The 55710-nt window shown below is 64.4% G+C and carries 58 protein-coding genes and 1 pseudogene (1 of these 59 only partly in view); 35 read left to right on the top strand and 24 right to left on the bottom strand.

What is annotated here, in order from left to right:
• From H7K34_RS13330 to H7K34_RS13360, 7 genes are all read left to right on the top strand, one after another.
• A partial coding sequence (locus tag H7K34_RS13330; RefSeq protein WP_264062480.1) for a non-ribosomal peptide synthetase occupies window positions 1-3056 on the top strand: 3056 nt, incomplete at its 5' end.
• Window positions 3057-3110: 54 nt separating this feature from the next.
• Window positions 3111-4157 carry an alpha/beta fold hydrolase gene (locus tag H7K34_RS13335; RefSeq protein ID WP_264062481.1) on the top strand — a complete coding sequence of 349 codons (1047 nt, stop codon included), beginning with the start codon at window positions 3111-3113 and terminating at the stop codon, window positions 4155-4157.
• Window positions 4158-4237: 80 nt separating this feature from the next.
• Window positions 4238-4894: a class I SAM-dependent methyltransferase gene (locus H7K34_RS13340; RefSeq protein WP_264062482.1), complete on the top strand. Its 657-nt coding sequence runs from the start codon at window positions 4238-4240 to the stop codon at window positions 4892-4894.
• Between the two features lie 215 nt (window positions 4895-5109).
• Entirely contained in the window at window positions 5110-6489 is a 1380-nt protein-coding gene (locus tag H7K34_RS13345; protein ID WP_264062483.1) for an OFA family MFS transporter, read from the top strand.
• Window positions 6486-6623 (top strand): MFS transporter small subunit, encoded by a 138-nt coding sequence (locus H7K34_RS13350; RefSeq protein WP_165839736.1) that lies wholly within the window; start codon window positions 6486-6488, stop codon window positions 6621-6623. Before H7K34_RS13345 ends, H7K34_RS13350 begins: the two co-directional genes overlap by 4 nt.
• 49 nt (window positions 6624-6672) lie before the next feature.
• Window positions 6673-7101: a pyridoxamine 5'-phosphate oxidase family protein gene (locus H7K34_RS13355; RefSeq protein WP_264062484.1), complete on the top strand. Its 429-nt coding sequence runs from the start codon at window positions 6673-6675 to the stop codon at window positions 7099-7101.
• Window positions 7102-7232: 131 nt separating this feature from the next.
• Window positions 7233-7457 carry a deoxyribodipyrimidine photolyase gene (locus H7K34_RS13360; protein ID WP_108920896.1) on the top strand — a complete coding sequence of 75 codons (225 nt, stop codon included), beginning with the start codon at window positions 7233-7235 and terminating at the stop codon, window positions 7455-7457.
• A gap of 2 nt (window positions 7458-7459) precedes the next feature.
• Here H7K34_RS13360 and H7K34_RS13365 read toward each other — a convergent pair whose 3' ends face one another.
• Window positions 7460-8137: a PAS and ANTAR domain-containing protein gene (locus H7K34_RS13365; RefSeq protein WP_264062486.1), complete on the bottom strand. Its 678-nt coding sequence runs from the start codon at window positions 8135-8137 to the stop codon at window positions 7460-7462.
• A 443-nt stretch (window positions 8138-8580) separates the two neighbouring features.
• On the opposite strand from H7K34_RS13365, the gene H7K34_RS13370 reads away from it, so the two are divergent.
• The 4 genes from H7K34_RS13370 (at window position 8581) to H7K34_RS13385 (ending at window position 14112) form a co-directional block, all read left to right on the top strand.
• Entirely contained in the window at window positions 8581-8946 is a 366-nt protein-coding gene (locus tag H7K34_RS13370) for a MerR family transcriptional regulator (RefSeq protein ID WP_264062487.1), read from the top strand.
• Window positions 8947-9126: 180 nt separating this feature from the next.
• The gene (glgX, locus tag H7K34_RS13375) at window positions 9127-11286 is read left to right on the top strand and encodes a glycogen debranching protein GlgX (RefSeq protein ID WP_264062488.1); all 2160 of its coding nucleotides are present in this window, start codon (window positions 9127-9129) and stop codon (window positions 11284-11286) included.
• 165 nt (window positions 11287-11451) lie between these two features.
• The gene (locus tag H7K34_RS13380) at window positions 11452-13245 is read left to right on the top strand and encodes a sensor domain-containing diguanylate cyclase (protein WP_264062490.1); all 1794 of its coding nucleotides are present in this window, start codon (window positions 11452-11454) and stop codon (window positions 13243-13245) included.
• Between the two features lie 99 nt (window positions 13246-13344).
• Window positions 13345-14112 carry an SDR family oxidoreductase gene (locus H7K34_RS13385; protein WP_108920892.1) on the top strand — a complete coding sequence of 256 codons (768 nt, stop codon included), beginning with the start codon at window positions 13345-13347 and terminating at the stop codon, window positions 14110-14112.
• Between the two features lies 1 nt (window position 14113).
• Here H7K34_RS13385 and H7K34_RS13390 read toward each other — a convergent pair whose 3' ends face one another.
• The 4 genes from H7K34_RS13390 to H7K34_RS13405 form a co-directional block, all read right to left on the bottom strand.
• A complete protein-coding gene (locus H7K34_RS13390; protein ID WP_264062491.1) occupies window positions 14114-15085 on the bottom strand; it encodes an aldo/keto reductase in 972 nt (323 codons plus the stop codon).
• Between the two features lie 37 nt (window positions 15086-15122).
• Window positions 15123-16127: a sensor domain-containing protein gene (locus H7K34_RS13395; protein WP_264062492.1), complete on the bottom strand. Its 1005-nt coding sequence runs from the start codon at window positions 16125-16127 to the stop codon at window positions 15123-15125.
• A 68-nt stretch (window positions 16128-16195) separates the two neighbouring features.
• On the bottom strand, window positions 16196-16651 hold the full coding sequence (locus tag H7K34_RS13400; protein WP_264062493.1) for a lipocalin-like domain-containing protein: 456 nt from the start codon (window positions 16649-16651) through the stop codon (window positions 16196-16198).
• Window positions 16648-17238, bottom strand: a complete 591-nt coding sequence (locus tag H7K34_RS13405) for a TetR/AcrR family transcriptional regulator (protein ID WP_264062494.1) — start codon at window positions 17236-17238, stop codon at window positions 16648-16650. The genes H7K34_RS13400 and H7K34_RS13405 overlap by 4 nt, the downstream gene beginning before the upstream one ends.
• Before the next feature lie 103 nt (window positions 17239-17341).
• On the opposite strand from H7K34_RS13405, the gene H7K34_RS13410 reads away from it, so the two are divergent.
• The 6 genes from H7K34_RS13410 to H7K34_RS13435 all read left to right on the top strand — a co-directional run bounded on the left by H7K34_RS13410 (window position 17342) and on the right by H7K34_RS13435 (window position 21328).
• The gene (locus tag H7K34_RS13410) at window positions 17342-18175 is read left to right on the top strand and encodes an enoyl-CoA hydratase/isomerase family protein (RefSeq protein WP_264062495.1); all 834 of its coding nucleotides are present in this window, start codon (window positions 17342-17344) and stop codon (window positions 18173-18175) included.
• A gap of 2 nt (window positions 18176-18177) precedes the next feature.
• The gene (locus H7K34_RS13415) at window positions 18178-19413 is read left to right on the top strand and encodes a CaiB/BaiF CoA transferase family protein (protein WP_264062496.1); all 1236 of its coding nucleotides are present in this window, start codon (window positions 18178-18180) and stop codon (window positions 19411-19413) included.
• A gap of 114 nt (window positions 19414-19527) precedes the next feature.
• On the top strand, window positions 19528-20088 hold the full coding sequence (locus H7K34_RS13420; protein WP_264062498.1) for a hemerythrin domain-containing protein: 561 nt from the start codon (window positions 19528-19530) through the stop codon (window positions 20086-20088).
• 113 nt (window positions 20089-20201) lie between these two features.
• On the top strand, window positions 20202-20336 hold the full coding sequence (locus H7K34_RS26930; RefSeq protein ID WP_372510769.1) for a hypothetical protein: 135 nt from the start codon (window positions 20202-20204) through the stop codon (window positions 20334-20336).
• 316 nt (window positions 20337-20652) lie between these two features.
• Window positions 20653-20889, top strand: coding sequence for a microaggregate-binding protein 1 (gene mbp1 / locus H7K34_RS13430; RefSeq protein WP_264062499.1), 237 nt, complete (start codon window positions 20653-20655; stop codon window positions 20887-20889).
• A gap of 163 nt (window positions 20890-21052) precedes the next feature.
• Window positions 21053-21328, top strand: a complete 276-nt coding sequence (locus H7K34_RS13435) for a DUF3349 domain-containing protein (protein ID WP_108921006.1) — start codon at window positions 21053-21055, stop codon at window positions 21326-21328.
• A 16-nt stretch (window positions 21329-21344) separates the two neighbouring features.
• On the opposite strand, the gene H7K34_RS13440 is transcribed toward H7K34_RS13435, so the two are convergent.
• The 5 genes from H7K34_RS13440 to H7K34_RS13460 are packed head-to-tail and all read right to left on the bottom strand — an operon-like array spanning window position 21345 to window position 25193.
• On the bottom strand, window positions 21345-22109 hold the full coding sequence (locus tag H7K34_RS13440; RefSeq protein WP_264062500.1) for an endonuclease/exonuclease/phosphatase family protein: 765 nt from the start codon (window positions 22107-22109) through the stop codon (window positions 21345-21347).
• A 22-nt stretch (window positions 22110-22131) separates the two neighbouring features.
• Window positions 22132-22722, bottom strand: coding sequence for a nodulation S family protein (locus H7K34_RS13445; RefSeq protein WP_264062501.1), 591 nt, complete (start codon window positions 22720-22722; stop codon window positions 22132-22134).
• A 32-nt stretch (window positions 22723-22754) separates the two neighbouring features.
• Entirely contained in the window at window positions 22755-23525 is a 771-nt protein-coding gene (locus H7K34_RS13450) for a PIG-L deacetylase family protein (protein WP_264062503.1), read from the bottom strand.
• Between the two features lie 7 nt (window positions 23526-23532).
• Window positions 23533-24474 carry an acyl-CoA dehydrogenase family protein gene (locus H7K34_RS13455; RefSeq protein WP_264062504.1) on the bottom strand — a complete coding sequence of 314 codons (942 nt, stop codon included), beginning with the start codon at window positions 24472-24474 and terminating at the stop codon, window positions 23533-23535.
• Window positions 24471-25193 (bottom strand): glycosyltransferase family 2 protein, encoded by a 723-nt coding sequence (locus H7K34_RS13460; RefSeq protein WP_264062505.1) that lies wholly within the window; start codon window positions 25191-25193, stop codon window positions 24471-24473. Before H7K34_RS13460 ends, H7K34_RS13455 begins: the two co-directional genes overlap by 4 nt.
• 96 nt (window positions 25194-25289) lie before the next feature.
• On the opposite strand from H7K34_RS13460, the gene H7K34_RS13465 reads away from it, so the two are divergent.
• A complete protein-coding gene (locus H7K34_RS13465; protein ID WP_264062506.1) occupies window positions 25290-25865 on the top strand; it encodes a nucleotidyltransferase in 576 nt (191 codons plus the stop codon).
• Between the two features lie 14 nt (window positions 25866-25879).
• On the opposite strand, the gene H7K34_RS13470 is transcribed toward H7K34_RS13465, so the two are convergent.
• Window positions 25880-26137 (bottom strand): DUF7218 family protein, encoded by a 258-nt coding sequence (locus H7K34_RS13470; RefSeq protein WP_264062507.1) that lies wholly within the window; start codon window positions 26135-26137, stop codon window positions 25880-25882.
• 193 nt (window positions 26138-26330) lie between these two features.
• On the opposite strand from H7K34_RS13470, the pseudogene H7K34_RS26935 reads away from it, so the two are divergent.
• Window positions 26331-27004: pseudogene (locus H7K34_RS26935) on the top strand (STAS domain-containing protein).
• A gap of 16 nt (window positions 27005-27020) precedes the next feature.
• Here the strand turns inward: H7K34_RS26935 and H7K34_RS13480 are convergent.
• The gene (locus H7K34_RS13480) at window positions 27021-28076 is read right to left on the bottom strand and encodes a DNA topoisomerase IB (protein WP_264063530.1); all 1056 of its coding nucleotides are present in this window, start codon (window positions 28074-28076) and stop codon (window positions 27021-27023) included.
• A gap of 484 nt (window positions 28077-28560) precedes the next feature.
• Between H7K34_RS13480 and H7K34_RS13485 the strand changes: the two genes are divergently transcribed.
• The 4 genes from H7K34_RS13485 to H7K34_RS13500 all read left to right on the top strand — a co-directional run bounded on the left by H7K34_RS13485 (window position 28561) and on the right by H7K34_RS13500 (window position 32386).
• Window positions 28561-28884, top strand: a complete 324-nt coding sequence (locus tag H7K34_RS13485) for a DMT family transporter (protein WP_264062508.1) — start codon at window positions 28561-28563, stop codon at window positions 28882-28884.
• A 447-nt stretch (window positions 28885-29331) separates the two neighbouring features.
• Window positions 29332-30537: an alpha/beta hydrolase family protein gene (locus H7K34_RS13490; protein WP_264062509.1), complete on the top strand. Its 1206-nt coding sequence runs from the start codon at window positions 29332-29334 to the stop codon at window positions 30535-30537.
• Window positions 30538-30567: 30 nt separating this feature from the next.
• Window positions 30568-31698 carry a PPE family protein gene (locus H7K34_RS13495; RefSeq protein WP_264062510.1) on the top strand — a complete coding sequence of 377 codons (1131 nt, stop codon included), beginning with the start codon at window positions 30568-30570 and terminating at the stop codon, window positions 31696-31698.
• A 124-nt stretch (window positions 31699-31822) separates the two neighbouring features.
• On the top strand, window positions 31823-32386 hold the full coding sequence (locus H7K34_RS13500; RefSeq protein WP_264062511.1) for a TetR/AcrR family transcriptional regulator: 564 nt from the start codon (window positions 31823-31825) through the stop codon (window positions 32384-32386).
• Between the two features lie 64 nt (window positions 32387-32450).
• On the opposite strand, the gene H7K34_RS13505 is transcribed toward H7K34_RS13500, so the two are convergent.
• Window positions 32451-32849 carry a heme-binding protein gene (locus H7K34_RS13505; protein WP_264062512.1) on the bottom strand — a complete coding sequence of 133 codons (399 nt, stop codon included), beginning with the start codon at window positions 32847-32849 and terminating at the stop codon, window positions 32451-32453.
• Window positions 32850-33216: 367 nt separating this feature from the next.
• Here H7K34_RS13505 and H7K34_RS13510 point away from each other — a divergent pair, with 367 nt between their 5' ends.
• Window positions 33217-33651: an SRPBCC family protein gene (locus H7K34_RS13510; RefSeq protein WP_264062513.1), complete on the top strand. Its 435-nt coding sequence runs from the start codon at window positions 33217-33219 to the stop codon at window positions 33649-33651.
• Window positions 33652-33690: 39 nt separating this feature from the next.
• Here the strand turns inward: H7K34_RS13510 and H7K34_RS13515 are convergent, their stop codons facing one another.
• Genes H7K34_RS13515 through H7K34_RS13525 form a run of 3 tightly spaced genes read right to left on the bottom strand, consistent with a single transcriptional unit; the run spans window position 33691 to window position 35234 of the window.
• Window positions 33691-34068 (bottom strand): hypothetical protein, encoded by a 378-nt coding sequence (locus H7K34_RS13515; RefSeq protein ID WP_264062514.1) that lies wholly within the window; start codon window positions 34066-34068, stop codon window positions 33691-33693.
• Window positions 34069-34093: 25 nt separating this feature from the next.
• A complete protein-coding gene (locus tag H7K34_RS13520) occupies window positions 34094-34798 on the bottom strand; it encodes a TetR/AcrR family transcriptional regulator (RefSeq protein WP_264062515.1) in 705 nt (234 codons plus the stop codon).
• Entirely contained in the window at window positions 34782-35234 is a 453-nt protein-coding gene (locus H7K34_RS13525) for a hypothetical protein (RefSeq protein WP_264062516.1), read from the bottom strand. The genes H7K34_RS13520 and H7K34_RS13525 overlap by 17 nt, the downstream gene beginning before the upstream one ends.
• 115 nt (window positions 35235-35349) lie before the next feature.
• On the opposite strand from H7K34_RS13525, the gene H7K34_RS13530 reads away from it, so the two are divergent.
• A complete protein-coding gene (locus tag H7K34_RS13530; protein WP_264062517.1) occupies window positions 35350-36240 on the top strand; it encodes a helix-turn-helix transcriptional regulator in 891 nt (296 codons plus the stop codon).
• 13 nt (window positions 36241-36253) lie between these two features.
• Complete coding sequence (locus H7K34_RS13535; RefSeq protein WP_264062518.1) at window positions 36254-36631, top strand: nuclear transport factor 2 family protein; 378 nt, start codon at window positions 36254-36256, stop codon at window positions 36629-36631.
• 18 nt (window positions 36632-36649) lie between these two features.
• Here H7K34_RS13535 and H7K34_RS13540 read toward each other — a convergent pair whose 3' ends face one another.
• A complete protein-coding gene (locus H7K34_RS13540) occupies window positions 36650-38026 on the bottom strand; it encodes a flavin monoamine oxidase family protein (protein ID WP_308205446.1) in 1377 nt (458 codons plus the stop codon).
• A gap of 190 nt (window positions 38027-38216) precedes the next feature.
• On the opposite strand from H7K34_RS13540, the gene H7K34_RS13545 reads away from it, so the two are divergent.
• The gene (locus H7K34_RS13545; RefSeq protein WP_264062520.1) at window positions 38217-39176 is read left to right on the top strand and encodes an alpha/beta fold hydrolase; all 960 of its coding nucleotides are present in this window, start codon (window positions 38217-38219) and stop codon (window positions 39174-39176) included.
• Here H7K34_RS13545 and H7K34_RS13550 read toward each other — a convergent pair.
• From H7K34_RS13550 to H7K34_RS13560, 3 genes are all read right to left on the bottom strand, one after another.
• Complete coding sequence (locus tag H7K34_RS13550; RefSeq protein ID WP_264062521.1) at window positions 39171-40517, bottom strand: flavin monoamine oxidase family protein; 1347 nt, start codon at window positions 40515-40517, stop codon at window positions 39171-39173. The two genes, H7K34_RS13545 and H7K34_RS13550, sit on opposite strands and share 6 nt — an antisense overlap.
• 119 nt (window positions 40518-40636) lie before the next feature.
• Complete coding sequence (locus tag H7K34_RS13555) at window positions 40637-41752, bottom strand: hypothetical protein (RefSeq protein ID WP_264062523.1); 1116 nt, start codon at window positions 41750-41752, stop codon at window positions 40637-40639.
• On the bottom strand, window positions 41752-42888 hold the full coding sequence (locus H7K34_RS13560; protein ID WP_264062524.1) for a phosphotransferase family protein: 1137 nt from the start codon (window positions 42886-42888) through the stop codon (window positions 41752-41754). The genes H7K34_RS13555 and H7K34_RS13560 overlap by 1 nt, the downstream gene beginning before the upstream one ends.
• A 57-nt stretch (window positions 42889-42945) precedes the next feature.
• Here H7K34_RS13560 and H7K34_RS13565 point away from each other — a divergent pair, with 57 nt between their 5' ends.
• From H7K34_RS13565 to H7K34_RS13600, 8 genes are all read left to right on the top strand, one after another.
• Entirely contained in the window at window positions 42946-43548 is a 603-nt protein-coding gene (locus H7K34_RS13565) for a TetR/AcrR family transcriptional regulator (RefSeq protein ID WP_264062525.1), read from the top strand.
• Window positions 43545-44414: an SDR family NAD(P)-dependent oxidoreductase gene (locus H7K34_RS13570; protein ID WP_264062526.1), complete on the top strand. Its 870-nt coding sequence runs from the start codon at window positions 43545-43547 to the stop codon at window positions 44412-44414. The genes H7K34_RS13565 and H7K34_RS13570 overlap by 4 nt, the downstream gene beginning before the upstream one ends.
• A gap of 109 nt (window positions 44415-44523) precedes the next feature.
• Complete coding sequence (locus H7K34_RS13575; protein ID WP_264062528.1) at window positions 44524-45459, top strand: DUF4129 domain-containing protein; 936 nt, start codon at window positions 44524-44526, stop codon at window positions 45457-45459.
• Window positions 45456-45938, top strand: coding sequence for a hypothetical protein (locus H7K34_RS13580; RefSeq protein WP_264062529.1), 483 nt, complete (start codon window positions 45456-45458; stop codon window positions 45936-45938). The genes H7K34_RS13575 and H7K34_RS13580 overlap by 4 nt, the downstream gene beginning before the upstream one ends.
• A gap of 14 nt (window positions 45939-45952) precedes the next feature.
• Window positions 45953-46915, top strand: coding sequence for an AAA family ATPase (locus H7K34_RS13585; RefSeq protein WP_264063531.1), 963 nt, complete (start codon window positions 45953-45955; stop codon window positions 46913-46915).
• Between the two features lie 6 nt (window positions 46916-46921).
• The gene (locus H7K34_RS13590; protein ID WP_264062530.1) at window positions 46922-48187 is read left to right on the top strand and encodes a DUF58 domain-containing protein; all 1266 of its coding nucleotides are present in this window, start codon (window positions 46922-46924) and stop codon (window positions 48185-48187) included.
• Window positions 48188-48189: 2 nt separating this feature from the next.
• A complete protein-coding gene (locus tag H7K34_RS13595; protein ID WP_264062531.1) occupies window positions 48190-48639 on the top strand; it encodes a hypothetical protein in 450 nt (149 codons plus the stop codon).
• A gap of 194 nt (window positions 48640-48833) precedes the next feature.
• Window positions 48834-50426, top strand: coding sequence for a GMC family oxidoreductase (locus H7K34_RS13600; RefSeq protein WP_264062533.1), 1593 nt, complete (start codon window positions 48834-48836; stop codon window positions 50424-50426).
• Here the strand turns inward: H7K34_RS13600 and nuoN are convergent.
• The 4 genes in view from nuoN to nuoK are tightly spaced (at most 21 nt apart) and all read right to left on the bottom strand, a layout consistent with a single transcriptional unit that may run on beyond the window.
• Complete coding sequence (nuoN, locus tag H7K34_RS13605; RefSeq protein WP_264062534.1) at window positions 50353-51948, bottom strand: NADH-quinone oxidoreductase subunit NuoN; 1596 nt, start codon at window positions 51946-51948, stop codon at window positions 50353-50355. The genes H7K34_RS13600 and nuoN overlap by 74 nt on opposite strands.
• Complete coding sequence (locus H7K34_RS13610) at window positions 51945-53519, bottom strand: NADH-quinone oxidoreductase subunit M (protein WP_264062536.1); 1575 nt, start codon at window positions 53517-53519, stop codon at window positions 51945-51947. The genes nuoN and H7K34_RS13610 overlap by 4 nt, the downstream gene beginning before the upstream one ends.
• Window positions 53516-55402, bottom strand: a complete 1887-nt coding sequence (gene nuoL / locus H7K34_RS13615) for an NADH-quinone oxidoreductase subunit L (RefSeq protein ID WP_264063532.1) — start codon at window positions 55400-55402, stop codon at window positions 53516-53518. The genes H7K34_RS13610 and nuoL overlap by 4 nt, the downstream gene beginning before the upstream one ends.
• A gap of 21 nt (window positions 55403-55423) precedes the next feature.
• On the bottom strand, window positions 55424-55710 hold the 3' portion of the coding sequence (nuoK, locus tag H7K34_RS13620) for an NADH-quinone oxidoreductase subunit NuoK (RefSeq protein ID WP_025735676.1). Its footprint extends 13 nt past the window's final position; the window shows 287 of its 300 coding nt (coding positions 14-300); its start codon lies beyond the right edge, outside the window; its stop codon occupies window positions 55424-55426.

The raw sequence follows: 55710 nt of genomic DNA on the forward strand, positions 1-55710 counted from the left end.
GTTTGGCGCACTTGCTGGTTGGGCTGGGTGCGAGTCCGGGTCGGTGTGTGGCGGTGATGTTTTCGCGCTCGGCCGAGGCGATCGTGGCGATTTTGGCGGTGCTCAAGTCGGGGGCGGCCTACCTGCCGATCGATTCGGCGGTGCCCGATTCTCGCGTCGAGTTCATGCTCGCCGATGCCGCGCCGATCGCGGCGCTGACCACCGCTGAGCTAGCCGGGCGGTTCGATAGTCACGGGGTGCCGGTCTTCGGCGTCAATGAGCCGGCGGTACAGGCCCAGCCGAGCATCGCGTTGGCGGCGCCCGCGCCCGGGGACCTCGCCCACGTCGTTTACACGTCGGGAACTACCGGTGTGCCCAAGGGGGTGGCGACGACTCACCACAACGTGACTCAGCTGTTGGAGTCGCTGCATGTGGGTCTGCCCTCGGGGCCGGGGGAGGTGTGGTCGCAGTGGTACTCCTATGCGTTTGACGCCTCGGTCGAAGAGATCTGGGGGGCGTTGCTGCACGGGTCTCGGCTCCTGATCGTGCCCGAGTCGGTGGCCGCGGTGCCAGATGACTTGCAGAACTTGCTGATTGACGAACACGTCACCGTGTTGCACCAGACCCCGTCGGCGGTGTCGGCGCTGTCGCCCGAAGGCTTGGAGTCCGCGGCACTGGTGGTGGCCGCCGAGGCCTGCTCAGCGGAGCTGGTGGATCGATGGGCGCCGGGGCGAGTGATGACCAACGCCTACGGCCCCACCGAGACCACGCTATGCGTNGGCTTGGAGTCCGCGGCACTGGTGGTGGCCGCCGAGGCCTGCTCAGCGGAGCTGGTGGATCGATGGGCGCCGGGGCGAGTGATGACCAACGCCTACGGCCCCACCGAGACCACGCTATGCGTGACGGTGAGTCCACCGCTGACTGCCGGATCAGGGGCACCTCCGATCGGTGGACCGGTGCCCGGCGCGGCGCTGTTTGTGCTCGACCCCTGGTTGCGTCCGGTGCCACCGGGTGCGGTGGGCGAGTTGTACGTGGCCGGCCGTGGCTTGGCGGCCGGATATCTGCGCCGCGCGGGACTGACGGCATCGCGGTTTGTGGCCTGCCCGTTCGCGCCAGGGCAACGCATGTATCGCACCGGCGATTTGGTGTCATGGCGTGCTGATGGGCAGCTGCAGTATTTGGGTCGGGCCGATGAGCAGGTCAAGATTCGCGGTTATCGTATCGAGCTCGGCGAAATCCAGGCGGCGCTAAGCGGTTTGGATGGGGTCGAGGCAGCGGTTGTGGTGGTTCGTGAGGACCGTCCCGGCGACAAGCGTTTGGTGGGTTATGTCACCGAAGTGTCAACCGGGGCGGTCGACACCGCCGGTGCCCGAGCCGCGCTGGCCCAGCGGCTGGCACCCTACATGGTCCCCGCCGCCATCGCGGTCCTCGACGCATTGCCGTTGACGGTCAACGGCAAGCTTGACACCCGCGCCTTGCCGGCACCGCAGTACCACAGCAGTGAGTACCGTGCTCCGAGCAACGCAGTCGAGGAAGCCCTGGCCGGTGTCTACGCCGAGATCCTCGGCCTCGAGCGGGTCGGGGTTGACGATTCGTTCTTCGACCTCGGCGGAAACAGCATCTCGGCAATGCGTTTGATCGCCGCGATCAACACAACTCTCGACACCCACCTCACTGTCCGCGTTCTGTTCGACGCACCGTCGGTGAGCGCATTGAGCCATCAGGTTGACCGCCACGTTGTCGATCCGCGTTTTGTGGCCGCGCACGGCGCGCAGCCCGGCGAAATCCATGCCGCCGATCTCACCCTGGACAAGTTCATGGACGCCGCAACGCTATCGGCGGCCGTCACGCTGCCGGGCCCGAGCGCGGAGCTACGTACGGTTCTGTTGACCGGCGCGACCGGGTTCCTCGGGCGTTACCTGGTGCTGAAATGGCTTGAGCAACTGGAATTGGTCGACGGCAAACTGATCTGTCTGGTGCGTGGCTCCTCCGACGCGGATGCTCTGCGTCGTCTGGAGAAGGTCTTCGACACCGGGGATCCGCAACTGCTGGCGCACTTTGAGGAGCTTGCGGCGGATCGTCTTCAGGTCATCGCCGGAGACAAGGCGCAAGCGGACCTCGGCCTCGACGGCCAGACATGGCAGCGACTGGCCGAAACCGTTGACTTGGTTGTTGATTCGGCCGCATTGGTCAACGGTGTGTTGCCCTACAGCGAACTGTTCGGCCCCAACGTCGGCGGCACCGCCGAACTGATCCGGCTGGCGTTGACTACGAAACTCAAGCCCTACACATATGTGTCGACTGCCAACGTCGGTGACCCGATTGAGCGCTCGGCGTTCACCGAGGACGCCGACATCCGGATCATCAGCCCGACGCGCGTCAACGACGGCAGCTCTGTGAGCGGCTACGCCAACAGCAAGTGGGCCGGTGAGGTGTTGCTACGGGAAGCCCATGAACTGTTCGGGCTGCCGGTTCTGGTGTTCCGCAGCGGCATGATCCTGGCCGACACCAGTTACCTGGGTCAGCTCAACGTCTCGGACCTGGTGACGCGGATGGTGTTGAGCCTGGTGGCCACGGGCATCGCGCCCGTTTCGTTCTATCAGCGCGACGCGAACGGCAACCGGCAACGGTCGCACTACGACGGGCTGCCGGTCGAATTCGTTGCCGAGGCGATCGCCACGCTCGGAGCCGAGGTGGTCGACGGGTTTGAGACCTATCACGTGATGAACCCGCACGACGACGGTGTCGGGCTCGACGAGTACGTCGACTGGCTGATCGATGCCGGCCATTCCATCGAGCGTATCGACGATTTCGACGAATGGTTGCAACGGTTTGAGTGCGGCCTGCGGGGTCTGCCCCATCGACAGCGGCAGCACAGCGTGCTGCAGATACTGCAGTCGGCCGGCCCCCAGTATGTGCGGCCCGCACTGCCGATGCGCGGCGCCTCAGCGTCGACGGATAGATTCCGCGCCGCGGTGCAGGAGGCCAAAATCGGGCCCGACAATGACATCCCGCACGTCTCGCCGCCGGTCATCGTCAAATACGTCACCGACCTACAATTGCTCGGGCTGCTTTAGCCGTTGGTATAGCAATCCTTTCGCTGGCCAGAACGTCGTCGTACGCTCATTGCGATGCTGGCAAAGTCCGAGATTCGGTTCCTGCGCGTCGGCGACCGCCGCGTGGCGTACGAAGTACGCGGCGATGGTCCAGCTCTGGTCGCTCCGGCGTGGTGGGTGAGCCATCTCGAACTCGACTGGCAGAGCTCCGGCTTCCGGCAATTCTGGGAAAGCCTCGCCGACGGATACACGCTGATCCGCTTCGACCGGCTCGGCGTCGGCATGTCGGACCGCGCGCTGCGAGATTCGGACCTGACCCTGGACGCGGAAGTGGCGATGCTGCGGGCGCTGCTCGACGAGCTCGGTCTCGAGCGTGTGTCTATGTTGGGCGGATCCTGCGGGAGCTGCACCGCAATCGCCTTTGCCGCAACGTATCCCGAAAGAGTCGAGCGGCTGGTGCTGTACGGGTCCTACGCCGATGGCTCGGTGATCACCGCACCGGGAGTGGGCGACGCGATCATCGCGGCGGTTCGCGCGCATTGGGGACTTGGCTCGCGTTTGCTCAGCAACATGTTCCTCGGTGCCGCCGAATCCGCGGAGCACGAACGCTTCGCACGGTTGCAGCGAGGGGTGGCGACCGCCGAGGCCGCCGCCGCATTGTTGGGTCTGGTCTATCGCCTCGATGTCCGTGGGTACCTTCCCAACGTCTACTCGCCGACACTGGTCGTGCATCGTCGCGACGACCGTGCCGTGCCTTACCGGCTCGGGCGTGAGGTTGCGGCGGCGATCCCCGGCGCCGCGCTGATCTCGCTGCCCGGCAGTGCGCACTTTCCCTGGCATGGTGACGCGGATTCCGTCGCGCGCGCATGCCGCGAGTTGCTGGGGCCGTCGACGCCGTCGCCGCAGCAGCACGCACGCGAGCCAGAGCCGGTCGCGCTCTCCGCTCGTGAACGCGAGATTCTCGCCTGCCTTGCGCGCGGTCTGCACGATCGCGAGATCGCCGAGCATCTGGTGCTGAGCCCGCATACCGTGCACCGCCATGTGGCGAACATCCGCCGCAAGCTGGGACGCACCTCGCGGACCGCTGCCGTTGCCGAGGCCGCGCGCCTCGGACTGCTGTGACCTAGCCCAAACGGGCCATCGGCCGAAGATGGCCGCCCTGGGCGATGCGCGCACCCGGTGCCCTCTTCTACGTTTGCGCCATGACCGACACTGGTATCGAACTGGAAGTGCGCCCGCGCTCCGCGTCGTGGCTGCGGATTATGGCCCTGGTGTATGACCCGTTTGTGTGGCTCGGTGAGCTCGCGGGCATGCGTAGCCGGAGGCGGACGCTGGTGAGCGGTGCCCGCGGGCGTGTCGTCGAGATCGGCGCGGGGACCGGACTGAACATCGAGCACTATCCCGACGGCGTCGACGATCTGCTGCTGTTGGAGCCCGAGCCCGCGATGCGCCGAAAGCTCGCGCTTCGGCTGCAGCGGCATCCCCGTCCCGCGCAGATCATCGACGCGCCCGCGGAGCGTCTACCGCTGCGCGACGAGTCCGTGGACACCGTCGTCTCGACGCTCGTCCTTTGCACCGTCGAGGATCCCGAACGCGCGCTGTTCGAGATCGCACGCGTGCTGCGCCACGGTGGGCAGTTGTTGTTCGTAGAACATGTGCGCGCGAGTTCGCGGTTGCTCGCAGCCTGGCAGGACTACCTGTTTCGGCCGTGGCGTGCCTTCGCCGGCGGATGCTGCTGTAACCGGCCGACCGGGGAGTTGATGCGCGCCTGCGGATTTGCTGTTACGGCCGATCATGTCGTTTGGCGCGGGATGCCACGTATTGTCCACCCACTGATACTGGGACGCGCGACTCGGTAGTCCCCCTTGACTACAACCGTTTTCATCACAGTTCCTCGACTTCATCGTGTGACCCGGGTCGCTAGCATCGGGTGAACTTGCCGAAAATCATCGGCAATAAATCATAGTGAAGTAGCCGCCGAATGTTTCTGTCGTGCTTGCCAATTGGTCGCTGACGTGAAACTCCCGAGCGCCCTGAAGCAACAGGGCGCTCGCCGTGTGGAAAGAGGACAATGATGTCTGCTGCAGCTCTGTCGCGCGATCGAATCGTCGCCGGGCCCGGGTGGAGTAGATGGCTCGTTCCCCCCGCTGCGCTGTCGATACACCTAGCGATCGGCAGCGTTTACTCGTGGAGTGTTTTCAAACTGCCCCTACATGAATCACTCGGGGCATCAGGTCTTTTAAGTGCTATGCCGTTCACGCTGGGTATTGTCATGCTGGGTGCGTCGGCCGCCGTCTTCGGCACGGCGGTGGACAGACGGGGCCCTCGCTGGGCGATGTTCGTGGCGCTGTCCTGCTTCTGCGGTGGCTTGCTTGTCGCGGCGGCAGCGGCCGAGATGGGGCAGATGTGGCTGATCATCGTCGGTTACGGCGTCATCGGCGGTGTCGGTCTTGGAATCGGTTACATCTCACCGGTTTCCACGTTGATGAAATGGTTTCCCGACCGGCCGGGCATGGCGACCGGCTTCGCCATCATGGGGTTTGGCGGCGGTGCGCTGATCGCCTCTCCGTGGTCGTCGCAGTTGATGAAATGGTTCGGCGCCGACCGGCACGGGCTTGCTGCGACGTTCTTGGTCATGGGGCTGGTCTACGCCGTCTTCATGTCGGTGGGAGTGTTGCTGATTCGGGTGCCGCCGCACGAATGGGACCCACCCATCGTCAGAGTCGCCTCGTCGAAGTTGCCGCATGCCGCGGGCCCCGATCGCACCGCGAACGAGGCGATCAGGATGCCCCAGTTCTGGCTGCTGTGGATAGTGTTGTGCTTCAACGTCACTGCGGGAATAGGCATCCTGGAGCGGGCTGCGCCCATTTACCGGGATTACTTTCCACGCGCCGCTTCCCCCGCGGCGTTGACCGCGGCCGCGGCGGGATTCGTAGCGATACTCTCGCTGGCAAATTCGTTGGGACGCATACTGTGGTCTTCGGCGTCGGATGGGGCCGGCCGCAAAAATATGTACCGGCTGTACCTCGGTCTGGGCGCGGTGCTCTACGTCGTTTTGATCGTCGCGCAAAATGCGAGCAAGCCGCTATTCCTTGTGGTGTGCATCTTGCTGCTGTCGTTCTATGGCGCGGGCTTCTCGACGGCGCCTGCCTACCTGCGTGACCTGTTCGGCTATCTCGAAGTCGGGGCGATCCACGGCAGGCTGCTGACAGCGTGGTCGACAGCGGGTGTGCTCGGACCGGTGATTGTCAACGCGATTGCCGACAACCGCATTGCTGCCCATGTAGCGGGACCCGAGCGGTACCGATGGTCATTCATGATCATGGTGATCCTGTTGCTGATCGGCGTGGTGTGCAACGAGCTGATTCGTACGCCACGGCCGCCCAGCTTCGTTGTGGCGGGCATGGATACGCGAAAGCCGGCCAGCGTGATCTCCGGTGAGGGTGGACGATGACCGACCGATCGATCGAGACGAGATCGCCACGCGACAAGCTGCTGGGCGCTGGCACCTGGGTTTGGGTGGGGGTGCCATTCACCTATGGCCTCTACGAGTTGCTGGTAAAGATCCCCGCGTTGTTCTTGAACTGATCCAGGGCTCTCGGGAATAGCCCGGTGCGGGTGGTACATTCACCCGACCATGGGTTCTTTCACCGAGAGCGAACGTCAGGATTTCCTCGAAGCCAAGCACGTCGGAGTGTTGTCCGTGGCCGCCGACGACGGGCGTCCGCCGGCCAGCGTCCCGATTTGGTACGACTACGCCCCGGGCGGGAACATCCGGGTCAACACCGGCGCGAAGTCTCGCAAGGCCAAGCTCATCGAGCGGGCCGGCGTCGTCACGCTGGTGGTCCAGCGCGAGGATCCGCCGTACCAATATGTGGTCGTCGAGGGCACCGTGGTCGAGACCACCAATCCGACCCCGCTGGACGTTCGCGAGGCCATCGCTATCCGTTACCTCGGCGACGAAGACGGGCGCGCGTTTGTCCGCAGCATCGAGAACCAGGACAGCGTGTTGTTCACCGTGCGCCCGGACCGCTGGATCACCGCCGATTTCTCGGATGAACTCTGAGCCTTCTTCCGGGCCTCGGTAAAACGGATCGCAGCGACAAAAGTCGTTATTCGACCGGCAACGGGAATTGCGGTTTGGGGTGCAGTCGTGAGGGTATTCGTTAGCCACTTCTGACGAGAAAAGGACCTGACATGTTGCACTCGGTAATTCTGGCTAGTTCGGATCCGCTTGCGGCAGGGCTCATTCTGCGCGGGATCAAGGGGATCTTCGTGGCCATTGGCAGCGTCATCGCCGCAATCGTGTGCGGCCTGATTGCCGCGACGAAGGGCCGTAACCCGCTGGGATGGGGGATTCTCGGGCTGTTCTTTTCGATTCTTACGCTGATCGTCGTCATCGTTATTCCGAGCAAGAAGTAACGTTAGGCAATCGCCGGGTCGACACGCTCGTGCGCGGTGAGCAGCAGGTGATCGAAGTCCGATTGTGAGCTAACGCGCGGTCCCAACGCGCGAAAATCTTCGCAGATCTGTTCTGCCAATAGCCGAAGCTTGATGTTGGCTTCCTGGGACAGCCATTTGAGCAAATCGAAGGCCGGGCCTTCGCCAATGCCGTAGATAAGCATCAACATCCCCTTGGCTTGCTCGATACTGGCGCGCTGTTCGGTGATCTCGGCCAGTTTTGCGGTGACGAGATCTTCCCGTTCCTGATCGGGTGGTGAAGAGACGTCGACGTAGAACCCGTGTGTTCCGATCACCTCACCCTGGTCGTCGTGCAGCTGGTTGCCGACTACTACCACTTGGCGCACCTGTCCACCGGTGTCGATGATCCGATGGCGGGTGCTGAACGCCTGGTGGGTGTTGAGGATCTCGTCGATGGTGGCCGCGACCTGTCCACGATCATCTGGATGTTTATGTGACAGCACCAATTCGGTGGTCGGGGCAACGCTGCCGGGCTCATAGCCGTGCAACCGCTGAACCTGTTCGGACCACTCCCAGCGCTGGTCGGAGAAATAGAACCGGAACCAGCCTGCCCACTGGGGCGCGCCGCCGGCCAGGGCTTGTTCGACATCGGCCGAATCGCCGTTGAGGTTCCCATTCATCGCGGATTCGTCTCCTCGGGTTCAGTTCACCGGATACGACCGACCGCCGCCACGCTCGCACCACGGAATGACGTTCGGGATAAGGAAAGTTGCAAAAACCCGCGAAGCCACGGCGTCGGTATTTAGGGCGCTGACTGTTCAACGCCGAGGGCGTTTCGAATCATGTCATAACAGCCAGCGCAGTTGCGCTATCGGCGGCAGGCGGTTGCGGCGACGGAGGCTGCCGGAGTTCGCCGACGATCAGCGCGGCCGTCCACCGCGGCCACGGCCTTCGCCCAGCATTGGTCGGTACACATCAGCCTTGCGGTCATCTCTCGCTCCAATCTGTTGCCGTGAGACCTGATTTATCTATGCCATCAGGAATAGGTTTTATATAGCATCGTCGACACTTTAGTGCAAGTGTGATAAACAGGTTTTCTGCGTGTGCAAGCAAGGAGGTGCTGATGGCCGATTTCTCGGACCGGGCCGATGTGCCTGCGTCTGATCACGGCGTGTACGGAATCTCCGTCGCTGCTGAGCTTTCCGGCGTCGCGGTGCAATCGCTGCGCCTCTACGAGCGCGCTGGCCTTCTCACGCCTTCTCGAAGCGAAGGCGGAACCCGGAGGTACAGCTCTGATGACTTGGCCCGGCTGCGGCGCATCAGCGAGTTGGTTGACGCCGGGATCAACCTGGCCGGCATCGCACGCATCCTGAACCTCGAAGATGACAATGCGGATCTTTCCGCGACGAACAGCGATCTGCGCTCCAGTAATCGCACATTGCGCAGCGCCGCCAAGTCCACCAGACCCAGACGCGGGGATGCCATCTAGGGTGCTATCGTCGGAAAGCTCAAGCAGCGCGGCATTGGCCGCGTTTCGCGCCCGTGATTGGACCGGTCGACGCGGTCTAGCTCGTCGTCCTCGCCGGAGTCGTTTGCCTCCCTGGATGTTTCGTCATCGCGGGGGTTGTCCATTGTTTGATCGCTGCAGCTGTCGGGTATCAAGTGCGCCATGACCAGAGCAGACGGGTTTGCGCCGACGCCTACCGGTGAACTGTGGCCGGGCAAGGCATACCCGCTGGGCGCCACCTACGACGGCGCCGGCACCAACTTCGCGTTGTTCAGCGAGGTGGCCGAGCGGGTGGAGCTGTGCCTGTTCGACGCCGACGGTGCCGAGACGCGCATCACCCTGCCAGAGGTCGACTATTTCGTCTGGCACGGTTACATACCGGCCATCGAACCCGGCCAGCGTTACGGCTATCGGGTCTATGGCCCGTACCAGCCCGCCGAGGGGTTGCGGTGCAACCCGAACAAGCTGCTGCTGGACCCGTATTCGAAAGCCATCGATGGCACATTCGACTGGGGCCAATCGCTGTTCAGCTACAACTTCGGTGACCCCGATAGCCGCAATGACGACGACTCCGCGGCGAACATGCCCAGGTCCGTGGTGATCAACCCGTACTTCGACTGGGGTAACGACCGGCCGCCGAGTCACGAGTACGCCGACACGGTCATCTACGAGGCGCACGTCAAGGGTCTGACGCAGACCCATCCAGACATCCCCGAGCAGATACGCGGCACTTACAGCGCCGTGGCGCATCCGGTCATCATCGACCACCTCAAGAGTCTGGGCGTCACCGCGATCGAGCTGATGCCGGTGCACCACTTCGCCAATGACTCCACCCTGGTTGAGCGGGGGCTGTCGAATTACTGGGGCTACAACACAATTGGATTTCTTGCGCCCGACTTCAAGTACTCGACCGGCACTTCCCCGGGGGTGCAGGTGCAGGAGTTCAAGGCGATGGTGCGTGCCCTGCACGAGGCGAATATCGAGGTGATCCTCGATGTCGTCTACAACCACACCGCGGAGGGCAACCAACTGGGTCCCACGTTGTCGATGCGCGGTATCGACAACGCGGCGTACTACCGGCTGGTCGACGACGACAGGCAGTACTACATGGACTACACGGGCACGGGAAACAGCCTCAATGTCGGCCATCCGCATTCGCTGCAGCTGATCATGGACTCGCTGCGTTACTGGGTGACCGAAATGCACGTCGACGGCTTTCGGTTCGACCTGGCTTCCACACTGGCCCGCGAGTTCTACGACGTGGACAAACTGTCGACGTTTTTCGAACTCGTGCAACAGGATCCGACCGTCAGCCAGGTGAAGCTGATCGCTGAACCGTGGGACGTCGGGCCGGGCGGCTACCAGGTGGGCAATTTCCCGCCGCAATGGACGGAATGGAACGGCAAGTACCGCGATGCCGTGCGCGACTTCTGGCGTGGCGAACCCTCGACCCTCGACGAGTTCGCCTACCGGCTGTCTGGTTCGGCCGACCTTTACGAGCACACCGGGCGCCGGCCGGTGGCCTCGATCAACTTCGTCATCGCCCACGACGGGTTCACGCTGCGTGATCTGGTGTCCTACAACGAAAAACACAACGAGGCCAACGGCGAGGACAACAACGACGGCGAAAGTCACAACCGATCGTGGAACTGCGGCGCCGAAGGGCCGACCGACGACACTGGAATCAACGAACTGCGGGCCCGCCAGCAACGCAACTTCATCACCACGCTGCTGCTGTCACAGGGTGTCCCGATGCTCTGCCACGGCGACGAGCTCGGTCGCACCCAGAGCGGCAACAACAACTGCTACTGCCAGGACAGCGAGCTCACCTGGATCGATTGGGCCACCGCCGACACCGGGCTGCTGGAGTTCACCCGTACCGTGTCGGCGCTGCGCGCGAACCATCCCGTGTTCCGCAGGCGGCGATTCTTTTCCGGCAAGCCGGTGGGCCGGCGCGGCCACGACGGCCTGCCCGACATCGCCTGGTTCGGCCCCGACGGGGACGAGATGACCGACGAGGACTGGGGTGCGAGCTTTGCGAAATCGGTCGCGGTATTCCTCAATGGACGTGGCATTCCCGATCGCGACCCACGGGGCCAGCGGGTCCTCGACGACTCTTTCCTGCTGTGTTTCAACGCCCATTACGAGTCGCTCGAATTTACCCTTCCGCCAAAGAATTTCGGCGCCGCGTGGAAGCTCGTGGTGTACACAGGTCCCGAAGAGACGACGCCCGCGGACGAAGTGCCCGGGGGAGGTAAGTTCATCGTGGAGCCACACACCGCCGTGGTGCTGCAAGTTCTACCCGATAACCAGACTGGCTAGCCCGCTGGCAGCGGCCAGCAGTGGCGACTCGCCTGCGGCGAGTTTTCCCGCCGAGGCCGCGACATGGGCTAAGTTTCCTGAACAGGGCACCCACGGCCGCCGAACGCCTCGGCGTCACCGTGGGACAACCCTGTCAGACGCCACCCTGGGAGGAAGGTGCCGCTGATGAACGGGCCCGGACCTGCTGCACGTCGGCGAGCAGCGCTGTCGCGGTACGGGTCGGCGGCCGCGGTGGTCGTGCTCTGTGTTGCGGGGTTGACCTGGGTGGGCTGGACGGCGGGTATCGAGCCGTTGACACGGGTTCTTCCCACCTGGCCGGTGATGACTCCGTGGGGAGCCTTGCTCGTGGCAGCGCTGGGTGCGGCGACCTTGGTTCAATCGGGGCTTCCGTCGCGCGGGCGCGGGTGGGCCGGTCGCTGCTTGGCGCTAGCCGTTGCCGCCGTCGCAGTGATATTCGTCGTGGAGTACGTCACTGGCTCGTCGTTCGGTCTTGACCAGCTGTGGTTTGGGGATGCGGTCCGGATGCGACAAGGTTCGTGGCCGGGGCGCCCGAGCCTGCAGACGGCAACGTCGGTGCTGCTGCTGGCCGGTGCTGTTGCGCTGATGAGGCTGGAGCGTGGGAGACGCGTCCTTTGGGCGGTATGCCTGACCGTCGGCGGGGCGATCCCGCTGGTGGTTTTCGGGGCCTATTTGTTCGACGCTCTGGCGCTGGCGGGCCTCTCAGCCCTGACCGGCCAGGCAATCTCGACGGCCTTGGCGCTGCTGTTGGTTGCGGCCGCAATGTCGCTGGCACGCCCTGATCGGTTTCCGCTCGCTTGGCTACTCGCGCGACCCGACCGGCGCTCGCTGGTCCGGTTGGCGGGCATCCTGGCGGCTTTTCCGATCGTTGTGGCGCTGTCGAGGGCGATCTTTTTGACGCTGGGCCTTCGCGGCAATCACACGGAGTGGAGCCTGTCGATCGTGGTCGGGACGGCCATCATCGGGGTGGTCACGCTCTACCTGAGTCAGCGCGAGCAGCGGCTGCTGATGGAGAAGGAGGCGGTCAGCAATCTGCGCGCCGACGCCGAGATGCGCTACCGCATCCTTGCCGACAACGCCGTAGACGTCATTGTTCACTTGCGCGGCCGTGAAACCGCGTGGGTCTCGCCGTCTGTTGTGGGCGCGCTGGGCGGCCCGCCGCAGCGGTGGCTTGGCTCGGGCTTCAGTAGCCGTATTCATCCCGACGATTTCGATGCGATCGTCACCGCGCTGCAGGGGATTACCGACGGAGACTCGGTTATCCAGCGATTCCGGGTCCGCTCCGTCGATTCCGGGTACCGCTGGGTCGACGGCCACGCGAAGCGTTATGTTGACGCCGAGGGCAAGGTCGATGGGCTGATCGCCGCGCTGCGCCTCGCCGACGATCAGGTCGAGACGGAGCAACGGCTCGAACGGTTAGCCCGCTTCGACACGCTCACCGGGTTGGCGAACCGGGCCGAGACCATGGGGCGGCTGGAGTCCGAGCTACAGCAACAGCGACCCGTCGGAACATATGTCGGCATCCTGTTCTGCGACGTCGACCACTTCAAGGACATCAACGACACCTGGGGGCACGGCGTCGGCGATGTCGTGCTGGCAACCATGGCGGCGAGGATCCGCGACAGCGTACGACGGGGGGACACGGTTGGGCGCACGGGCGGCGACGAGATGCTTGTCCTGCTGCCCGGCGTCCATGGCATCGACGAGGTCGGCGAGATCGCCGAGAAGATGCGCCGTCATGCCGCCGAACCAATCGACGTCGCCGGTAATGCGATCCGCGCGACCCTGAGCATCGGTGCCACGATTGCACTTGCCGGCGAGCCCCTTTCGTCTGTCACGGCCCGTGCGGACGCCGCGATGTACCAGGAGAAATTGGGCGACAGCCACACCGTCACCCGATTTTCGGCGGAGCGATCGCTGCGTCGGTCACGTCGCGCCTGACGCGCTCGAGTTCCGCCCGCAGTTACATATCCAGTCCCTGCTAGATACGCTGTGCCTGCAGCGGGCTCGTTACAGGAGAGGGCAAATATGTCAAGGACAGTGGTTGTCGGCGCATCGAGCGGGCTGGGGCGCTGCATCGGTGTGGGGCTCGGCCAGCGCGGAGAGAATGTTGCGCTTCTCGCCCGGCGCCGGGAGCGCATCGATGCCGCGGCGAAGGACGCGGGGCCGAACGCGGTCGCTATCGAATGCGACGTCACCGACCAGGCATCCTGTCGCGCCGCCATCGAACGTGCCGCGGACGCGCTTGGCGGCATCGACAACATCGTCTACACGCCGGCCGTCGGGCCGCTGGTCCGCATGGTCGATACCGATGCCGACACTTGGCGGCGCATCTTCGACACCAATGTCATCGGCGCGTCGCTGGTGACGGCCGCCGCGATACCGCACTTGACCGCGTCGGCCGGCAAGGCGGTGTATCTGTCGTCCGATGCCGGCACCTTCGGGCCACCGTGGCCGGGTCTGGGCGCGTATGGCGTCAGCAAGGCGGCCCTGGAACGGCTCGTCGAAGCGTGGCGGGCCGAACACTCCGACATCGGCTTCACCAACCTGATCGTCGGGGAGTGCGCTGGCGGCGAGGGCGACGGGGCAACCGGAATGAACGAAGGCTGGGATATGGATCTCGCGATGAAAGCGGTTCCACTGTGGTCGTCGCGCGGCTGCATGCCCGGCAAGTTGATGCCCATCGAGGACTTGATCGACGTGGTGCACACGATTCTGCGCACCAACGCCTCGACGTCGATGCCGCTGGTGGTTGCCCGCGGCGCGCCCGCCAGCCCTGCCGCCTTTGTCGAGGCCAATCAGTCTTAGATCAGCGGCGGGTCAGCTTTTCTCGCGCCAGATCGGTGAGGAAGCGAACCGGGGACACCGGCCGGAACGCCAGAGCCGCCTCGGTGAGCGCGTCGCGGGATGCGGTGGGCAGCTCGATATCGCCAGCGGCCACGTTGAACTCGAGTTGTTCGACGCTGGATGCGCCGGGAATGGCGACCACGCCCGGATAGCTGATCAACCAGGCCAGCGCCACCTGGGCCGGCTTGGCGTCGACCTCCTTCGCGACGTCGCGCAACAGCTGCAGCAGCGGCTCGAGGCGGCGCAGGTTTTCTGTACCGAACAGCGAGTTGATCGCGCGGACGCCGCCCGGCCGATTGTCGACTCCGTACTTGCCGCCCAGCAGCCCTTGCTCCAGCGGGCTGTAGGCGATCACGACGCGATTCTCCCGTTCGGCGAACGGCACCAGATTTTTGGGCGCCTTAGGGAAGGCGAGCGAGAAATGGACTTGATTGCTGATAACGGGACGCCCCAACGCGGCATCGGCTTTCTGCCAACGCTGCAGCGAATAGTTCGAGACGCCGGCCGCGCCGATGTCGCCGCTATCGAGGAGATCACGCATTCCCGGCATGATCACCGAATCGGGCACCACCGGGTTGGACTGATGGATTTGGTAGAGCGGAATGCGGTCCAGTTGCAGCCTTCGTGCGCTGGCGCGCTCGCGCTGTTTGACCACCGCGGGGAAGGGTGCGACCGGCATGATCTTGCTGGCCACCGCAACCGCGGCGCGCTCGTCGCCGAGCGCCTCGCCGAGGATCCGCTCGCTTTTGCCCAGCCCGTACACCTCGGCGGTATCGAACAGTGTCACGCCCATCGCACGAGCGCGTTGCACGATGTCGCGGGCGGCGCCGGCGGCGTACTCGTCGCCGTAGCCCCATTCGCGTGAGCCGAACTGCCAGGTGCCCAACCCGATCCGGCTGACCTGGCCCACTCCGTCGACCTCGAGATACTTCATGTGCCCACCGTACTGGGCTGGGTGAGCGCCGCCGGGGTCAGTCAGGGATCTTGGTGAGGATGTAGTTGGCGATGCTCACTGCAGTTTGCCGAGGGCCGCTGGCATCGGTCGTGCCGAGGCTGACGACGTACAGGTCGACCACGACGTTGGCCTTGGCCGCGGCCGCCCGGACAAAACGCACCTTCAGGCCCTTGGGTGCCAGGTCCATCGTGGTGATGCCGTTGCCGGCATCGGCAGGAGGGCTGAGCGACAACGTGTAAGTGGGCCCGCCCCGGGCGCTCAGCGTCACGGGCGCCCCGCCGCATTCGCGCCACCCGTCGACCTGCGTGCTCACTTGCGATTGGGCGGTCGGCGAGTCCCGAAATGCGATGACCGCTTGGATGAGCTGGATCGACTTCAGCAAGGTTTGCGTGTCAGAGAATTCCTCCGCGCGGTACCGCAGAATCGCGTCGAGGGTGTAGGCCTCGGGTGCCCCGGGGGTCATGCTTCCCCAGCATTGGGGGCGGTCGATGGTCGCGTCCTTGTCGCTTTTGCCGGGACGGTCCCAGGTTTCGCCAGCCTCCAGATTCTGATCGCTGGTGATGCTTTTGAGGGCATCCAGCTTGGGTAGCAGCTTGATGACGTCGTCCGGGGCCACCTTGGGCGGCGGTGGTGACTCGCTGGTGGTGGCCGGCGCGGTGGTCGCGGGAGCCGCCGTCTGGTGCGGCCGCGAGACGGCCAGGGTGAGCGTCGCCCATCCGGTCAGCGCGACGACGGTGAGCAGGATGAACGCATACGACAGTGATAGCCCGACGAGCGCGCGATCACGGCCGAGCTCACCGGTGCGGCAGATCTGCGCGAGGCCGAGATGCCCGAGAATTGCACCGACGGGGGCGAACACGAACGCGAACACCAGGGACAACGTCGCAAAGGTATTGACGGGCGGGGGTTGCGGCGGCGGGATGTTGTACGGCGGTCCCGTCGGTGGCTCGGAATAGGGGACACGGCCGAGCGGATCGTAGCTAAAGGGATTGTGTCCGAACGGATCCTGAGGGTTTGTCACCGGCCTCCTTCGTCTGGGATCCTGCCCAGACTGTAGTACCGGTACCTAGGCCATCGGTAGTTCTGACCTCAGGTGCGGCGCCAGACCAGCTTGGCATTACGGGGCACGCCGTTGAGCACGATCGGTTCGACCGGTCCGAGTTCCAAGCAGCAATCCCGTAACTGGGCCTTGCGGTACTGGATTCCGCCGATCCAGTTGGGCAACAAGCTGACTTCGACATGGTGAGCGATCAGGCCGTCTTCGACGACGGAGAACGGGCCGCCATAGCTCATATACCCGCCGGCCGCGGTGACGAGCTCGTTGTTGGGCGCATGATGCGGATCGTCGTGGTCGAACGGCGTCCGGTCGGCGCGCATCAGCTGGGCCGACATGTAGCCGTCCGGGGTGTACATGATGATGCCGCGGGCATCCACGCCCAGCGGGTAGGTCACATCGGAGCCGTCCAGCGCGCTGCTCTGGTACGACTGCAGCGTCCAGGCGCCAATCAGGTTGACGCGCAATTCATTTGCCGTTGTTAGCATCATCGCACGTACGTTCCTTCGGTAGCCTGCGCGCTGGCAGTGAGTTCGGCGATCGCCGCATCGAAAGGTTCGGGGCTGCGCAGCGCCCGGCTGAGAATGAGTGCGCCTTCCATGGCGGTGACGGCATTGAGGGCGAGTTGCCTGGCCCGGTTCTCGGGAATGCCTTTTTCGGTCAGCCGTGCGGCCAGCGTGGCGATGAGGTCTCCGAAGCCACGCCGGGTGGTCTCGGTGAGCCGCGCCGAGGCCGGCGTCCAATCGATGACGATCGGGGCGACGGCGCAGCCTTCGCGGTAGCCGCTGGCAATGAGCTCGTCACGGGGGCGGCCGATGAAAGCCGCGATCAGTTCGGCGGCGGTGTTGGTGGTGCCCGCCGCCCGGTTGATGTTTGCGATGGCGTCGGCGGAGTGCAACAGCGCTACCTCGGTCGCGAGTTCTTCCTTGCCGCCGGGGAAGTGGAAGTACAGCGACCCTCGCGGTGCCGAGCTCTCTGCGACGACGTCGGACAGCGCGGTACCGAAATAACCACGCTCGCGAAACAGCCGGCGGGCTGCCGCGATCATTCGATCCTTGCTGTCGGTTCGCCTTGGCATGTCGCCCATCATACATAGTTCTTAACGGTGATTCGGAATAAGTCCGATGTTGATTGTTGTCGTTGGTATGACGTACAGCATAGTAAAGAGTTAGGGGATTTCCATGAGCGAGCAGACTCTAGATCAGCCGGCCGGCGCGATACCGCCAGTTAACTCCCCGGACCGCGATTCATCGCCGGTGGCCCGCGAGCTGGACGGCCACGTTGCCGTACTGACCATGCAGCACGCTCCACACAACTTCTTGGGGACCGCCTTGTTCGACGCGTTGCTCGACGGCATTCGCTGGGCGGCCGAGCAGCGGGCCCGCGCGGTACTGCTGCGCAGCAGCCTGCGCAATTTCTGCGCCGGTGCCGACGTCACGCTGTTCGATACTGCCGAGCGCGGCGAGGCGCCGGCCATTGGAGTCGTTGAGCTGCTACGCGAATTCGACTCGTTACCGATTCCGATCGTTGCTGCCGTGCAGGGTGTATGCCTCGGTGGCGGTCTGGAATTGGCGCTGGCCTGTGATCTGATCGTCGCCGGCGAGTCGGCCAAGATCGGCAACATCGAGGCATCGATTGGGCTAAACCCGTTGATGGGGGGCATTCAACGCGTCACCGAGCGTGCCGGGGCCGCGCGCGCCAAGGAGATAGCAATGCTCGCCCGCCGCTACGACGCCCGAACCCTGGAACGATGGAACATCATCAACCGCGTTGTCGCAGACGATCAACTCGCCGCCGTAACGACTGCGCTTGCCCATGAGCTCGCAAACGGGCCGACTGTGGCGCACGCGTCTACCAAAGCCATTGTTTCCCACGCGGTCTCGCATGGGGTCTCGGCCACCGACGATGCGATGCAGGAATTGCAGAAGGGCATCTGGAAGTCCGAAGACCTAAAGACCGGGCTGGACTCACTTGCCTCGGCAGGTCCCGGTGCCGCGCGTTTCGAGGGACGATAATCATGACGCTGCCACTCGAGGGCGTCCGGGTCATCGATTTCACCCGGGTGCTAGCCGGCCCGCACTGCACCAAGCATCTGCTCGACCTCGGTGCCGAAGTGATCAAAATCGAACCGCCCCAAGGGGATATCAGTCGCTTTGCGTTTCCGCGTCAGGACGAGATCAGCGGTTACTACGCGCAACAGAACGCGGGCAAACGCAACTTGAGCATCGACCTCAACGTGCCGCAGGCCCGCGAAGCGGTGCTGCGACTGTGCGACACCGCGGACATCATCGTCGAGAACTTCCGCCCCGGCGCGCTGGCGTCGTTCGGGTTGGACTATGACTCGGTGGCAGCGCGCAACCCCGCCGTCGTCTACGCCTCCATCAGTGGCTACGGCCAGACGGGGCCGTGGCGAAGCCGCATGGCGTATGCGCCCACGGTCCAGGCCGAAGTTGGGTTCACGCAGAATACATTGCAGCAGTTCGGAGTTGACGGCGCAGACCGCCGGTCGGACGCACTGTCGCACGGCGACATCTACGCCGGGCTGCACGGCACCATCGCGGTCCTGGCGGCTCTACAGAGTCGCCGCGTCACCGGCGAAGGGCAATACATCGACGTGGCAATGGCGGCGGTGCTGACCTCGCTCAACGAACGTGTGCACTATGACCTTTCGGATGCCGAGCTGGGCGCGGAGACGCCGATCCTGGGCGCCACCGACTGCGCGTTCTTCACCAGTCCCGAAGGCCACCAGTTCGTTACGCCGATGAGCCTGGTCGGGAGCATGAGCTTCCCGTTCTATCTGCACGCGATGCGGCGAGCCGACCTCGCCGACGACCCGCGGTTCCGCACGGCGGAGCTGCGCCGCCAGAATTTCGAGACGCTGCATGCGATCGTGCAGACCTGGATCTACACGTTTGATTCCATGGACTCGCTCGACGCCCAGCTCGACGAGGCCAAGATCGCCACTGGTCAACTGCACGACATCGTAGAGTTCAGCGAAACCGAGTGGGCAAAGGGCTGGGGCGTCACCCGCGAGGTGTCCGACCGTCACGGCGGCACCATCACTATCCCCGCGCCGCCCTGGCACTTCAGCGGCCACGGCGGCACGCTGGCCGCCCAGCTGCCCGCCCGCCAGGGCGAGCACAACGAGGAGATCCTCAAAGAGATCGGCCTGACCGCCGACGAGATCCAAGCTCTGGTGAAAACCGGTGCGCTGATTGAACCTGCGCGCGAAAGCAACGACAACCCGGTATGAGCGCGCCCGCCCCGAACTGGTGAATGTTTGGTGACTGCAGCGACGGGTAGCCGCTTGCATGCGCGTCAAACAGTCCGGCGCGCTACTTCACGGTTCTATCTTGGGGAGGACTTCATGGCTCAGTCCGCCATCACGTCGCCCACCGATGTGGTCGACTTTCTTTCCGGTCAGCACGAGCAGATCAAGTCTCTGTTCGCCAAAACGCTTTCGGCGTCGGGTGAAGCGCGCGAGAAGGGCTTCATCGACCTTCGGCGATTGCTCGCCGTGCACGAAACCATCGAAGAGGAAATAGTTCACCCGCGGGCCAAGCGCAAGATCGCCAATGGTGAGGCCGTGGTTGGACAGCGATTGGAGGAAGAGCACGAAGCCAAGGTGGTGCTGCAGAAGCTGGAGAAGCTCGACGTTGACAGCGACGACTTCACCCGGCTGCTGACGGAGCTGCGCGACGACGTTCTCGCCCACGCCAAACAGGAGGAGAAGGACGAGTTCGCCAGGCTGGGAAAGGAATTAAGCGATCACGAGCTCGAAAGCATGGGCCGTGCCGCCAAGCTCGCCGAAGCGATCGCGCCCACCCGGCCGCACGCCGGTGTCGAGTCGCAACTGGCCAACCTGGTCGCTGGTCCGTTCGCGGCGATGCTGGACCGGGCTCGCGACGCCATCATCGGCAAGGGGTAGCCCACTGCGGGGTGCGGTCCTCGATTGAGACCGCCGCGGATGTGTTCCAGGCGCGTACCGACATTGGGTATTCGCTTGCGGCGCAAGGCAGCACCTACTGAAATGGCGAGGCGATGCAGACCACCGACTACCAAGATCTGGACAAGGTGCCCGACGCGGTTTTCTCCGCGGCGGCGCGCAGCGCGGTGCACAGCGCGGTGCACCTGGCCGGCGTTCTGCGCGTCGGCACGTATCCGTCTTACGAGTGAGCGAGGCGTCACGATGACCGGGAAACACCGTGCAAAGGCAGAGAAGGCGGAAGAAGACGTCGAATCCGACTCGAACGTCGCCGGCTCGCGCGCTAGCCGTAACGGCGACGGAGAGACAGGGGCCGTGGCGCGCAGTCAGGACGGCTGACGCTGTTCAAAGTACCTGCAGAACAATCCTTCTCAAGGCCAGACGGTCGTCACGATGACGGCGGCGGTCGTGGTGTTCTGCCCGCATAGAGGTCGTCGGGTATGGCTTCCCGCAGATTCGCACCCCAAATGGGCGCAAGCTCAGCAAGACCGACAGAGAGGTATATCTATGGGCGATCAGAAGAGCGGACCAGAAGAAGCGATCAAGGGCGCCGTTGAGGGCATCAAAGGCAAGGCCAAAGAGGTGGGCGGCACGATAGCCGATCGCGACGACCTCGTCGAAGAAGGCAAGGCTCAGCAGGACAAGGGCGACGCCGAGCGCGACGCGGCGAAGAAGGAAGCCAAGGCCGAAGCCGCGCGCGGCGGCGCCAAGGCTGCCGAAGAGCGCCAGAAGGCGAATCAGTAGTTAAATTCACGAGAAGCAGGTCCGGTCCCGGATGTCGGGTCGGATCTGCTTCATCCTGTTCTGGTGTCGGATAGGTAAAAATCCGCCGCCGTTCGCCGACAGAGGTTTCAAGTCGTCGTGCGCGGCTATACCTGGCGGTGACTGCCGGTAATGGAGGATGACGATGGGATTCGGCGATCGGGTATCGAGCCTGGTGACCTTTCTGCGCTCCCGTTACCCCGCCGGCGCGCCCGCCGTCGGTTACGCGCCGTTGTTGGCTCTGTTGCCGCGCCGGATTTCCGAAGAGGAGATTTCGGTGATCGTGGGCAAGCTCCGGATGTTGCGGCGTCGCTCGATCGACCGCGCCGATGCCGGGGTTGAGATCACTCGAGTCACCGACGAGATGCCATTGCCGGATGACATCGATCGGGTCCAGAGTCGATTCGTCCCCTTCGAGTAGCCGCGGGCAGTTGCGCTCATGCGCGGTCGAGATCGACAACCAATGGCCGATGGTCAGAGATCGGCATGGGCTCCGCCTCGGGTACCCCACCACGCAAGTCGCGATCATCGGTCAGGATGTGATCCAGCTGGCGGTCGGGGGCGTTCGCCGGAAACGTCTCGGCTACGGCCAGCGGCCGCATGCCCGACCAACGGTGCACCGCGGTGGGCGTCATGTTGAGGTCGCCGGTCAGCAGCCGCGGGCCGGGGAAGCCACGTAAGTCGTGGATCAGATGGCGCAACTGACACCGATTCCAGCCGGGCACAAAGGACAGATGCGTGTTGGCCACGGTCAGCGGGCCCAGTGGTGTGTCCAGCCGGGCAATGACGGCCGTCCGCGGTTCTTCGTCGACGATCATCACCCGGTTGGGCCCGGGTAGATACATCGGAAACCGCATCGGGATGCGGGGCAGTCGCACCACTTGCCAACTGGATACCGGGAATCGGGACAGCAGCGCGATCCCGTATGCGGCGGTCCCAGGTTGTTCGTCGCCGGTGGCGGCCATCCATGTCGCGCCGGGAGTTCCAGAGATCGCGGCCACAAACCGATGCTCGACAGCTCCCATCGCTTCGGCCGCCAACGCAGTGAGGTCGGCGCGAGAGGACCGTGCCTGGTCGCAGTCGACTTCTTGCAGGGCCAGCACGTCGGGATCCAGGCGCCGAATGCATTCTCGGAGCCGCTGTGGGTGCACGCCGTCGCCGACCGTGCGGCCGTGCAGGATGTTGAAGGTCGCGACACGCATAGGTCTTCGATACCACTTTCCGCTAGCGGGCTCCGGGTACCTGTCCGCGGGCTGCCACCGACCGGCCGTCACCCGTGTCGAAGACCTCGATAACGACGTCGCGATCCTGGTAGCGGCCCAGCGATGTAAGTCCCGGCGTTCGCGCGATGATGGCGTGGGCGGCGTCGCCGGTGAGCGGATAGTCGGCGACGGGGTGGCGCCAATGCGCGGCAACCACATTCGCACCCAGCTGCAACCTAGCGCATTCACGCTCCAGCACCTCCGCCAGCGCGTCGGCTTGCAGGTAATAGGCGACCTCACTGAGCACGAGCAGGTCGAACGGTCCGGGCGGCCATGTCGCATCGAGAGATGACCGGGCCAGTGTCACGCGGTCGCGGCATCCGGCTTGCCGGAGCCGCAGATCCGCGCTGCGCATGGCCGCGTCGACCACGTCCACCGCGGTGACGTGATCGCAGCGCAACGCCAGCCGTGCGGTCAGGGTGCCGATCGAACAGCCCGGCTCGAAAGCATGCTGATAACGGCGATTGGGCAGCATGCCCAGGGTGATCGCGTACTTGCGCCGCTCGTACCACCGGGTAGACAGCTGCCACGGATCTTCGGCGTCGGCATACATCTGGTCGAAATACGCGTCGGATAGTCGTGTGCTCAGCGGAACACCACCTCTCCCACCGCCATCATTCGCGGCAGCACGAACGGCGGCAGCACGGGTGGCGAGCCGGCATTTGGTTCGAATTGGCTGCGAAAGCATTGGGCGGCACGGCGTTTCCGTAGCGCCGCCCAGTGCGGCGTAGGCACGGAATACGCGCGGTCCCATGGCACGACGGAATCAGCTGGAGTGGCCCAGTGCCACATCCAGATTGGAAACTCCAACAGCGTGGCGTTCGTGCGTGCGCAAGCGTTGGCCGCGGCGCGTCCAACGACCTCGTGATCGGGATGCCCGTCGCCTCGCCAGGTAGCGGCACACCAAGGCGGCTCGGCGGTAGCGTCGAGGATCTCGACGAGCGAATCGGTGATCCTTTCCTCGTAGTCGGTCAGCTGACCGTCGGGCAACCTCAGCGACATCGGTGAAGTAACTCCTAAAATGCCCGTCGCTCTGCGCAATTCGTGTTGTCGCGTGACCGCCATTCGGATGCGGCCCGTGGATGTTGCGTTGGGTAGCGCGGCGCCGCCGTCACTGACCGACACGACCTTGACGTCGACGCCCGATTCGACGAGTTGGGCGATCGTGCCTCCCAGGCCGAGAGTCTCGTCGTCGGGGTGGGCTGCGACAACGACCAGACCCGGGCAGCCAGTTAAGTCCAGCGGTGGCAGGGGTTCCTGGTTGAAGCCTGCCAGCCATACCGGCGCCGGTATGCCGCTGTGGGTCAGCGGCTTGGCCGCGAACCTGGCGCAGTTGCCTGTCGATAGTGCTTCCACGTGGCCCTCAGCTCCCGTGCCCCGCGAGCCCCCCGAGCGCGGCCAGATCGCGCTCGGCATGGCTTTGCCGTATGTAGATGCTCAAGTCGGCCACCCGCTGGGCATGCCGGCCGTCTTGACACAGGGGGCCGGGCCCCAGCGCGCGGCCGGTGCGGGTGATTGCTTCGTCGGCAGCGTGTTCCACGATCGCACGAACACGGCGGGCGAGCAGTTCAGCACTGTTGGATCGGTCGAACGGATCGGCATCGACCTGGGCTGCGGCGGTGCTGAGCATCGCGTCCCCGGCCGCCAGCGCGGCGTCGACGGCACCGAGATGCGCCAAAGAATATGCGTCCGCCGATTCGCTTGCGGCACAGCGATACAGCGGTTCGGCTACTCGGCGTGCGCCGCCAAGCCAGCACGCGGCAACGCCGATCGCGCCGTGCCAGAATCCGGGTCGGCTCAAGTAGTCACCTGGGTCGCCGACCGCGACGGCTTGCGCGTGGGTGAACTGCACCGGCCGCGTATCGCTGCCGGCCATCCCGGCGTTCCACCACGTGGACGGCAGCGCCTTGACGGCAGGGTCGATCACGGCGACCGCGAACAGGCCTCGTTCGCCGTTGTCCAGCCGAGCGGTGACCAGGGCATGGGTGCAGAACCCGGCGCCCGAGCACCACACCTTGGTGCCATTGAGGGTGAACGCGCCCCTGGCCTCGGTGGCTGTCACCACCGCATCGGGTGATTCGGCCGCCCATACGCCCCACAGCTGACCGAGTTCGGGTGGTTTACCGCCCAATTCGTCGATGATCGCGACGGCATCGACGTGGGCCTCGACGATGCGGGCGGCGACGATGTCTTCTTCGGCCAGCTGGGCCAGCCGCTGCCAGCGTTCCAACGTGCGTCCCGATGCGGGCAGCGGCAATTCGAGTCGTCCCGAATCCAGCCAGTGCTTGATCAATCCGGCCGTCACGTGCGATCTCCCGCCGCCGATCTTCCCAACCTTCGGAGGTAGTGCGCGAATCCGCGAGGCGCCCGAGCCTGGGTTCGCGCTGAAGTGATAACAGACAGTTCGGTGTCGCGGTGAATGCGGTAGCCGGCGGCTTCGAATCGCTCGACCAGATCGACATCCTCGCCGGAAGGCAGCGGGTGAAAGCCACCAACTCGCCAATAGGCGCGCGCGCTGAAGCCCATGTTCGCGCCGTGAATGTGTTCGTGCTGGCCGTCATGCGATGGGCCGGTGTTGTAGGCCCGCATGAAGCGGTCGACGGTGTCGGCGCAATGGTGTTGCCAGTTGGTAATTCGGACCACGCCCAGCACCATTTCCGCGCGGACTTCCAACTGATGGATCAGCCAACCGGGGTCGACCCGACTGTCGGCATCGGTGGTCGCATACCAGCACTCGTCGTCGTCGCCACACAGCGAGCGGCTGTAGCCGAAACCGGCGGCCCGCGCCGCGCCGACGTTGTGGGCGTCGACACTGACGAAGTGCACATCCGGCCCGTATTGGCCGGCCAACATTGCACTGTCGTCGTCGCTCGCGTCCAGGACTACCACCACCGTGACGGGAATCGGTACGCACAATGCGGCCGTCAGCACGGCGCGTAGACACGCCGGGAGATCAGCCTTTTCGTTGTGGGCCGGGATCACCACGACAACCCGGTCGTAGGTGCGGTGTGCAGGCGCAGGCATATCTGGCCGGTTGCCCAATCCGCCTTTTCTTAAACAGATGACAAACGGCGCGCAGGCGGGTTGCGCGCCCCGTCGGCCGGGTATGCCCTAGTCACAATGGCACCAACGGAACCGCCAACACCTTCGCCAGCCTGCTCGGCGCACCTGCGCGAGGCGCTGCGCCGTGCCGCGTCCGCACTCAAGGAAAACGGACCGCGCTTCGCGTTGGCTGGTAGCTATGCGTTATGGGCTTATGGCGCACCCGAACCCAGCCATGACGTCGATCTGGTGGTCGCCGAACCCGATGTGACGACTGCCGCCACGACATTGCGGAACGCCGGGTTCGCCATCGAAAATCCGCCTGAGGACTGGCTCTTCAAAGCGCGAATCGGAGGGACGCTCGTCGATGTGCTCCATCGGGTCAACGGCGAGCCAGTGGGGCACGCTACCCTGGATCGCGCCGAGCAGCGCGACGTGCTGGCGATCATGATGCCGGTGCTGCCGCCCACCATGGTGCTCATCCAGAAGCTGCGCTCCCTTAATGAGCATCACTGCGATTTCGCGAGGCTGCTGCCCGCCGTGCGGGCGGTTCGCGAACGACTCGACTGGGGCCCGGTCAGGTCGCAGACTGCCGAGAATGATTATGCGGTCGCCTTTTTGGTGTTGGCCGATCGGCTCGGCCTCACCGGCTGAGCGGCCGCGCAGGGTTAGTGGTTGCGCAGTTTGGCGACTAATTTGTCCTTGGTTAGACCCGAATACCCGGACATACCAAGTTCTTTGGCACGTTTTTTGAGCTCGGCCACAGTCCAGTCGGTGTACGAGCCGGACTTGCCGCCCTTACGGCCGACCGCAGACTTACCCCGCGCCGCGGCGGCATTGGAGATCCGCGCCGACTTCTCCTCGGAGTTTCCCTGCTTGCGTAGTTCGCGGTACATGTTTTCGTTCTTGATCGACGGGTTCGGCACGATCGTCCACCCTCCTGTAATCGATGGGACGTCTCGGCAAGAATTCCCCGCTCGATGGCGGTGAAACCCGTACGTTCGGAATCGCGCGGTTACCTACCGTGCAGCGGGGTAGTCGAAAATGGTGGCTCGAACAACCCCGCAACGGCCTTCGCGAGGTCGTCGCAATCGGTGCATCGATAGGTGATTTCGGTGGGTGAATCGCCAGTTGGAGTTTGACACGGAATGCCGCCGGGATGTCGTGGTCCTGACGGCCACCGGGGTGCTGGACAGCACTACCTAATCGCGCGCTGCGTGACGTCGTCATCAAGGCGGCTCTCGACGAGCCGCGAGCGGTGATCGTCGATGTCGACGATCTGTTCGTGCCTTCCGAATCCGCGTGGTCGGTGTTCACCAGCGCTCGTTGGCATGTCAGCACGTGGCCGGGCGTGCCGATCCTGCTGGTGTGTGGAAACCACCGGTCTCAGCGCGCCCTCACGGCGAACGGCGTATCCCGGTACGTGCCGGTACATGGCGACCGCCGGTCAGCGTTGGGTGACGCCCTGGTCCGGTCGGTGGATGGCCACCGACGGGAGCCAACACGGCTTCCCGCAAGGGCGGTCAGCACCGTCCTGGCTCGCGCATTGATCGCCGAGTCGCTGCATGCCTGGGCTCAGAACCGTCTGATTGTGAACGAGGGCACGGTGGCGTCGGTCTTCGTCCAGAACGTCCTCGATCACACCGACAGCGCGCTGGCTTGAAAGCGAAAATGGCGCCGTGACGTTGTCGGGGCTGTCCATCGTGTCCGCCCTGTGTCGCGCCTGGGGCAGTACGCCGATGCCGTCCGTAAAACGGTCTGGGCCCCAGGTTGGTCGCGAAAACCAGCTGTAGTGCCAACGCGACCGAACTATGCGGTCTTGGCCAGGGTGTGAGTCTGAGATACGCTGTCGCCCTTGGCTACTCGCCGGATCAGCAAACGAGTAGCCTTCTCTAGTATTTCCTGCGCCGCATCGGGACGACGGGTACGGCCTGCTCGCTGCGCGGCTGCGGCGATAGTGAGTTCTTGCTCGTAGCCGGCGATAACACGCGGATCCACGTACGAGCCGCGCGCCACCGCGGGTGTATTGCCCAGCTCCTCGGCGACCTCCCGCATGACCGCGGCCTCAACGCGTTTGACGACACGCTGGGACACCGGGGGGTCCGCGTCCACGAATGCCGCGGCGGCCAGCACGGTCCCGTGCCAGGTCCGCAGGTCTTTGACGGTGTAGTCGTCGCCGACGAGCTGCTTGAAGCGGTCATTGAGATCGTCGGCGCGAACGTCCATCCAGCCCGATGCGTTACGACACGAGAGCAACCGCTCGGTGCGTCCGGGGCGGCGCATCAACGCACGCACCGCGCGAATCACCTCGGCATCTTCGATTTCCACGGTGCGCTGCACTCCGCTCTTGGCGGGGAAGTCGAATGCGACCGCGTCACCGCGCAGCGTCACGTGCTCACATAGCAGGGTGGAGAGTCCGTACGACTCGTGCTCGTCGGCGTACTGTTCGCCGCCCGCGCGGAAATAGCCACGATCGAGCAGGCGTAACGCCAAGGCCAGGACCCGTCTCCGCGTCAGGCCGCGCCGCTTGAGGTCGTCAGCGAGATGTGCCCGGAAATCTGGCAATCGCGTGGACATTTCCAGGACGCGGTCGAATTTCTCCTCGGCCCGGTCCTGCTGCCAGGCAACGTGGTAGAGATACTGGCGGCGTCCGGCCACGTCGGTACCGACGGCCTGAATGTGGCCATTCGGGTGCGGCGAGATCCACACTTTCTTCCATGCCGGAGGAATCACCAAGTCCTTGATCCGCTGCAGTGCGTCCTCGTCGACGAGCACGTCGCCATCCGTCCCGTAGTAGGCGAAACCCTTGCCTCGCCGTTTACGTTCGAATCCCGGCGTGCTGAGCACGCTGCGCCGCAGCCGCATCTTCACCTTCCAGTTCCGTTGGTTGACTGGGAATTACCCGCTGATGGCGCAATTCACACCGGCTCGCCGCTGACGGAATCGGCCGCTGCCTGTGGCACGGCGGCCGTTGCGACCGATTCGTTTCGTGTGCCGACGCCACCGAAGAGGGTTGTTCTGCGCTGGCATGTCGGCGTTGGGCGGTCACCAAGGCTGCGACAAAAATATATTATCTGGTCTATCAGTGATAACTATCAGTTAATACTGTTGCATATGTGTCGTTAGATCGTGGCGGGCCCCTGTCGATGGCGTCGCCGAACGGGGCTGTGAGCTCCCGCACGCGTGCTCGGCGCGCATCAGACCTCGAGTGGAAGTGGGAAGGTGCGGATGTCCCTGATCGTGCGCGTTAGCTATAGGCCGCGCTGCGATCACTCGTCCACCTGGATGTGTGGAAGACAGGAGGCGCCAGGGTTCGGCCACCAACCGGTCGAATGAACCGGGACATACTTTGACCTATCTGTTCCTGCTCGGTGCGGTCTTCGCGGATGTGGCGGCGACCAGTCTGCTGTCGAAGAGCCGGGGATTCACCCGAGCAATTCCAACTCTGACATGCGTGGCGGGCTACGCTCTCTCATTCGCGCTTATGGCACAGGCGATCTCCCGCGGCATTCCGACCGAGGTCGCCTACGCCCTGTTCGAAGCGATCGGCACGACGACTATTACGATCATTGCGGTTCGATTCCTCGGTGCACCGGTCTCAGTCGTGAAGATCACCGGTATTGCGCTAATCGTTGTGGGCGTTGTGGTGGTGAACCTTGCCGGTAGTCACTAACGGCACCTGATTGACGAGTATTGCCGTACCCGCTGAAGGATCCGCATCCGCTGTGCGACAGGTCATTACGCTGATGGCAGCGCGGCTGTCTCGGTAATGCGCGGCAATTAGCCGATAGCGCAACGTGTTTCGGATGTGCGCCACACCCGTAGATGACCAATGATCCGGCTGTAACGAGAAGGCGTCACTTGCAGATCTCGTGACTCGCGGCAATCTGCGCCGAGTGGGTCGACTCGGGTGCGTCGTCGCGTCAGCAGTGGAGCGCTGGCACCGGCGGAAGCGCGTGCTACGTGATGCATAGATATTGTAAATAATGCATTAATGTCTTAGCCTATCGATGGCTGGGGCGTGGGACACGCCGTAGGAAGCGTTGATCTCGAGAGATAGGGAGCGGTCGCGGTGGTTCGGTTAGGGACGCGGAAGATGCCCGCAGTAATCCTCGGGTTGGTGTTGGTGGCGGTGAGTTCAGTGGCATGCGCGGCCCGTCCGTCAAGAGCCTTCGCGCTTTGGCAGAGATCGGCGATCGTTTTGCCGTCCGACAGTGATGGGACATATCAGGTTCCTACTCCGCTTCCCCCGGGGCAGCGTGGCGACCTGATCACTTCCATAGACCAAGGCCGGGACTCACGGCTGGGCGCTGCCCATCGCATCACCTTGCTCTATCACTCAGTGAACTCACGAGGTCAAGATGTCGCGGTCAGCGGCGTTTTGCTGGTTCCGGAAGGACGGCCGGGCACCAATTGGCCGCTCATCTCCTGGGCCCACGGCACTGTGGGTATCGCCGACCCATGTGCTCCGTCGCATGTGGCTAACCTGGGTTTCGACTTTTGGGCCGACCACCTGCGCGCGTTCCTCGAGGCCGGATTCGCTGTGGCGGCAACTGATTACATCGGCTTAGGCACCCCCGGCGACCACACGTACATGAGCGCGGTGGACCAAGGAAACGCGGTTGCCGACATCGTGCCCGCCGTCCGGCGCCTCAACCCGTATCTGTCTGAGACCTGGTTCGCAGTGGGCCACTCCCAAGGCGGAGCCGCGGTCCTGTCGACGACTCGGGCCGGCGCTAACGGCAGCTTGCCCGCAGGGCTTGCGGCCACAGTGGCCATCGCGCCCGGCAACTCCGTTGAGAACGTGCCCAAAACAGTGATCGACGGGACTGACACGGACCCGTATGCACCCTTGCTCGACATGTATGTCCTGATCGGCGCCGCCGCTGCTGACCCCGCCGTGCGCATCGAATCAGTACTCTCGACCGAGGGCCGGCAAGCGGTGGAAGTCTTAAAGCGCGACAAGTGCTTGGTTGACTACTTCGCCGAAAATTCTCATAAGCCTGGTGCCAACGCGTTCATCGACAATTCCAGGGCTCTTGCCGACCTAGTGCCCCGCCTCCGGGCATACGGCAATCCCGACAACCAACCCACCAACGGTCCCGTACTTGTCGTGACCGGCGATGCCGACACCGTTGTGCCCACTCCGGGCACGCTCTCACTCATCGAACACCTGCGCCAACAGGGATCCCACATCGATGCGCTCATCCTCAAGGGCCAAGACCACATCCAGCCCTTAGCCAACAGTCTTTGCCGACAACTGGAATACCTTACCCAACACGGAGCGCCTTCTTTTTCACCACGGACGCACGCCAAATGCCCTTAGCGGCAATAACTTCGAGGGCAACTTCACGCAATGGACTTCGCCGCTATGCCACCAGAAATCAATTCCACACGACTTCACGCCGGCCCTGGGGCCGGGTCTTTGTTGGCTGCCGCAGCAGCGTGGGACGGGCTGGCCGCTGACTTGGATTCAGCGGCCGGTGGCTATCGCTGCGTGGTCGAGCACCTTGCTGGCGATTACTGGTCAGGGGAGGCGTCAGCGTTAATGTTGGCCGCCTTCGAGCCATTCGTGGACTGGTTTCGAACGACCGCTGCACAAGCTCGGGAATCGGCAAGCCAAGCCAGGGCCGCCGTAAACGCATTTGATCAGGCGCGCGCGATGGCGGTGCACCCAGCGACCGTCTATGCCAACCGCTCTCAGATGAGAAAACACGCCGCAACAAATTACTTCGGCCAAAATTCGCCGGCAATTGCAGCTGATGAGGCCGCCTACTCAGAAATGTGGGCTCAGGATGCTGCTGCGATGTTTCTGTACGCAGACACCTCGGGAACAGCGGCAACATTGACGGCATACGTTCCACCACGTCAAACCACAAGATTGGCCAACACGGCGACTCCTAGCGCAAGCACCGTTAACGACACTCAGGCGATGCTCGATTACCTGCATCGCGCCATCCCGCAGGCACTCCGCAGCGCCGCAGGCCAGGAAAGGGGCTCGCAACAGTCTGTTGTGGATGCGGCCAAATTCGTGTCGTCATTGACGGGCACCCAGCACAACGCGACGGCGATGCCTATCGGTGCCATTTCGATGGCAAGTTCGGTGGTAATGGCCGTCGCCATGGCAGCGGGAATTCCAGTTGCAGGGGGAACGACGGCTGCGCCCCAGCCAGAGATCTCCCCATTGAAACCCATCGCGGCCACCCCCGTGACCGCCGTCCGCACTCCGGGCTCGAACGCACATCCTCGATTTGGGGAGGCATTCACGGTCGGGCACTTATCGGCGCCTTCGCGCTGGCCGGTCGTGCTAAACGCCCACGTGTCAACGGTTTCGGCTCACGGCTTAACTAACCCCTCAACCGGCGCAGATAGCGGATTCGGGACTTCCGCTAATGTGCCCTTCCCCTTGCGGCGGGTTCATAAGCCAGATCTCCGTGAAGAGCTGTCGCGTGCGGTCATACCTCGCCTACCTCGGGCCGGGGACTAAGGCGGGCCTTCTGTTTGCCGACATCAGGCGCAGAAAGGACGCTTCCAGCTGAAGACAAATTAATCTCGAATGAGATGCTAATATATCAAATGCACAAGAATCGCACTACATCGGCGGGGAGCCTATGACGACGAATCGGGACAAGATGCTTCGGAAGGCGGCCGAATTTCTTGGCCAGCGACCTGCGGCGTCCCTCGATGAAATAGCGACCGCGTTGACGGTAAGCCGCGCGACCCTGCATAGGCATTTCGCGGGTCGGCCCGCGTTGATTGCGGCCTTGCGTGACGTAGCGGTCACGGAACTCGAAGCGGCGTTGACGTCGGCGCGGCTAACCGAAGGTTCGGCAATTGAGGCGCTGCAAAGACTCGTGATTGCCTGCGAGCCGGCTGCGGGATATCTGGTGCTGATGTACAGCCAGTCGCGCGAGCTTGATGTAGAAGAAACGCTAAGCTTTTTCAACACGCTGGATGACGCAATCACCACTCTATTCGCCCGTGGCCAACAAGCAGGCGAATTTCGTACCGATCTCACAGCAGTATGGCTAACCGAGGCTTTCTATAGCCTGGTCACAGGTGGCGCCTGGGCAATTCAAATTGGTCGCGTGGCTGGACGCGATTTCACCCATATGATCACAAGCCTGCTGCTGCAGGGAATAACTGTCGCGGCAGACTTGAAGAGGTCCCCCTGAGACCTATCGGGCAAATAATGCAAAACGACCCGCCACGGTTTTGTGGCGGGTCGCTGCGACGGAATCAGCCGGCCATGAACTCGTGGTAGGCGGACTCCAGATTCCCCGGGAGCGCCGACACGTTGCACTGACGCTCGATGTCGCCGATCGGCGAAAGAATCCCACGCAGGTCGTTGTACTCCTGCGGGTGCGCGGTGAAGTAGCCGCGCAGGCTGGATGCAGCCTCCGGGCGCGGCTGTCCGTAGGCAGCCATGACGACCTGGTTAGCGCCGGGGTGAGCGGCGAGATACTGCTCAGCTGCGCCCTGCGCTGAGGAGACCGTGGCATTCACGCCTGCCGGGCTGCAGTCGGGTGTGGCGGCCGCCGATGGCGCACCGACGATACCCAAGGCCATTGCCCCGAGTAGACATCCGGCACTGATGCCGGCGATTCGTCGGCGCGCGACGATACTGCTGAGATTCATGATTGATATTGCCCTTCGAATCGGTCCAAAGTTGATTCGCGGGGATTCCCGATTCCCCGAGATCCAAGGTAGCTGAGCCGAATGTCGGCAACGCCTCACTGACGTGCGCAGCTAATCGCAGAATCCGCCGGAGTTCTTGCCGCCACCGAGCCCGTCCAGTAAATATTCGCACGTCGTGATCGAATCGTGACCAACTGAAGCGGGTACCAGTAAAATCTCTTTACGGGACCTGGGGAGCATCGATTGCGGGCTTCCGGATCGCCGCAAAGATATCCATCGTTGCCAGCGATCTCACCGCGACGGCAGTCACCTCCGGCGGCTAGCATGTGCGTGGCGTCAATGCCGTTACTGCCAGGCGGGAGTTCTGATGGTCGAGATTCACTTGGAACGGACGATCGCAGCACCTGTGGAACAGGTCTTCGACTGGCTGGCCGACCCGGTCAATCTGGCGGCCTCGCCGTTGGCCCTCAAGGGCAAATGGGCCAAGGGCACATCCGGCCCGGGCCCCGGTGCGTTGCGCGAGGTTATCGCGGTCGGCAGCTGGTTCCGCGAAGAACTCACGGTCTACGACCGGCCACACAGCTATAGCTACTTGATCGTCCGGTCGATCCCGCCGTTCAATCACGACGGCGGCACTCTGACATTCACTGCCGCGGGCGATGGGACGCACGTCGACTGGCTGACCAACTACACCCACCCGGCCGCAGCGGGAGGCAAGGTGCTGGAAGCGCTCACCCGCCGACTGTTGCGATCAAGTTTCCTCGCAATCCTGAACGCATGCGCGAAGGCGCTCGAGAAGTAGCGCCGACTTCTGCGGTAGCCCAACGCTTTAGCGTGGCTGTCAATGATGCGGGACGACGGAGTCGGCCAGTTGTGCGCCAATCGCGACTGCGACGATGATCAGCACCAGCGCGATGGTTGGCCACACCCACATGACCCGTTTGCGCGCTGCCGCGATGATGATGCCGCCGACAGCGATTAGCGCCGCGACTCCGACACCACCCCACGTCACCGCGTAGGCCCAATCGAGTGCCGAGGTGTCGCAGTTGTTGTTTGAGCACGAATCGGTCGCCATCACGAAAAAGAAGGAAAACGAAATCGACACAACTCCGGCGATGGTGGCGAGCACGAACATGATGACCGTGGCGATGGCGTCGCCCGTCGAGCGCTGCGTGTGCCGGGGAGGCTGGGAAACATGCGGATCCTGCGATGCCGTCATGCATCAGTTATGCCCAATCCCCGGCTCAGTAATCACGCGGTAAAGCCGCGACCATGATTTCGACCTGGGCGCGGCTGAGCGCGGTGACGCTTCCGTCCGGCAGCCCGAGAACCCGGTCGACGGCCAATCCGTGCAGCTTGAACCTGTTCGCTAAGATTTCGATGGCTTTCTCCCTGCCGGGCTCGTCGGTGGCGTCGATGATCTGGACCACGTTGGCGTTGATGCGCGCGGCCAGGCCTTGAATCATGTCGGCGACACCTTCGGGGTCGAACGTGTGGAAGACGCCCTCGGCTACTCCATCGGCGATCAGGCGGGTGAGCAGCGGCCGGGTCAGTCCTTCGCTCACCGCGATGATGCGCTCGTACAGGTGCGCGTTTCCGGGTCGCAACAGCGAGACCATCGCCGCTAATTGCGCGGGCGTCCCCATCTGCATCTTGACGTCAAAACCGGCCTGCAACAGCGTATTCAGCCGATCCAAGGCATTGCCGTCACAGCCGGCAGCAGCCCGTTCGATCGCCGCGAGTTGGCTGCGGGCGCTGCGTTCGGCCAGCGTCGTGATGAGCGCGTCCTTCGACGGAAACCAATGATAGAAGGCGCCTTTGGAGACACCGGCATCCGCGATCAGGTCGTTGAGGCTGACATTGTCGTAACCGCGTGCAACGAACAGCGCGACGGCGCGATCCAGAATCTCGGCACGGCGGACGTCGGGATGCTTAACTACCCGCGGCATTCGCCCGATCCTGCTCGACCGGTTTCGCGACCCATCCCACGTAGGTCAGGTACAAGCCGACCAGCGCGATTCCGGCGAAGATGGCACGCACCAGCGGAATCGCATTTTCTTCCATGCTCTTGCCGGCCGCGTCGTAGACATCAGGTATCGCCAGGATGAGTATGCCGCGGATGGCGAGAAACCATCCGAGCAGCGACACCAAAACTGCTGCGACACTTCGCCAATACTGGTGAAAGGCGATGATGACGCTGCCCCACAGCAGCAGCAGCGCCCCAAGCTCCCACTGCCACATCGGATCACTGCTGAACTCCCGCAGCAGCACCGGCATCTGCGATGTCGCCCGCACGGCGACGATGGACGGCACGATCAAAAAGAACGGCCCGAAGGCGCGCGCGAACATCCGGGTACGGATCTGCGATGGATCTGGCTCGCTCATTGCTACCTCCACTGACGGATGCCCGAAACGATAACCGACCAGTGGTCGGTATACAAGACCATCGGTCGGTCAGCCAGATACGGGTGTTTGCCCGCTGGCGGGGTATTCGGGGGAGATGGACATTGCCAAGGACATCAAGGACTTCTTGATGTCCCGACGGGCCAGAATCCGCCCTGAGCAGGTGGGCCTGCCGCCGGGTCGGCGGCGGCGGGTGCCCGGATTGCGGCGTGCGGAAGTCGCCCAACTGGCCGGGGTGAGCATCGAGTACTACACGCAGGTCGAGCGGGGGAACGTGGCCGGCGTCTCCGACGACGTCCTGTATGCCGTTGCCCGGGCACTGCAACTCGGGGAGGCGGAGGAAGCTCATCTGTTCGATCTTGTTCGTGCCGCCACCGGCAAGGGCGATCGAACCCGACCGGCACGCCCGGCCGGCCAGACCATGCCCGACGGTGTTCAGGCATTGCTGGACAGCATGGTCACCGCGCCGGCAATCGTGATCAACGGCTCCCTCGATCTCGTGGCCGCCAACGCGCTCGGGCACGCGCTGTACGCACCCGTCTTTTCCGGTGCGAAGGCGACGCCGAACCTGGCACGTTTCATGTTTTTCGATGCTGTCGCCGATCAGTTCTTTCCCGATTGGGCCCGTGAAGCCGACGACGTCGTTGCGCTGCTGAGAGCCGAAGCGGCACGTTCGCCAGACTCGCCCCAGGTCACCAGCCTTATCGCCGAGCTCAAGACCCGCAGCGCCAAGTTCCGCACTAGTTGGGCGGCCCACAATGTCAAAGCACATCGCCACGGCGTCAAGCGATTCCGGCATTCCGACGTCGGAGAACTGTCATTGACCTACAACGTCTTCGATATCACCGGCGTGGGCGGATTGTCGTTGATCGGCCATACCGCGCAACCGCATTCACGGTCTGACGAGGCGTTGACGCTGCTCGCCAGTTGGACCGCGACCGACCACGAGTTCAATTCGGACATCCGCAACGACAACGCGTCCAGGTAGCTACGATCGCCGGATGTCGGTTGCGCTGCTTCGTGAGATGTTCGACCGGATGGTCGTCGCGAAAAATGCCGGGCTCATCGAGCACTACTACCATCCCGACTTCGTCATGTCGTCCGACGGATTGACGCAGAACTTCGACGAATTCCGCGACAGTCACCGCGAGATCTACACCACGCCAATCAGCTACACGATCGAGTACGACGAGCAGGCGTGGGTGGAAGCCGCGGACAAAGTCGCCGGCCGGGTGTGGATCACCACGTCACGTCCGGGTGAGACGCCGACCCGCATCGAGGTCGTGCTCATCGCCGCGTTCCGCGACGGGCGGATCCACCGGGTCTGGGAGACAACGTGGCCAAGTTGGCGCAACGTGGCTGCACTCGAAAAGTATTGAACTATATGGTATTTCGTGCTAATCCTTCAGGCGGTGCGCCAACTGCTCGGCGGCGTACCGGCCGCTGAGCACCGCACCAATGACGGTGGACGGATTGTTGACACCGATCGCCTCGCCCGCCAGGTAAAGCCTGTCGCCAATGGGTTCCTGCAGGCGGCGCCGGTCGTCCGGCCCGGAACCGGGAGCGTGGAATGAATAGCTGCCCCGCGCATATGGGTCGGTGGTCCAGCTCGACGTCAGGACTTGCACCGGCGAGATTTCGTCGCCAAAAAGCTGACGAGCGATCGGCAGCGCCCGGGCCGTCACGTCAGCCGGAGAAGATGACTCCACCAACCGGCCGCGGGCGCCGGCGTTGAACGCCACCACGATCGGACCGGCGGCGCCCGACAAGGCGAACCACTGCGCCCACGCGCCCGGGTCGGTCCCCATGAAGAGATAAAAGGCGTTGTCGGTCTTCCACGTACGCCGGTTGAAGCGGAAAAAGGTTTTGGACAGCGCGCCGAAGCCGAGCGCATTCACCGCGCGGGTGTATCCCTCGGGAAGCGGCGGGTCGAAGGCTATCGACCCCGCTTTGAGGACGCCGAGAGGAACCGTGACGATCGCGGCGGGCCCTTCGAACGATTGGTTCCCGGCGTGCACGATGACGGAGTTGTCGCGCCGAGTGACTGCGGTGACCGGTGTCTTCAGGACGATCTGAAGTCCGTCGGCGAGCAGCTTCGGCAGGGCGTCGTAGCCGTTGGTGATGACGGCTTGGTCGCCATCGGCGTAGTCACCGTCGTCAAATGTTGTGGCGGAGAGCTGATCTGCACCAGCCGCGAATTCGTCCTCGATCTCGGTGGCGACGAAGAACGCCAGCTGGGCGCGATCTGAGGCGGAAAGCTCTTCGCGTTTTGCTGCGGCGTCGACGGCGGCCCCGAGACTCCCGCCGGTGACACGGTCACAAGCCTGCTCGACGAACCGGCGCCAAGGGTCAGGGTCGTAGTCCACCGGTGGTAACTGGCGATCCACCGCGAGCTTTGCCCACCCGTAATAGTCGGTCGGGATGACCTGAACCTGTGCCTTGCGCGCCAGCTTCATCATCGGACCGTCGGCAGTGCCGTGGATCCAGGACGCACCCATCTCGATCGGCACACCCCAGTCGCGGTTGGTGTAGACGCGGCCGCCGACGCGATCGCGGGCTTCGATCAGCCGCACCGGCCATCCCGCGTCGACGAGACTGCGCGCTGCAGCCAAGCCCGCCATGCCCGCGCCGACGATCAGGACCGACTGGGTGTCCGGTTTGATCTCCGGCGGCGGGGGCGGCAAGGACTCGGAATGTTCACGCGGTGTGCAGGCGGCCGCCAGCCCACCAGTGACCGTGCTCATCGTTGCTGTGAGCACCGCCCGACGGGACATCGGGAACATGACAGTTAGCCTCTCACATGGAAAACGGCGCCGTACCGCAGTTTGCTCGTTGCCGAGACATTGTGTGCTGTAATTCGGCGCGCGGGTTCGAAGAAATTGCATAGTTGGACGCCCGTGCCGATATAAGATTGTTGAATCCGGGGGTGCGGCAACGGGGCCGTGTTCGAGGGGGGAGCTGGCGATGAGTGCTCGACGATCAATCCGTGTGGCCGACCCGCTTCCCGACGTACTGCCGCCGAGTCGCACCCTGACCGTCCGCGCGGTCGACGGCACTCCGTTGGACGCGGAGGTCTTCGGGCCGCCCGACGGCTATCCGATCGTGTTGAGCCACGGCATCACCTGCGCGATCAGAGCGTGGGCGTACCAGATCGCCGACCTGTCGGCCGATTACCGGGTGATCGCGTTCGACCACCGCGGCCACGGCCGCAGCGGTGTCCCGCGCCGCTGCGGGTACAGCCTCAAACACCTTGCCTCCGACTTGGATTGCGTGTTGGAGGCGACGGTGGCACCGCACGAGCGTGCGGTACTGGCTGGCCACTCGATGGGCGGCATCACGATCGCCGCCTGGTCGGCGCGCTACCGCCACAAAGTCCATCGGCGCGTCGATGCCGTTGCGCTGATCAACACGACCACCGGTGACCTGGTGCGCCAGGTGAAGCTCTTCTCGGTACCGGGCCAATTGTCGCCGGCACGCGTGATGGCCGCGCGCAGCCTGATCAACGTGTTCGGTGGATTCCCGATCCCCAGTGCGGCGCTGCTGGCCAGTCGCTCATTTGTCGCGATGCTGGCAGTCGGCAAGGATGCCGACCCAAGCGCTGCCCGACTGATCCACGAGTTGTTCGCACAGACATCGCCCGCCGGGCGCGGTGGTTGCGCGAGGACGCTGGTCGAATCGCTGGGCTCGCGGTACCTCGACCTGTCCGGGTTGACGGTGCCGACCCTGGTCATCGGCAGCGAACAGGACCGGCTGACGCCGATCGGAGCCTCCCGCGAGATCGCACGGACCGCGCCCAACGTCGTCGGCCTCGTCGAGCTGCCCGGCGGCCACTGCTCGATGCTGGAACACCACCGTGAGGTCACCGGCCAGCTGCGGTTGCTCGCCGAGTCCGTTGCCCTGCCGGTCGCGCAGATCAGCTCATAGCAGGGCGCTGACCGCGGCGGCCGCTCGCCGGCCGGACCGCACGGCGCCGTCGAAGAACCCGGTCCACTCGTCTGCGGTCTCGGTGCCCGCCCAGTGAATCGGCCCGACCGGTTCCCGCAGCCACGACCCGAATCGCGTCCACGAGCCCGGCGGCACCGCCGCGGTCGGACCGCCCGGAGCGAAATCCTCAGTACCCCAACGATGGTCCACATAATCGAGGGGTTTCAGTGCCTCGTCGCCGAACAGCGACGCAAAGCAACGCAACGCGTCACGGCGGCGCTGGTCGGTGGGCAGCGAATCGAACGCCCGGGCGTCGACAAATCCCATCAGGATGCCCGGCCCGTCGGCCTGTGGACTGACATCGAAGGTGATGAACACCGGCCCCCGGTCGGAGAGCGCTTGTCCGGAGAATCCGTTGGCCCGCCAGAACGGGGTCGAATACGCGGCGAAGGCCTTGCTGAGCCGGCCCTGCGGCCATTGCCCGGCCAGTTGCTGGTACTCGACGGGCAGCGGGGGAGTGAACTCGATGGACGCACGATGAGCCGGCGGGATTGCGACGATGACGAACCCGGCGTCGGCCTGGCCGCGCTCGGTTGTGACCGTGACGCCCGAACCGTGCCGCTCGATGCGGCGGACCGGGGCGTTCAGCACGACACGCTCGCCCAGTTCGTCCGCCGCTGCCTGCGCGATCTGCTGCGTGCCCCCCTGGAAATGGTCCTGCTGGGCACCGTCCTCGACGTCGAGCAGCCGATCCAGGCCACCCGCGGCGCGTACGTAGCGCACCGCATGCAGCATCGACACGTCGTCGAGTTCGCATCCCCAGGTCACCCGGGCCATGATGGCCATCAGGTCGCGAGACGAGGCGGTGGCACGCACCGAGCGCAACCACTGCCCGAAAGACACGTCGTCAAGCTCACGGGCGCGGTGCGCATGCCACGGCGCGTCCACCGGAATGCCGTTGGCAATTCTTTCGAATTGCCAACGCAGCCTACCGATGTCGAGCAACCCGGTCAACGAAAGTTTGGGGATGGTGCCCCGGTAGGACCGCGTCCAGCCACGCCAGTGGATAACGTTCTTGCCGTCGTGGTGCGTAGGCATGGTCGGGATCTGCAGCTCGGCCGCCAGCTTCAGCACGGCGTCCTGAGTCGGACCGACAAACGCGCCGCCCATGTCCACCGGCAATCCTGCGACGCTACCGGTGAACGATCGCCCGCCGACCCGGTCGCGGCCTTCGAAGACCACCACGTCGTGGCCCTCTTGAGTCAGCTCTCGCGCCGCCGTGAGGCCGGCAAAGCCGGCGCCGATCACAACAACATCGACAGTCCACGACGGCATCGTCACATCCTCTAGTGAACCCCATTGTGCTGTGCCAGCGGTACCCAGCTCCCGGGCGACCGTCGGCTTGCTGCGGGGATTCACCCCCGAACGTGCCGACAAGGTCGACTTTCGGCGCGAAAAGGCTACGGCGCAACCGTTAGCCAGTCGGCGAAACCGGACGGGTCGTGGCGGCCCAGCGCGCCATGCTCGTAGAGGCCCCAACCCTCGACCGGAGCCTTAGCGCCCTCGGTGCAGACCGCGCGACCGACATGGTCGATCACCCCGAAGCCGGAGCGTCCGATGATCGCCGGGTCGGTCATGTCGTAGGTCAGGCGTTCGGCGAACTTCTCGCCCTTCCACATGCCGTGTATCCAGTCCGAATCGCCACCGTAGCCGCCACCTACGTGAATGGGCACCGGTAATTTGGACTCGACGTCGAAGTGGATGGGACCGCCGTCCGGAGTGGTTGCGTCGATCGTGGCGCCGGTCGGAATGCGGGTGCCGGAGCGGTAGTGGATCTTGACCCGGGGCCAGCCCAGCTGCTCGACACGGCCGTCGCGCCAGATCCGGGTACAGTCGTTGAGCGAGCGGAACCCGTTGGGTTCTTCCTGGATGATCAGCACGATGGCGAAGTCGTCGAAAGCCATTGGTACGTATAGCCACCACATGCCCTCGAACGGCGGGTCGGCTGGCCGGCCCGCGGGCTCCGCCTCACCGATCGGCCGGATGCCCCACGACCGGTCGCGGCTGCCCAGCCAGGTGTTGGGGTCGACTGTGATTTCCTCGCCGTCGACAACGATGTGCCCACTCCAGCTGCCGAGCTGGGCGAAACGCTGCGCGTCTAGCGTGACCCGATTGCCGGAGCGCAGGACGTGTGGCTGTTCCTGGACTACGTCGAATAGACCCCTCCAGGTGAGATCGGCTGCAATGCCCTCGGTTTCGTCCAGGACGATCCGCAGCTGGTGTAGCGGATCGATGACCTCGACGCGGTAACCGTTGACGTGCTGGTTGAGCCGGTCTTGATCGATGGCGTCCGAAAGGTGCACCGCGGTTTGCGTGTCCCCGCGCCTGATGAGCACGAACGCATCCTTGACGCCGAGGTTGGGGTAGTAGCCAATGCCGCTGATCAAGAAGATGTTTCCGGTGCGGTCGTGGGCGTTGTAGTAGGACCGATCATAGAAGTTGCGGTCCGAGGAGCCGGGCCACGCGATCGGCTGGGGGATCTGGTGTACCGGGTACTCGTCGAGCGGTCCGAGCATTACTGGTCCTCTCCGATAAGACGTTTCATCAATCCGGCGTGATAGAACAGCGACTCGACGTCGTCGGGCTTTTCGGTTTCGCCGAAGTGCACCCGCCGCGCACCCGTGCGCATGAACACACACGCCCACATCACGCCGGAGTACAGGTAGAACCAGCGCAGGTCGCCCACGTCGAAGCCGGTAAGTCGCTGGTAGGTGGCGCGCACGTCCTCCTCGCGCATCACATCGGGCAATCCCGGCAGCCCCGCAAGCCCGGTGAGCTCCTGGAACACCATGTGCGCGTAGATCATCCACGCGACATCGAGCTCGCGCGGACCCAGCGTCACCATCTCCCAGTCCAGCACGGCCACCGGCGCGAAGTCGCGGTACAAGACATTGCCCACTCGTGCGTCGCCCCACAGCAACACGGGCTCGCGAGCGTCCACTTCCGTTGGCCAGTTGTCGTCCAGCCAGGCGAATGTGCGTTCCAGCAGCGATGATCGGCCGATGTCCGGTACTGCGAAGTCGTACCAGTCCCGCACCCAGTTGTAGTGCCGACGCAACGCGGTATCGCCCTGCTGCCCTTCGGATAGGAATCCGAATGTGTTCTGGGCGTTGGGAATTGAATGCAGCTTCGCCAGGACCCCAACTGTGGCATCCTGAAGTTCGCGCTGTTGCTCGACGGGAGCATCGGCGAACCAGTTGTTGCCGAAGGTGTAGGGCATGACGTCGGGCGGTACCACGCCGGCGACGTAGTCCATCACGAAGAAGGGTGTGCCCAGGACGTCGCCGGTGGACTCGAGCCAGCGCACCGGCGGGACCGGCACCTCGGTGATTTCGCCGACCTTGCGGATCACCTCGAATTGGTGGTCAAGGCGATAGGTGGGGAAGACTTGCACGTCCTCGGCGCTGGGCGCGACCCGCGTAACCAGCTTCTGCTCGATCGACTGCCCACCGTCGGTCCAGCGGGCGGTCAGGATGATCGTTTCCGACGACATGCCGGTCGAGTCGACGCCGCTTTCGACGGTGACGTCGGGTGTCGCGCCGTTGGGTAGGACGGTGGACAGCCATTTCGACATCACCGCCGGCAGCGTCGTGACGTCTCGGCTGGAGCGCTGAAGCCGGTCGACGTTGTCGAGCACAGGTTCATTGGCCACGGGGTGCCTCCATTCGTTGAGACCTTTCGCGGCAATTACGATACGGTAGGTAGCGTTATGAAAGCAGACCCGTCCGACCTTGACAAGGCCCCAGGTGCGGGGCGCCCCCGGGATCCGCGTATTGACTCTGCCATCCTGGCGGCGACCGCGGAACTGCTCGTGGAAATCGGCTATTCGAACCTCACCCTGGCCGCCGTCGCTGAGCGGGCCGGCACCACGAAATCGGCGCTGTATCGCCGGTGGTCGAGTAAGGCGGAACTGGTGCACGAAACGGCGTTTCCAACGGCGCCCAGCGCGCTGGAGACGCCGGCCGGTGATTTTGCCGCCGACCTGCGGATGATGATCGAGGCGGCGCGGGATGTGTTCACCACCCCGGTGGTGCGGGCGGCGTTGCCGGGGCTGGTAGCCGACATGACGGCCGATTCCGAACTCAATGCACGGGTGATGTCGCGCTTCAACGACTTGTTCGCCGCGGTGCGGGTGCGGCTACGTGAGGCCGTCGACCGAGGTGAGGCGCATCCCGATGCGGATCCGGACCGATTGATCGAGCTGATCGGCGGAGCGACGATGCTTCGGATGCTGCTGCGCCCGGACGAAAAGCTGGACGAGCTGTGGGTGGAGCAGACCACCGCCATCGTCGTACACGGGGTGACGCGATGACCCAGCGACTTGCCGGGCGTGCCGCGATAGTCACCGGCGGTAGCCGCGGTTTGGGTCGCGCCATCGCGCTGGCGTTCGCGGCCGAGGGCGCGGCCGTGGCGGTGGCCGGACGCACCGAGCAGGTGTGGGATGACCGGCTGCCGGGAACCATCGGCGAGACGGTCGGCGCCATCGAGGCGGCGGGTGGGCGCGCGGTAGCGGTGCGCGCCGATCTGACCGACCGAGACGACGTCGCCCGGTTGGTGGGTGAGGCCCGAGATGCGTTGGGTCCCATCACCGTTCTGATCAACAATGCGGCGTTCACCGCGCCGGGCCGTCCGCCGGCGCCCGGTGGACAGCCGCGCGCGAAGCTCGTCAAGCCCGCCGGTGCCGCCAAACCCGGCTGGCCGGGGTTCGTCAGCACGCCGTTGTCGGCATTCCGCCGCCACTTCGACATCGCGGTGTTCGCGGCCTACGAGTTGATGCAGATGGTGTCCCCGGACATGATCGATGCCGGCGGCGGCTCGATCATCAACATCACCTCGGTGGCGTCGCGGCTGCCCGGCGACGGACCGTATCCGGAGCGAAACGGCGCTGTGCTGCCTGGCTACAGCGGATCCAAGGCGGCGCTTGAGCATCTCACCCAATGTGCGGCGTTCGACCTGGCCGATCACAACATCGCCGTCAACGCGCTGGCGCCGTCGAAGCCGATCATGACGCCCGGCCTGTCGTACTACGCAACGGCGTTCAATGACACCGCGCCGGAGGATGAATTCGCCCGGGCAGCGGCGCAATTGGCGTTGGTGGATCCCGCCACTGTCACCGGGCGCACCATCGGTCACCACGAGGTTCTCGACGGCAGCTTCCGGCCCTTTGCCGTCGGCTAGCGGTCGGGCCGCCCGATGCCGTCGATCCCTGGCCACACGACCGCCTGACGTGCAAGGATGAATCAAGCCTGTGCCGCAACGGCATAGGAAAAACGGCGAGTGGTGCCAAATGCCCGATAAGCCGACGGGGCGCGTCGTTGCGCTCATCGTGCTGTTGATCGTCGTTGCCGCTGCCCTGCGTGGATATCTTCCGGCTCGCGATCATGCGGCGCGTGCCGAATCGGGTGGTGGCCGCGCGGCGCTGGTGTTCGTCGTCGTCCTGCTCAGTGCGTCGCTTGCGATGTTGGCAGTCGCGGTGATCGCGCGGTTGCGGGATCCCCGTGCGGTGGCGCCGAAAACGGCGGATCTCTCCGAAATGCTCGGCACCGGTAGAGGGCGACCGAGCTGGCGGGTGTTGTTGATCGGGCTCGCGGTGATTGTCGCGTGGCTGTTGATTGCGATGCTGCTGGCCCGATTATCACTGCACTACGGTGCTCCTCCCGCCGACCATGCACCAGGAGCCGGCACGCAGCCGCACACCGCTGCACCCTCGCCGCAGCACCGGCCCCCGCACAATGACAACGGCAACATGCTGGGAATTCTGTTGGCCACCACGGTTCCGATGATGCTGATCCTCGTCGCCGGGACGCTGATCCTGTCCCGGCGCAGATTGGCCGCCACCACCCTGCACGCCCTTACCGATGACGACGTCGACTATCGGCCGCCGGTGCGTCAGTCGGAATCCCTGGTGCGCGCGGCCGAAGTCGGGCTGGCCGAGATGTCGGACCGCACGCGTGAACCGCGAGAGGCCATCATCGCGTGCTATGCCGCGATGGAACGCGAGCTCGCGAATGTCCCTGGAGCTGCTCCGCAGGAGTTCGATACACCGACCGAGGTGCTGGCTCGCGCCGTCGAACGCCATGCGCTGCATATCGATAACGCCATTCAATTGGTGAACCTGTTCGAGGAAGCACGATTCAGTCCGCACGTGATGAATGAGGGGCACCGGGACATCGCGGTCGACGTACTGCGGCTGGTTCTCGCCGAGCTTCGGAGCCCGGTATGAAAAGGCTGATAGCTCTGGGTGTTTGCTTCATCATCGGAGCGGAACTCTTGGTGCTGATCGTGCACGATCGCCCATTCGTATTGGTGGCCTCCGGTGTCGCGCTGGCCCTGGTATTGCTCGACGTTCGCCGGCTGCTGGGGCACGGGACCGAACCCGGCCGCGATCTGGACGCCGACGAAATTGGGGATTCGCTGCGTCGCTGGCTGGCCACCACCGAAACGACGATTCGCTGGGCCGAGTCCACCCGTGCGGACTGGGACCGGCATCTGCGTCCGATGCTGGCCCGCCGGTACGAAATCGCTACCGGTCAACGCCTTGCCAAGGATCCGAAGGCCTTTCAGTCGACCGGCCGCATGCTGTTCGGCACCGAACTGTGGGAGTGGGTCAATCCCAACGACATCAGCCGCACCGGCGACCGCCAGCCCGGTCCCGGCCGGGCCGCGTTCGAAGAGATCTTGAGGAGGCTGGAGCAGGTATGACAGAAGGTGCCACGATGCCGGCCGCGACCACCACCGCGCACTGCGAGGCGGTGCTCGACGAAATCGAACGCGTGGTGGTGGGGAAGCGCTCCGCGTTGACGCTGATCCTCACCGCGGTGCTCGCGCGCGGCCATGTACTCATCGAAGATCTCCCCGGACTGGGCAAGACACTGATCGCGCGATCCTTCGCCGCCGCGCTCGGTCTGCGATTCACCCGAGTGCAGTTCACCCCGGACCTACTGCCGGCCGACCTGCTCGGCTCGACGATCTACGACATGCAGTCGGGCCGCTTCGAGTTTCGCGCCGGACCCATCTTCACCAACCTGCTGCTCGCCGACGAGATCAACCGCACTCCGCCCAAGACCCAGGCGGCGCTGCTCGAGGCGATGGCCGAAGGACAGGTCAGCATCGACGGCGAAACCCACAAGCTGCCAACCCCATTCATCGTCCTGGCCACTGACAACCCGATCGAGTACGAGGGCACCTACCCGTTACCGGAGGCGCAGCTGGATCGATTCGCGATGCGGCTAGAACTGCGATACCTCTCCGAGCGAGACGAAACCTCGATGCTGCGCAGGCGTCTCGACCGCGGCTCGGCCGAGCCGACGGTCAATCAGGTGGTGGATATCCACGATCTGCTGGCGATGCGCGAATCGGTCGAGCAGGTGACGGTGCATGAGGACGTCTTGAATTACGTGGTGTCACTGGCCACCGCTACCCGGCGCCATCCGCAGGTCGCGGTCGGCGCCAGCCCGCGTGCCGAACTCGACCTGGTTCAGCTCGCCCGTGCGCGCGCGCTTTTGCTTGGTCGCGACTATGTGATCCCCGAAGACGTCAAGGCGCTCGCCGTCCCGACGGTCGCGCACCGGATCACCCTGCGCCCGGAGATGTGGGTGCGCAAGATCCAGGGCGCCGACGTCGTCGGAGAACTGTTGCGGCGCTTGCCGGTACCTCGCACCAGCGCGGAGCCCGGGTAGCTCGCGGTGAACAGTAGCGAGGTCGAGTTCCGCTGGCGTGCATCGCCATTGACACGGGCGATCGCGACCTGTGCGGGCGCTGCGCTCGCCGCCGCCGTGATCGGCGCGCATTGGCAGCTCATCGCGTTCGCGGCGCCCCTGCTCGGTGTGCTGTGCTCGATCAGCTGGCAGCACCCGGTGCCGAAGATCCACGTGCATGGGGAGCCGGAGTCGCAGCGATGCTTCGAGGGCGAGCGAGCAAGGGTGACGCTATTGGCGGCCCAGGAATTCGGGGCGCCGGTCCCGTGGGCTGTCGAGCTCACAGTTCCCACCGTCGACGGCATGGAACTCGAAGTCCTCGCTTCGGAGTCCCCGTACGCGAAAACGGTTGCGGCAGTAGCGCAGCGCTGGGGACGGTACGCGGTCGGAGCGCGGGTGGACGCGGTCGCGCGCGGCGGTCTGTTGACGGGCACGGCCACCGTCGACGCCGCCGATGTCATCGTGTTTCCGTTGACGCCGCCGCAGTCGACACCCATCCCGCGAACCGAGCTGCTCGACCGCCTCGGCGCCCACCTGACTCGCCATATCGGCCCGGGTGTCGAGTACGCCGATATTCGCCCCTACGTTCCGGGTGACCAACTGCGGGCAGTCAATTGGCCGGTTAGCGCGCGTCGCGGCCGGCTGCATGTGACGGAGCGACTGACCGATCGCGCCGCTGATGTTGTGGTGCTGATCGACGGATATCGGCAGCCCGCGGGTCCGGCAACCGACGCCACCGAACGAGTTGTGCGCGGCGCCGCTCAGGTAGTGCAGACCGCGTTGCGCTACAGCGATCGCGCGGGAATCGTCGCGCTCGGAGGTAATCGCCCGCGGTGGCTTGGCGCCGACATCGGTCAGCGGCAGTTCTATCGCGTGCTCGATACCGTGCTCGGCGCGGGCGGACGATTCGAAAACACCACCGGCACACTGGCTCCGCGCGCGGCGGTCCCGGCCGGGGCGATCGTCATCGCGTTCTCCACACTGCTGGACACGGAATTCGCACTGGCGCTGATCGATTTGCGTAAACGCGGTCATGTCGTGATAGCCGTCGACACGCTCGACAGTTCTCCATTTGATGACGAACAGGATCCGCTGGTGGACCGGCTGTGGGCGTTGCAACGCTCCTCCATGTACCGCGACATGGCAACCATCGGTGTCGACATCGTCTCTTGGCAGACAGGTCACACTTTGGAGCAGTCGATGGGCGTGATGCCGGATCGTCGTCACCGGGTGCGCGGACGGCTTCGGGGGTAGCGATGCCATCGGTCGCGCGATTCGGGGTCCATGCTCTGGCAACGGCATTCGGCTTCCTGATGGTTGGCTTGGCCGCGGCGGGAACCCACGGGCCGGCATTAGCCGCCGGGATCGCCGCGGTGGTCACGGTGGGCGCCGGGATGGTGTTTCGTCCGGCCGCCACGGTTGCCGTGCTGCTATCGGTGACCACGATCGTGATGTCCGAACCGCCATATCTCTACGTCGCACTGTCGGGGCTTTGCGCGGCCGCCTACCTGATCTGTCGCCACGCAGCCGGAATGCCGGACGCGGCCGTGATGGCAAGCTGGCCGACAATTATTGCCGCAGTGGGATTTACATTCGTCGGCGTGGTTGCGATGTCGTTCCCGCTGCACCTGCCGTGGGTGCCGTTGGCGGCGCCGCTGGCAGTGCTGGCCATCTACGTGTTGGCTACTCGCCCGTTCCTGGGTTGACCGCGCCGTTGGCCTGACAACGCGGCGAGTCATCTTCAGTTTTCCCTGCAGTTTGTTGTTTTCGTAGGTCTGTCGAAGTACCTGGAAGGATTTTAGTCCTGGCCGCTCGGTTCGGGTGTGAGGAGTATGTGGTGGCACGCGGTGTTGACGACGCCGTGGCACAGGGGGGAACCACAGTGAGCCAGGAATCACACATGACCGACTTCATCGTGGTGGGCGCAGGTGCATCGGGCAGTGTTGTCGCCCGCCGATTGTTGGACCGCGGTTACTCGGTGCATGTGCTGGAAGCCGGTCCTTCCGACACCAATCCCGATATCCACACCAGCTCCGGCTGGCCGGCGTTACTGCACAGCGGTCAGGACTGGGTATTCATGACCGCCCCGCAACGGCACGCCAACAATCGGCGCCTGTACTGGCCGCGGGGAAAAGTGTTGGGTGGCAGCAGCTCGCTCAACGGACAGATCTACCTGCGGGGCCATTGCAGTGATTACGATGGGTGGGCCCAACTCGGCTGTGCAGGATGGGATTTCGGTAGTATCTTCGGTCTATTCTTGCGTTCGGAGGATCACGTCGACGGCGCGAGCCGGTGGCATGGTGCGGGCGGACTGTTGCCGGTCGAGCGGATCACTCGACCGAACCCGACATCGGTTGCGTTCGTCGAAGCCGCGAATGACCTTGGCCACCGGTTCATCGACGATTTCAACGGTCCGCACCAGGCTGGGGTCGGGTACAGCCAGGTGACGACCCGCAATGGCCGCCGGGCCAGCGCATGGCAGAGCTTCATGGCTCCGGTGCTGGGCGACTCGCGGCTGACCGTGACCACCGGCGCACTGGTGCAGCACGTCATAATCCGTAGCGGGCGCGCCGTTGGGGTGCAATACGCCGTCGGCGGACAGATCCGTCGAGCCTGCGCCGAGCGTGAAGTGATACTCAGCGCGGGCACCCTAGGGTCGCCAAAACTACTGCTGCTCAGTGGTATTGGGCCAGCCGAACATCTCGCCGAAGTGGGTGTCAAGGTCGTGGTCGATCTGCCCGGGGTAGGGGAGAATCTGCACGACCATCTCCTGGTGAGCAATGTCTACGAAGCATCCCGGCCGATGGAGCCGGCGCACCACAACCTGCTCGAGTGCCAACTATTCACCTCCAGCGCATATTGGCGGGGTCCGGGCCCTGACCTGCAGCCGGTGTTCATGCACGTGGTGTATCCGGCCGAGGGCTACCCGGTGCCGCGCAACGGGTACACGATTGCTCCCGGCATCATCCGCCCCCGGTCGCGGGGCACACTTCGGCTGGCTTCAGCTGATCCGGCGACTGCGCCCTGGTGTGATCCCAATGTCCTGGCCGAACCCTACGACCTCGAGGCGCTGGTCGACGCCGTGGAGATCTGCCGCGAGATAGGTGCCAGTTCGGCTTTCGACGACTGGCGGTATGCCGAGGTGGCGCCGGGGCCACGGGTGCGCACCCGTGATCATCTCCGCGAATACGTGCGACGGGCGGTCGGCACCTACCACCATCAGGTCGGAACGTGCCGAATGGGCGTCGACGATGATGCCGTCGTCGCACCAGATCTCAGGGTGCGCGGCGTCGAGGGATTGAGAGTCGTCGATGCGTCGGTGATGCCGTCGGTCACGGCCGGCAACACCAACGCGCCCGCGATCATGATTGGCGAGAAAGCATCCGATCTGATCGCGGGAATGCCCACGAGTCAGCGCATTACTGCAATAACCGCGCGGCGTGATCGGCGAGATCGAGCATCGGTTGCGGGAAGATGCCCAGAATCACGGTGATCGCGGCGCAGATCGCGATCGCGATCTTGCTGAGGATTCCGGGTGCGACGACCTGTGGGGTGTCGTCGGTTGGCTCGGTGAAGAACATCAACACGATCACCCGGACATAGAAGTAGGCGGCGACGCCGCTGGCGATCACACCGATGATGACCAACGGCACGGCGCCGCCTTGTGCGGCGGCCTTGAACACGGTGAGCTTGCTGATGAATCCACTAGTCAATGGGATACCGGCGAAGGCCAGCAAAAACATCGAAAGCATTACGCCCACAATGGGAGAGCGCTGTCCGAGCCCGGCCCAATGCGACAGCTTGGCGTCCTCGACGCCGTCGGAGTTGCGAATCAGACCGACGATGGCGAACGCGCCGACCGTGCTGAAGCTGTAGGCGACCAGGTAGAACAATGTCGCCGCAAGGCCGGCCTGGTTGTCGGCAATCACACCGGTGAGGATGAAACCGACGTGGGCAACCGACGAATAGGCCAGCATGCGCTTGACGTCGGCCTGGGTCACCGCGGTGACGGTACCGACGGCCAAGGTCAGGATCGAAATCGCCCACAGCACCGGGCGCCACTCCTCGTGCAGCGGCGGCAACGCGACGTAGACCACGCGTAGCAACGCGCCGAATGCCGCGACCTTGGTCGCCGCCGCCATGAACCCGGTGATCGGGGTCGGCGCACCCTGGTACACGTCTGGAATCCACGAGTGGAAGGGCACCGCACCAACTTTGAACAACAGGCCGACCGACAACAGTGCGACGCCGACCAACGCCATCGAGCTATCACCATGGGCCGCAAGCGAATCCCGGATGCCGGTCAGCAGCAGCGTGCCAGTCGCGCCGTAGACCAACGCCACGCCGTAGAGAAAGAACGCCGACGAGAAGGCGCCCAGCAGGAAGTATTTCATTGCCGCTTCCTGCGACAGCAGCCGCCGGTGACGCGCCAGCCCGCACATCAGGTACAGCGGCAGCGACAGCACTTCTAGCGCAACGAACATCGTCAACAGGTCGTTGGCCGCCGGGAACACCATCATGCCGCCGACGGACAGCATCAGCAGCGGGAAGAGCTCGGTCTGGGCGGCTCCGGCACGTTCGGCCTCACGTTCGGCGTCACTGCCGGGGACCGCGGAAGCCTGCGGGGTAAAGGCATCCAGCCCCCAAGCACGGGCGGACACCCCCGCAGCGACTGCCACCCTGTTGGCGGTCTGGGCCATGTTGCTGCGTTCGGCGATGAAGATGACGGCCATCACGGCCACCAGCACCACGGTGCCCTGCAGGTACAGCGTGGGCCGGTCGATGGCCACCGCGCCCAGGACCGCGCTGCGACCGGACGCGGGAAGCGAGCGGCTGACCGCGATGTCGGCGACGAACGCCGCGACCAAACCACCGAGAGCCAGCGTTACCTGGGAGATGTAGCGAAAGTTTCTGGGCAGGAACGCTTCAGCCAGTACGCCGAGCACCGCGATGCCGAAGACGATGAACATCGGGCTCAGCAAGAAGTACTCGATGCTGGGGGTGGGAAGGGTCATTGGTGCGGTCCTTCGGCTGTCCTGGGTACGCCCACTTGGACGGTCGGCGGGGGATCATGCTGGCCGATGGTGATCATCGTGTGGTCCACCGCGGGGTTGATGATGTCGAGCACCGGCTTGGGATAGACGCCCAGCATAAAGAGCAGAGCCATCAACGGTGCGACGACGATCAGCTCGCGCAGCCGTAAATCGCTGATTCTCTCGTTTCCTTCGGCCACCGGTCCGGTCATCACGCGCTGGTAGAGCCACAGCATGTAGATCGCCGCCAGGACCAGCGCGGTCACCCCGAATGCGCCGGCCAGCCAGTACCGGTTGAAAGTGCCCAGTAGAACCAGGAATTCGCTGATGAACGGGGCCAGGCCGGGTAGCGAGAGGGTGGCCATGGCGGAGACCAGGAAGGTGCCGGCCAGGATCGGCGCCACCTTCTGCACTCCGCCGTAGTCCGCGATCAGCCGGCTGCCCCGCCGGGTGACCAGGAATCCCGCGATCAGGAATACTGCCGCCGTGGACAGGCCGTGGTTGAGCATGTACAGCGTCGAACCGCTCTGCCCCTGGCTCGTCATCACGAAAATACCGGCGATGATGAACCCGAAGTGCGAGATCGAGGTGTAGGCGATCAGGCGCATCATGTCTTTTTGCCCGATCGCGACGACCGCGCCGTAGATCACCCCGATGATGGCCAGCGTCACGATCAGCGGGCGGAAATACGTTGACGCATCGGGGAACAGCTGCAGGCAGTAGCGCAACATCCCGAAGGTGCCGACCTTGTCCATCACCGCTGTGATCAACACTGCCGTCGCTGGCGTGGCCTCGACCGCGGCGTCGGGCAGCCAACGGTGGAACGGCCACAGCGGGGCTTTAACGGCGAATGCGAACATGAAGCCCAGGAACAACGCCTTGAACACCGCGGGGTCCACGCCCGCGAAGCGGCCCGAGGAGACACCGGTCACGATCTCCCGGAAGTCGAAGGTGCCCGAACCATGTTGCGCGGTCACCACATACAGCCCGATCACCGCCGCCAGCATGATCAGGCCGCCGAACAGGTTGTACAGCAAGAACTTCACCGCGGCGCGTGAACGGCCGGCGCCCTTACCGAAGCCGCCGATCAGGAAGTACATCGGGATCAGCATCGCTTCGAAGAACACGTAGAACAGCAGCACATCCAGTGCGGTCACCGAGATCAGCACCATCGACTCGATGGCTAGGGTCAAGGCGACGTAGGCGTGCACGCCTCGGGTGCCCTCGCCGCCGTCGTTCCAGCCCGCCACCAGCAGCAGTGGAATCAGGATGGCGGTCAGCAGCACCAGCACCACCGCGATGCCGTCCACGCCGAGGTTGTAGCCGGCGCCGAACGTGGGAATCCAGGAATGCTTTTCCAGGAATTGGTAAGGGGCGCCACCGGTCTTGAAGCCGAGCGCGACGACGAGCGCGACTGCCAGCGTCAGGATGCTGACGACCACGCCGGTCCACTTGGCCAGCTGCCGCAGCCCGGGCGGCATCAGGATGATGATGATGGAACCCGCCAGCGGCACCAGCCACAGCACCGACAGCCATGGAATGTTCGAGCTCACCACAGTTGCACCGCCAGGATCGCCGCGACCAGCAGGGTGGCGCCCGCCAACATCGACAGCGCGTAGGAGCGGGCGAAGCCGGTCTGCATACCCCGCAAGCGATTCGAGGTCCGGCCGACCAGTGCGGCCAGGGCATTGACCGACCCGTCCACGCCCGCGTCGTCGAATTCGACCAGCGCGTCGGTCAACTGCGCGCCAGGGCGCATGAATACCTCCTCGTTGAAGGCATCGCCGTACAGGTCTCTACGTGCGGCCGTGGTGAGCGCCGATACCTGAACGGGAGCGACTCTGGGGACCTCAGACCTGCCGTACTTCTGATAAGCCACCAGGATTCCCACCGCGACCACCGCCAGCGCCAGCGTGGTGCTGATCCAGGCCGGTAGGGCGTGCGTGCTCTCTTCATGCGCACCCACGACCGGTTCCAGCCAGTGCGGCAGGGTGCCGCCGATGGCGAACAGGCCGCCGGAGAACACCGACCCGAAGGCGAGCAGGATCATCGGCCCGGACATCAGGGCCGGCGCCTCGTGCGGGTGGCTGCCAGGGGCCCAACGCTTTTCGCCGAAGAAGGTCATCAGCATCACCCGTGTCATGTAGAACGCGGTGATGCCCGCACCCAGCAGCGCGGCTCCGCCCAGCGTGTAGCCGCGGATGCCGCCGGCGCCCAGTGCCGCCTCGATGATGGCGTCCTTGGAGTAGAAGCCCGCGAACGGAGGCACACCGATGATCGCCAGGTATCCCAACCCGAACGTGACGAACGTGACGGGCAAGGCGGCGCGCAGGCCGCCGTAGCGGCGCATGTCTTGCTCCTCGTCCATCGCGTGAATGATCGAGCCCGACCCGAGGAACAACCCGGCCTTGAAGAAGCCGTGGGTGAGCAGATGCATGATCGCGAACGCGTAACCGGCGGGACCGAGTCCCGCGGCCAGCACCATGTAGCCGATCTGGCTCATCGTCGATGCCGCCAGCGCGCGCTTGATGTCGTCCTTCGCGCAGCCGATGAACGCCCCGAACAGCAGGGTCACGGCGCCGACGAGGACCACGCCGAGTTGGGTGCCGGGAGCGAGGTTGTACAGCGGGTTGGACCGCACGATCAGATACACACCGGCGGTCACCATCGTGGCGGCGTGGATCAGCGCGGACACCGGAGTCGGGCCCTCCATCGCGTCACCCAGCCAGGCCTGTAGCGGAACCTGCGCGGACTTGGCGCAGGCACCCAGTAGCAGCAGCAACCCCATCGCCGTCAGCACGCCGCGGCTGGCGGCCGGCGCGCCGGCGAAAACACCGGCATACGAGAGGGTTCCGAAAGTGCTGAACATCAAGAACATGCCCAGCGCCAGGCCGGCGTCGCCGACCCGGTTCATCACGAACGCCTTTTTGGCCGCCGTGGCCGCCGACGGCTTGTGATACCAGAAGCCGATCAGCAGATAGGACGCCAGGCCAACGCCTTCCCAGCCGACGTAGAGCACCAGGTAGTTGTCGGCGACGACTAACAGCAGCATCGAGGCCAAAAACAGGTTTAGGTATCCGAAAAATCTTCGGCGGTCCGGATCTTCGGCCATGTAGGCGACCGAGTAGATGTGGATCAACGAACCCACGCCGGAGATCAGCAGCACGAAGCAGATTGACAACTGATCGATCTGCAGACCGAAATCGACCTGGAATTGTTCGACGGGGATCCAGGTGAACACCGTCTGATGGATAGCGCGGTGCTCACTGTCGCGGCTCAGTAATTCCGACAGCAGACCGGCGCCCACTCCGAATGCCCCCAGTGCGGCGAACACACCCAGCCAATGTCCCCAGCCGTCGGTGCGTCTGCCGCCGAACAGCAAGATTGCGGCACCCGCCAGCGGTAGTGCCACGAGCAGCCAGGTCAAGTGTGCGATGTCTGTCACAGCGGCGCTCTTTTAGCCTTTGAGTAGGTTCGCGTCGTCGACCGACGCCGATTTGCGGGCACGGAAAATCGTCATGATGATGGCCAAGCCGATGACGACCTCGCACGCGGCAACCACCATCGTGAAGAACGCGATCATCTGCCCGTCCAGGTGGCCGTGCATGCGCGCGAACGTGACGAACGCCAGGTTGACGGCGTTGAGCATCAGCTCGACGCACATGAACATCACGATGGCGTTGCGGCGCAACAGCACACCTGAGGCCCCGATGGTGAACAGCAGTGCCGAAAGGTAAAGGTAGT

Source organism: Mycobacterium montefiorense (genome assembly GCF_025823255.1).
GTDB lineage: Bacteria > Actinomycetota > Actinomycetes > Mycobacteriales > Mycobacteriaceae > Mycobacterium > Mycobacterium montefiorense.

Coding starts and splice junctions, on each gene's coding strand:
- H7K34_RS13480 (WP_264063530.1), bottom strand. CDS start 28,076: ATGCGGCTGCGGCGCAGCGTGCTCAGCACGCCGGGATTCGAACGTAAA.
- H7K34_RS13515 (WP_264062514.1), bottom strand. CDS start 34,068: ATGACGGCATCGCAGGATCCGCATGTTTCCCAGCCTCCCCGGCACACG.
- H7K34_RS13360 (WP_108920896.1), top strand. CDS start 7,233: ATGTTGCACTCGGTAATTCTGGCTAGTTCGGATCCGCTTGCGGCAGGG.
- H7K34_RS13595 (WP_264062531.1), top strand. CDS start 48,190: ATGCCATCGGTCGCGCGATTCGGGGTCCATGCTCTGGCAACGGCATTC.
- H7K34_RS13355 (WP_264062484.1), top strand. CDS start 6,673: ATGGGTTCTTTCACCGAGAGCGAACGTCAGGATTTCCTCGAAGCCAAG.
- H7K34_RS13505 (WP_264062512.1), bottom strand. CDS start 32,849: ATGAATCTCAGCAGTATCGTCGCGCGCCGACGAATCGCCGGCATCAGT.
- H7K34_RS13365 (WP_264062486.1), bottom strand. CDS start 8,137: ATGAATGGGAACCTCAACGGCGATTCGGCCGATGTCGAACAAGCCCTG.
- H7K34_RS13530 (WP_264062517.1), top strand. CDS start 35,350: ATGGACATTGCCAAGGACATCAAGGACTTCTTGATGTCCCGACGGGCC.
- H7K34_RS13575 (WP_264062528.1), top strand. CDS start 44,524: ATGCCCGATAAGCCGACGGGGCGCGTCGTTGCGCTCATCGTGCTGTTG.
- H7K34_RS13340 (WP_264062482.1), top strand. CDS start 4,238: ATGACCGACACTGGTATCGAACTGGAAGTGCGCCCGCGCTCCGCGTCG.
- H7K34_RS13335 (WP_264062481.1), top strand. CDS start 3,111: ATGCTGGCAAAGTCCGAGATTCGGTTCCTGCGCGTCGGCGACCGCCGC.
- H7K34_RS13440 (WP_264062500.1), bottom strand. CDS start 22,109: ATGCGTGTCGCGACCTTCAACATCCTGCACGGCCGCACGGTCGGCGAC.
- nuoN (WP_264062534.1), bottom strand. CDS start 51,948: ATGACCCTTCCCACCCCCAGCATCGAGTACTTCTTGCTGAGCCCGATG.
- H7K34_RS13520 (WP_264062515.1), bottom strand. CDS start 34,798: ATGCCGCGGGTAGTTAAGCATCCCGACGTCCGCCGTGCCGAGATTCTG.
- H7K34_RS13535 (WP_264062518.1), top strand. CDS start 36,254: ATGTCGGTTGCGCTGCTTCGTGAGATGTTCGACCGGATGGTCGTCGCG.
- H7K34_RS13460 (WP_264062505.1), bottom strand. CDS start 25,193: ATGCCTGCGCCTGCACACCGCACCTACGACCGGGTTGTCGTGGTGATC.
- mbp1 (WP_264062499.1), top strand. CDS start 20,653: ATGGGCGATCAGAAGAGCGGACCAGAAGAAGCGATCAAGGGCGCCGTT.
- H7K34_RS13345 (WP_264062483.1), top strand. CDS start 5,110: ATGTCTGCTGCAGCTCTGTCGCGCGATCGAATCGTCGCCGGGCCCGGG.
- H7K34_RS13405 (WP_264062494.1), bottom strand. CDS start 17,238: ATGCCAAGGCGAACCGACAGCAAGGATCGAATGATCGCGGCAGCCCGC.
- H7K34_RS13525 (WP_264062516.1), bottom strand. CDS start 35,234: ATGAGCGAGCCAGATCCATCGCAGATCCGTACCCGGATGTTCGCGCGC.
- H7K34_RS13510 (WP_264062513.1), top strand. CDS start 33,217: ATGGTCGAGATTCACTTGGAACGGACGATCGCAGCACCTGTGGAACAG.
- H7K34_RS13570 (WP_264062526.1), top strand. CDS start 43,545: ATGACCCAGCGACTTGCCGGGCGTGCCGCGATAGTCACCGGCGGTAGC.
- H7K34_RS13370 (WP_264062487.1), top strand. CDS start 8,581: ATGGCCGATTTCTCGGACCGGGCCGATGTGCCTGCGTCTGATCACGGC.
- glgX (WP_264062488.1), top strand. CDS start 9,127: ATGACCAGAGCAGACGGGTTTGCGCCGACGCCTACCGGTGAACTGTGG.
- H7K34_RS13380 (WP_264062490.1), top strand. CDS start 11,452: ATGAACGGGCCCGGACCTGCTGCACGTCGGCGAGCAGCGCTGTCGCGG.
- H7K34_RS13565 (WP_264062525.1), top strand. CDS start 42,946: ATGAAAGCAGACCCGTCCGACCTTGACAAGGCCCCAGGTGCGGGGCGC.
- H7K34_RS13420 (WP_264062498.1), top strand. CDS start 19,528: ATGGCTCAGTCCGCCATCACGTCGCCCACCGATGTGGTCGACTTTCTT.
- H7K34_RS13500 (WP_264062511.1), top strand. CDS start 31,823: ATGACGACGAATCGGGACAAGATGCTTCGGAAGGCGGCCGAATTTCTT.
- H7K34_RS26930 (WP_372510769.1), top strand. CDS start 20,202: ATGCAGACCACCGACTACCAAGATCTGGACAAGGTGCCCGACGCGGTT.
- H7K34_RS13410 (WP_264062495.1), top strand. CDS start 17,342: ATGAGCGAGCAGACTCTAGATCAGCCGGCCGGCGCGATACCGCCAGTT.
- H7K34_RS13580 (WP_264062529.1), top strand. CDS start 45,456: ATGAAAAGGCTGATAGCTCTGGGTGTTTGCTTCATCATCGGAGCGGAA.
- H7K34_RS13495 (WP_264062510.1), top strand. CDS start 30,568: ATGGACTTCGCCGCTATGCCACCAGAAATCAATTCCACACGACTTCAC.
- H7K34_RS13435 (WP_108921006.1), top strand. CDS start 21,053: ATGGGATTCGGCGATCGGGTATCGAGCCTGGTGACCTTTCTGCGCTCC.
- H7K34_RS13540 (WP_308205446.1), bottom strand. CDS start 38,026: ATGTCCCGTCGGGCGGTGCTCACAGCAACGATGAGCACGGTCACTGGT.
- H7K34_RS13445 (WP_264062501.1), bottom strand. CDS start 22,722: ATGTATGCCGACGCCGAAGATCCGTGGCAGCTGTCTACCCGGTGGTAC.
- H7K34_RS13465 (WP_264062506.1), top strand. CDS start 25,290: ATGGCACCAACGGAACCGCCAACACCTTCGCCAGCCTGCTCGGCGCAC.
- H7K34_RS13350 (WP_165839736.1), top strand. CDS start 6,486: ATGACCGACCGATCGATCGAGACGAGATCGCCACGCGACAAGCTGCTG.
- H7K34_RS13400 (WP_264062493.1), bottom strand. CDS start 16,651: ATGATGCTAACAACGGCAAATGAATTGCGCGTCAACCTGATTGGCGCC.
- H7K34_RS13415 (WP_264062496.1), top strand. CDS start 18,178: ATGACGCTGCCACTCGAGGGCGTCCGGGTCATCGATTTCACCCGGGTG.
- H7K34_RS13585 (WP_264063531.1), top strand. CDS start 45,953: ATGCCGGCCGCGACCACCACCGCGCACTGCGAGGCGGTGCTCGACGAA.
- H7K34_RS13600 (WP_264062533.1), top strand. CDS start 48,834: ATGACCGACTTCATCGTGGTGGGCGCAGGTGCATCGGGCAGTGTTGTC.
- H7K34_RS13545 (WP_264062520.1), top strand. CDS start 38,217: ATGAGTGCTCGACGATCAATCCGTGTGGCCGACCCGCTTCCCGACGTA.
- H7K34_RS13390 (WP_264062491.1), bottom strand. CDS start 15,085: ATGAAGTATCTCGAGGTCGACGGAGTGGGCCAGGTCAGCCGGATCGGG.
- H7K34_RS13555 (WP_264062523.1), bottom strand. CDS start 41,752: ATGCTCGGACCGCTCGACGAGTACCCGGTACACCAGATCCCCCAGCCG.